This is a genomic window from Streptomyces sp. NPDC032091, from assembly GCF_055580265.1.
Genome location: NZ_JBVILR010000002.1, coordinates 322,460 through 377,087, shown reverse-complemented (window position 1 = coordinate 377,087; position 54,628 = coordinate 322,460). Strand labels below are relative to the sequence as shown.

56 protein-coding genes and 1 pseudogene (2 of these 57 cut by a window edge) are annotated in these 54,628 nt (G+C 74.0%); 28 read left to right on the top strand and 29 right to left on the bottom strand.

Going from position 1 to position 54,628, the window contains the following annotated elements; genetic code table 11:
* On the bottom strand, nt 1-2,040 hold the 5' portion of the coding sequence (locus ACZ5NJ_RS04715) for a HAMP domain-containing protein (protein WP_468762736.1). Its footprint begins 2,541 nt before the window's first position; only the first 2,040 of its 4,581 coding nucleotides appear in the window; the start codon lies at nt 2,038-2,040; its stop codon lies off the left edge, out of view.
* A gap of 356 nt (nt 2,041-2,396) precedes the next feature.
* Here ACZ5NJ_RS04715 and ACZ5NJ_RS04710 point away from each other — a divergent pair, with 356 nt between their 5' ends.
* The 7 genes from ACZ5NJ_RS04710 to ACZ5NJ_RS04680 all read left to right on the top strand — a co-directional run bounded on the left by ACZ5NJ_RS04710 (nt 2,397) and on the right by ACZ5NJ_RS04680 (nt 11,450).
* Entirely contained in the window at nt 2,397-3,929 is a 1,533-nt protein-coding gene (locus ACZ5NJ_RS04710) for an aldehyde dehydrogenase family protein (protein ID WP_468762734.1), read from the top strand.
* Nucleotides 3,926-5,509: a GMC family oxidoreductase gene (locus ACZ5NJ_RS04705; RefSeq protein ID WP_468762732.1), complete on the top strand. Its 1,584-nt coding sequence runs from the start codon at nt 3,926-3,928 to the stop codon at nt 5,507-5,509. Before ACZ5NJ_RS04710 ends, ACZ5NJ_RS04705 begins: the two co-directional genes overlap by 4 nt.
* Nucleotides 5,506-6,609 (top strand): quaternary amine ABC transporter ATP-binding protein, encoded by a 1,104-nt coding sequence (locus ACZ5NJ_RS04700; protein WP_468762730.1) that lies wholly within the window; start codon nt 5,506-5,508, stop codon nt 6,607-6,609. The genes ACZ5NJ_RS04705 and ACZ5NJ_RS04700 overlap by 4 nt, the downstream gene beginning before the upstream one ends.
* Before the next feature lie 70 nt (nt 6,610-6,679).
* Nucleotides 6,680-8,731 (top strand): ABC transporter permease subunit, encoded by a 2,052-nt coding sequence (locus ACZ5NJ_RS04695; RefSeq protein WP_468762728.1) that lies wholly within the window; start codon nt 6,680-6,682, stop codon nt 8,729-8,731.
* 1 nt (nt 8,732) lies between these two features.
* On the top strand, nt 8,733-9,701 hold the full coding sequence (locus ACZ5NJ_RS04690) for an ABC transporter substrate-binding protein (RefSeq protein ID WP_468762726.1): 969 nt from the start codon (nt 8,733-8,735) through the stop codon (nt 9,699-9,701).
* A gap of 169 nt (nt 9,702-9,870) precedes the next feature.
* Nucleotides 9,871-10,083 carry a hypothetical protein gene (locus ACZ5NJ_RS04685; RefSeq protein ID WP_468762724.1) on the top strand — a complete coding sequence of 71 codons (213 nt, stop codon included), beginning with the start codon at nt 9,871-9,873 and terminating at the stop codon, nt 10,081-10,083.
* Nucleotides 10,084-10,085: 2 nt separating this feature from the next.
* Nucleotides 10,086-11,450 (top strand): cytochrome P450, encoded by a 1,365-nt coding sequence (locus ACZ5NJ_RS04680; protein ID WP_468762722.1) that lies wholly within the window; start codon nt 10,086-10,088, stop codon nt 11,448-11,450.
* On the opposite strand, the gene ACZ5NJ_RS04675 is transcribed toward ACZ5NJ_RS04680, so the two are convergent.
* From ACZ5NJ_RS04675 to ACZ5NJ_RS04620, 12 genes are all read right to left on the bottom strand, one after another.
* Complete coding sequence (locus ACZ5NJ_RS04675) at nt 11,434-12,222, bottom strand: PLL family lectin (protein ID WP_468762720.1); 789 nt, start codon at nt 12,220-12,222, stop codon at nt 11,434-11,436. The genes ACZ5NJ_RS04680 and ACZ5NJ_RS04675 overlap by 17 nt on opposite strands.
* Before the next feature lie 153 nt (nt 12,223-12,375).
* The gene (locus ACZ5NJ_RS04670; protein ID WP_468762718.1) at nt 12,376-12,996 is read right to left on the bottom strand and encodes a nucleoside/nucleotide kinase family protein; all 621 of its coding nucleotides are present in this window, start codon (nt 12,994-12,996) and stop codon (nt 12,376-12,378) included.
* A 22-nt stretch (nt 12,997-13,018) separates the two neighbouring features.
* Nucleotides 13,019-13,918, bottom strand: a complete 900-nt coding sequence (locus tag ACZ5NJ_RS04665; RefSeq protein ID WP_468762716.1) for an aminoglycoside phosphotransferase family protein — start codon at nt 13,916-13,918, stop codon at nt 13,019-13,021.
* A 135-nt stretch (nt 13,919-14,053) separates the two neighbouring features.
* Nucleotides 14,054-14,962 carry a class A beta-lactamase gene (gene bla, locus ACZ5NJ_RS04660; protein WP_468763149.1) on the bottom strand — a complete coding sequence of 303 codons (909 nt, stop codon included), beginning with the start codon at nt 14,960-14,962 and terminating at the stop codon, nt 14,054-14,056.
* Nucleotides 14,963-15,045: 83 nt separating this feature from the next.
* Nucleotides 15,046-15,783 (bottom strand): hypothetical protein, encoded by a 738-nt coding sequence (locus ACZ5NJ_RS04655; RefSeq protein WP_468762714.1) that lies wholly within the window; start codon nt 15,781-15,783, stop codon nt 15,046-15,048.
* A 117-nt stretch (nt 15,784-15,900) separates the two neighbouring features.
* Complete coding sequence (locus ACZ5NJ_RS04650) at nt 15,901-16,587, bottom strand: HAD family hydrolase (protein ID WP_468762712.1); 687 nt, start codon at nt 16,585-16,587, stop codon at nt 15,901-15,903.
* A 51-nt stretch (nt 16,588-16,638) separates the two neighbouring features.
* The gene (locus ACZ5NJ_RS04645; protein ID WP_468762710.1) at nt 16,639-17,580 is read right to left on the bottom strand and encodes an AfsA-related hotdog domain-containing protein; all 942 of its coding nucleotides are present in this window, start codon (nt 17,578-17,580) and stop codon (nt 16,639-16,641) included.
* A gap of 17 nt (nt 17,581-17,597) precedes the next feature.
* Complete coding sequence (locus tag ACZ5NJ_RS04640; protein ID WP_468762708.1) at nt 17,598-18,806, bottom strand: MFS transporter; 1,209 nt, start codon at nt 18,804-18,806, stop codon at nt 17,598-17,600.
* Nucleotides 18,807-18,919: 113 nt separating this feature from the next.
* The gene (locus ACZ5NJ_RS04635; protein WP_468762705.1) at nt 18,920-19,981 is read right to left on the bottom strand and encodes an aldo/keto reductase; all 1,062 of its coding nucleotides are present in this window, start codon (nt 19,979-19,981) and stop codon (nt 18,920-18,922) included.
* A gap of 70 nt (nt 19,982-20,051) precedes the next feature.
* The gene (locus ACZ5NJ_RS04630; protein WP_468762703.1) at nt 20,052-21,230 is read right to left on the bottom strand and encodes a beta-ketoacyl synthase N-terminal-like domain-containing protein; all 1,179 of its coding nucleotides are present in this window, start codon (nt 21,228-21,230) and stop codon (nt 20,052-20,054) included.
* Nucleotides 21,227-22,462, bottom strand: a complete 1,236-nt coding sequence (locus ACZ5NJ_RS04625) for a beta-ketoacyl-[acyl-carrier-protein] synthase family protein (protein ID WP_468762701.1) — start codon at nt 22,460-22,462, stop codon at nt 21,227-21,229. Before ACZ5NJ_RS04625 ends, ACZ5NJ_RS04630 begins: the two co-directional genes overlap by 4 nt.
* The gene (locus ACZ5NJ_RS04620) at nt 22,455-22,727 is read right to left on the bottom strand and encodes an acyl carrier protein (protein WP_468762699.1); all 273 of its coding nucleotides are present in this window, start codon (nt 22,725-22,727) and stop codon (nt 22,455-22,457) included. Before ACZ5NJ_RS04620 ends, ACZ5NJ_RS04625 begins: the two co-directional genes overlap by 8 nt.
* Nucleotides 22,728-23,001: 274 nt before the next feature.
* Here ACZ5NJ_RS04620 and ACZ5NJ_RS04615 point away from each other — a divergent pair, with 274 nt between their 5' ends.
* Nucleotides 23,002-24,057 (top strand): beta-ketoacyl-[acyl-carrier-protein] synthase family protein, encoded by a 1,056-nt coding sequence (locus ACZ5NJ_RS04615; RefSeq protein ID WP_468762697.1) that lies wholly within the window; start codon nt 23,002-23,004, stop codon nt 24,055-24,057.
* Nucleotides 24,058-24,116: 59 nt separating this feature from the next.
* On the top strand, nt 24,117-24,821 hold the full coding sequence (fabG, locus tag ACZ5NJ_RS04610; RefSeq protein ID WP_468762695.1) for a 3-oxoacyl-ACP reductase FabG: 705 nt from the start codon (nt 24,117-24,119) through the stop codon (nt 24,819-24,821).
* 94 nt (nt 24,822-24,915) lie between these two features.
* On the opposite strand, the gene ACZ5NJ_RS04605 is transcribed toward fabG, so the two are convergent.
* Together ACZ5NJ_RS04605 and ACZ5NJ_RS04600 are read right to left on the bottom strand one after the other, a co-directional pair.
* Nucleotides 24,916-25,641 (bottom strand): response regulator, encoded by a 726-nt coding sequence (locus ACZ5NJ_RS04605; RefSeq protein WP_468762693.1) that lies wholly within the window; start codon nt 25,639-25,641, stop codon nt 24,916-24,918.
* Nucleotides 25,620-26,384, bottom strand: coding sequence for a sensor histidine kinase (locus ACZ5NJ_RS04600; RefSeq protein WP_468762691.1), 765 nt, complete (start codon nt 26,382-26,384; stop codon nt 25,620-25,622). Before ACZ5NJ_RS04600 ends, ACZ5NJ_RS04605 begins: the two co-directional genes overlap by 22 nt.
* A gap of 191 nt (nt 26,385-26,575) precedes the next feature.
* Here ACZ5NJ_RS04600 and ACZ5NJ_RS04595 point away from each other — a divergent pair, with 191 nt between their 5' ends.
* From ACZ5NJ_RS04595 to ACZ5NJ_RS04585, 3 genes are read left to right on the top strand one after another with little or no spacing between them, the layout of a single operon-like run.
* Complete coding sequence (locus ACZ5NJ_RS04595; protein ID WP_468762689.1) at nt 26,576-27,055, top strand: XRE family transcriptional regulator; 480 nt, start codon at nt 26,576-26,578, stop codon at nt 27,053-27,055.
* A gap of 7 nt (nt 27,056-27,062) precedes the next feature.
* Nucleotides 27,063-27,608, top strand: coding sequence for a toxin (locus ACZ5NJ_RS04590; RefSeq protein ID WP_468762687.1), 546 nt, complete (start codon nt 27,063-27,065; stop codon nt 27,606-27,608).
* The gene (locus ACZ5NJ_RS04585) at nt 27,605-28,837 is read left to right on the top strand and encodes an MAB_1171c family putative transporter (RefSeq protein WP_468762685.1); all 1,233 of its coding nucleotides are present in this window, start codon (nt 27,605-27,607) and stop codon (nt 28,835-28,837) included. Before ACZ5NJ_RS04590 ends, ACZ5NJ_RS04585 begins: the two co-directional genes overlap by 4 nt.
* Nucleotides 28,838-28,843: 6 nt before the next feature.
* Here the strand turns inward: ACZ5NJ_RS04585 and ACZ5NJ_RS04580 are convergent, their stop codons facing one another.
* From ACZ5NJ_RS04580 to ACZ5NJ_RS04570, 3 genes are read right to left on the bottom strand one after another with little or no spacing between them, the layout of a single operon-like run.
* Complete coding sequence (locus ACZ5NJ_RS04580) at nt 28,844-29,698, bottom strand: SMP-30/gluconolactonase/LRE family protein (protein WP_468762684.1); 855 nt, start codon at nt 29,696-29,698, stop codon at nt 28,844-28,846.
* Nucleotides 29,699-29,703: 5 nt separating this feature from the next.
* Nucleotides 29,704-30,810: a DUF1611 domain-containing protein gene (locus ACZ5NJ_RS04575; RefSeq protein WP_468762682.1), complete on the bottom strand. Its 1,107-nt coding sequence runs from the start codon at nt 30,808-30,810 to the stop codon at nt 29,704-29,706.
* A 12-nt stretch (nt 30,811-30,822) separates the two neighbouring features.
* Complete coding sequence (locus ACZ5NJ_RS04570; RefSeq protein ID WP_468762680.1) at nt 30,823-32,355, bottom strand: FAD-dependent monooxygenase; 1,533 nt, start codon at nt 32,353-32,355, stop codon at nt 30,823-30,825.
* A 92-nt stretch (nt 32,356-32,447) separates the two neighbouring features.
* On the opposite strand from ACZ5NJ_RS04570, the gene ACZ5NJ_RS04565 reads away from it, so the two are divergent.
* The gene (locus ACZ5NJ_RS04565; RefSeq protein WP_468762678.1) at nt 32,448-33,266 is read left to right on the top strand and encodes an AfsR/SARP family transcriptional regulator; all 819 of its coding nucleotides are present in this window, start codon (nt 32,448-32,450) and stop codon (nt 33,264-33,266) included.
* 95 nt (nt 33,267-33,361) lie between these two features.
* Nucleotides 33,362-34,048, top strand: a complete 687-nt coding sequence (locus ACZ5NJ_RS04560) for a 4'-phosphopantetheinyl transferase superfamily protein (RefSeq protein WP_468762676.1) — start codon at nt 33,362-33,364, stop codon at nt 34,046-34,048.
* A gap of 4 nt (nt 34,049-34,052) precedes the next feature.
* On the opposite strand, the gene ACZ5NJ_RS04555 is transcribed toward ACZ5NJ_RS04560, so the two are convergent.
* The 4 genes and pseudogenes from ACZ5NJ_RS04555 to rph form a co-directional block, all read right to left on the bottom strand.
* A complete protein-coding gene (locus tag ACZ5NJ_RS04555; RefSeq protein WP_468762674.1) occupies nt 34,053-34,802 on the bottom strand; it encodes a restriction endonuclease in 750 nt (249 codons plus the stop codon).
* A gap of 125 nt (nt 34,803-34,927) precedes the next feature.
* Nucleotides 34,928-35,488, bottom strand: a complete 561-nt coding sequence (locus ACZ5NJ_RS04550; protein ID WP_468762672.1) for a hypothetical protein — start codon at nt 35,486-35,488, stop codon at nt 34,928-34,930.
* Nucleotides 35,489-35,727: 239 nt separating this feature from the next.
* Nucleotides 35,728-36,129, bottom strand: a pseudogene (locus tag ACZ5NJ_RS04545) (DUF6000 family protein); the annotation flags it as partial.
* Nucleotides 36,130-36,157: 28 nt separating this feature from the next.
* Nucleotides 36,158-38,779: a rifamycin-inactivating phosphotransferase gene (gene rph / locus ACZ5NJ_RS04540; protein WP_468762670.1), complete on the bottom strand. Its 2,622-nt coding sequence runs from the start codon at nt 38,777-38,779 to the stop codon at nt 36,158-36,160.
* A gap of 497 nt (nt 38,780-39,276) precedes the next feature.
* Here rph and ACZ5NJ_RS04535 point away from each other — a divergent pair, with 497 nt between their 5' ends.
* Together ACZ5NJ_RS04535 and ACZ5NJ_RS04530 are read left to right on the top strand one after the other, a co-directional pair.
* Nucleotides 39,277-40,059 (top strand): DNA glycosylase AlkZ-like family protein, encoded by a 783-nt coding sequence (locus ACZ5NJ_RS04535; protein WP_468763147.1) that lies wholly within the window; start codon nt 39,277-39,279, stop codon nt 40,057-40,059.
* A 25-nt stretch (nt 40,060-40,084) separates the two neighbouring features.
* Complete coding sequence (locus tag ACZ5NJ_RS04530; protein WP_468762668.1) at nt 40,085-40,687, top strand: HD domain-containing protein; 603 nt, start codon at nt 40,085-40,087, stop codon at nt 40,685-40,687.
* 77 nt (nt 40,688-40,764) lie between these two features.
* Here the strand turns inward: ACZ5NJ_RS04530 and ACZ5NJ_RS04525 are convergent, their stop codons facing one another.
* Nucleotides 40,765-41,286, bottom strand: coding sequence for a hypothetical protein (locus tag ACZ5NJ_RS04525; RefSeq protein WP_468762666.1), 522 nt, complete (start codon nt 41,284-41,286; stop codon nt 40,765-40,767).
* A gap of 270 nt (nt 41,287-41,556) precedes the next feature.
* Here ACZ5NJ_RS04525 and ACZ5NJ_RS04520 point away from each other — a divergent pair, with 270 nt between their 5' ends.
* The gene (locus tag ACZ5NJ_RS04520; RefSeq protein WP_468762664.1) at nt 41,557-42,318 is read left to right on the top strand and encodes a 2OG-Fe dioxygenase family protein; all 762 of its coding nucleotides are present in this window, start codon (nt 41,557-41,559) and stop codon (nt 42,316-42,318) included.
* On the opposite strand, the gene ACZ5NJ_RS04515 is transcribed toward ACZ5NJ_RS04520, so the two are convergent.
* The 3 genes from ACZ5NJ_RS04515 to ACZ5NJ_RS04505 form a co-directional block, all read right to left on the bottom strand.
* Entirely contained in the window at nt 42,296-43,489 is a 1,194-nt protein-coding gene (locus ACZ5NJ_RS04515; protein WP_468762663.1) for a carboxylate-amine ligase, read from the bottom strand. The genes ACZ5NJ_RS04520 and ACZ5NJ_RS04515 overlap by 23 nt on opposite strands.
* A gap of 77 nt (nt 43,490-43,566) precedes the next feature.
* Entirely contained in the window at nt 43,567-44,448 is an 882-nt protein-coding gene (locus ACZ5NJ_RS04510) for an NAD(P)H-binding protein (RefSeq protein WP_468762661.1), read from the bottom strand.
* Entirely contained in the window at nt 44,445-44,909 is a 465-nt protein-coding gene (locus ACZ5NJ_RS04505; RefSeq protein ID WP_468762659.1) for a nuclear transport factor 2 family protein, read from the bottom strand. The genes ACZ5NJ_RS04510 and ACZ5NJ_RS04505 overlap by 4 nt, the downstream gene beginning before the upstream one ends.
* Before the next feature lie 103 nt (nt 44,910-45,012).
* Here ACZ5NJ_RS04505 and ACZ5NJ_RS04500 point away from each other — a divergent pair, with 103 nt between their 5' ends.
* Together ACZ5NJ_RS04500 and ACZ5NJ_RS04495 are read left to right on the top strand one after the other, a co-directional pair.
* On the top strand, nt 45,013-45,594 hold the full coding sequence (locus ACZ5NJ_RS04500) for a TetR/AcrR family transcriptional regulator (protein WP_468762657.1): 582 nt from the start codon (nt 45,013-45,015) through the stop codon (nt 45,592-45,594).
* A 104-nt stretch (nt 45,595-45,698) separates the two neighbouring features.
* Nucleotides 45,699-46,352, top strand: coding sequence for a DUF7691 family protein (locus ACZ5NJ_RS04495; protein ID WP_468762655.1), 654 nt, complete (start codon nt 45,699-45,701; stop codon nt 46,350-46,352).
* Between the two features lie 37 nt (nt 46,353-46,389).
* On the opposite strand, the gene ACZ5NJ_RS04490 is transcribed toward ACZ5NJ_RS04495, so the two are convergent.
* Together ACZ5NJ_RS04490 and ACZ5NJ_RS04485 are read right to left on the bottom strand one after the other, a co-directional pair.
* Entirely contained in the window at nt 46,390-47,055 is a 666-nt protein-coding gene (locus tag ACZ5NJ_RS04490; protein WP_468762653.1) for a hypothetical protein, read from the bottom strand.
* Nucleotides 47,056-47,366: 311 nt separating this feature from the next.
* A complete protein-coding gene (locus ACZ5NJ_RS04485) occupies nt 47,367-47,765 on the bottom strand; it encodes a hypothetical protein (protein WP_468762650.1) in 399 nt (132 codons plus the stop codon).
* A 219-nt stretch (nt 47,766-47,984) separates the two neighbouring features.
* Here ACZ5NJ_RS04485 and ACZ5NJ_RS04480 point away from each other — a divergent pair, with 219 nt between their 5' ends.
* From ACZ5NJ_RS04480 to ACZ5NJ_RS04450, 7 genes are all read left to right on the top strand, one after another.
* A complete protein-coding gene (locus tag ACZ5NJ_RS04480; protein WP_468762648.1) occupies nt 47,985-48,524 on the top strand; it encodes an NUDIX domain-containing protein in 540 nt (179 codons plus the stop codon).
* A gap of 299 nt (nt 48,525-48,823) precedes the next feature.
* A complete protein-coding gene (locus ACZ5NJ_RS04475) occupies nt 48,824-50,320 on the top strand; it encodes an NUDIX domain-containing protein (protein WP_468763145.1) in 1,497 nt (498 codons plus the stop codon).
* An 81-nt stretch (nt 50,321-50,401) separates the two neighbouring features.
* Nucleotides 50,402-50,731, top strand: a complete 330-nt coding sequence (locus ACZ5NJ_RS04470; RefSeq protein WP_468762646.1) for a GFA family protein — start codon at nt 50,402-50,404, stop codon at nt 50,729-50,731.
* Between the two features lie 30 nt (nt 50,732-50,761).
* A complete protein-coding gene (locus tag ACZ5NJ_RS04465) occupies nt 50,762-51,031 on the top strand; it encodes a hypothetical protein (RefSeq protein ID WP_468762644.1) in 270 nt (89 codons plus the stop codon).
* A 32-nt stretch (nt 51,032-51,063) separates the two neighbouring features.
* Nucleotides 51,064-52,416 (top strand): phosphotransferase, encoded by a 1,353-nt coding sequence (locus ACZ5NJ_RS04460; protein ID WP_468762643.1) that lies wholly within the window; start codon nt 51,064-51,066, stop codon nt 52,414-52,416.
* A 17-nt stretch (nt 52,417-52,433) separates the two neighbouring features.
* A complete protein-coding gene (locus tag ACZ5NJ_RS04455) occupies nt 52,434-52,790 on the top strand; it encodes a hypothetical protein (protein WP_468762642.1) in 357 nt (118 codons plus the stop codon).
* Between the two features lie 9 nt (nt 52,791-52,799).
* Complete coding sequence (locus tag ACZ5NJ_RS04450; protein WP_468762640.1) at nt 52,800-53,480, top strand: hypothetical protein; 681 nt, start codon at nt 52,800-52,802, stop codon at nt 53,478-53,480.
* Between the two features lie 72 nt (nt 53,481-53,552).
* On the opposite strand, the gene ACZ5NJ_RS04445 is transcribed toward ACZ5NJ_RS04450, so the two are convergent.
* A complete protein-coding gene (locus tag ACZ5NJ_RS04445; RefSeq protein ID WP_468762638.1) occupies nt 53,553-53,804 on the bottom strand; it encodes a hypothetical protein in 252 nt (83 codons plus the stop codon).
* Nucleotides 53,805-53,940: 136 nt separating this feature from the next.
* Between ACZ5NJ_RS04445 and ACZ5NJ_RS04440 the strand changes: the two genes are divergently transcribed.
* Together ACZ5NJ_RS04440 and ACZ5NJ_RS04435 are read left to right on the top strand one after the other, a co-directional pair.
* Entirely contained in the window at nt 53,941-54,144 is a 204-nt protein-coding gene (locus tag ACZ5NJ_RS04440) for a hypothetical protein (RefSeq protein WP_468762636.1), read from the top strand.
* Nucleotides 54,145-54,470: 326 nt separating this feature from the next.
* Nucleotides 54,471-54,628: the beginning of an SCO4651 family lipoprotein gene (locus ACZ5NJ_RS04435; RefSeq protein WP_468762634.1), read on the top strand. 682 nt of this gene lie beyond the right edge of the window; only the first 158 of its 840 coding nucleotides appear in the window; the start codon lies at nt 54,471-54,473; its stop codon lies beyond the right edge, outside the window.

Genomic DNA, 54,628 nt, shown 5'->3' with positions numbered 1-54,628 from the left:
GCCCTCGGCGACGGCACTGGCGACCTCGGCGATCGCCCGGACCTGCCGGGTCAGGTTGCCGGCGAGCTCGTTCACGTTCTCGGTCAGACGCTTCCAGGTACCGGAGACGCCTTCGACCTCCGCCTGGCCGCCGAGCCGGCCTTCGCTGCCGACCTCGCGGGCGACGCGGGTGACCTCGGCGGCGAAGGCGGACAGCTGGTCGACCATCGTGTTGATGGTGGTCTTCAGCTCCAGGATCTCGCCGCGGGCGTCGACGTCGATCTTCTTGGACAGGTCGCCGTTGGCGACCGCCGTGGTGACGAGGGCGATGTTGCGGACCTGGCCGGTGAGGTTGTTGGCCATGGAGTTGACGTTGTCGGTCAGGTCCTTCCAGGTCCCGGCGACGTTGGGGACCCGTGCCTGGCCGCCGAGACGGCCTTCGGTGCCGACTTCGCGCGCGACACGGGTGACCTCGTCGGCGAAGGCCGAGAGGGTGTCGACCATGGTGTTGATCACCCCGGCGAGGGCGGCGACTTCGCCCTTCGCCTCGACGACGATCTTCTGCGAGAGGTCGCCACGGGCCACGGCGGTGGCCACCTGGGCGATGGAGCGCACCTGGCCCGTCAGGTTCGACGCCATCACGTTGACGTTGTCCGTGAGGTCCTTCCAGGTGCCGGACACACCCCGGACGGTGGCCTGACCGCCGAGGTTGCCCTCGGTGCCCACCTCGCGGGCGACGCGCGTCACCTCGTCCGCGAAGGCGGACAGCTGGTCGACCATCGTGTTGATGGTCTCCTTCAGCTCCAGGATCTCGCCGCGGGCGTCCACCCGGATCTTCTGCGAGAGGTCGCCCTGGGCGACCGCGGTGGTGACCTCGGCGATGGAGCGGACCTGAGCGGTGAGGTTGTCGGCCATGAAGTTCACCGAGTCGGTCAGGTCGCGCCAGGTGCCCGAGACGCCCTTCACGTCCGCCTGGCCGCCGAGCCGTCCGTCCGTGCCCACCTCGCGGGCCACGCGCGTCACCTCGTCCGCGAACGCGGACAGCTGGTCGACCATCGTGTTGATCGTGGTCTTGAGCTCCAGGATCTCGCCGCGCGCGTCCACCCGGACCTTCTGCGAGAGGTCACCCCGGGCGACCGCGGTGGCCACCTGCGCGATGGAACGCACCTGGGAGGTCAGGTTGCCGGCCATGAAGTTGACCGAGTCGGTCAGGTCGCGCCAGGTGCCCGAGACGCCCTTCACGTCCGCCTGGCCGCCGAGGATGCCCTCCGTGCCGACCTCGCGGGCCACGCGGGTGACTTCCCCGGCGAACGCGGAGAGCTGGTCGACCATGGTGTTGATGGTGTTCTTCAGCTCCAGGATCTCGCCCCGGGCGTCCACGGCGATCTTCTGCGAGAGGTCGCCCTTCGCGACCGCGGTGGTCACCTGGGCGATGTTGCGGACCTGGTCGGTGAGGTTCCCGGCCATGAAGTTCACGGAATCGGTGAGGTCCCGCCACACGCCGGCGACGCCGGGCACCTCCGCCTGGCCGCCCAGGCGGCCCTCGCTGCCCACTTCGCGCGCCACGCGGGTGACCTCGGCGGCGAACGAGGAGAGCTGGTCGACCATCGTGTTGACGGTGTCCTTGAGCTCCAGGATCTCGCCCCGGGCCGCCACGTCGATCTTCTGCGACAGGTCGCCGCGCGCCACGGCGGTCGCCACCTGGGCGATGTCCCTCACCTGGGTGGTCAGGTTGCCGGCCATCGCGTTCACCGAGTCGGTCAGATCCGCCCAGGTGCCGGACACCCCCGGTACCTCGGCCTGACCGCCCAGCGTGCCCTCGGTCCCCACCTCGCGGGCCACGCGGGTCACTTCGGACGTGAAGAGGGAGAGCTGGTCCACCATGCCGTTGAAGACGGTGGCGATCTCCCCCAGCAGACCGTCGGCCTCATCGGGCAGCCGGGTACCGAAGTCGCCGTCGCGCACCGCCGTCAGCCCGGCCAGGAGCTGCCTCAGTTCGGGCTCTCCGACGGCGCCCGCCGCCGTTGCCGCCGTGCGTGACGAACCAGCCCTGTCGACCATCGCCGTCCCATCTCTCGTGCCTGCCGCTCGAAGGACGCCCACGACTCTCAGGCGTCCCGGGGCCAAGTGCACCACACCCGCCTCCCCTCACGAAGCGAAGGGCGAACTTACGTTCGCCCGTCGTGGCCGTGTGCCGCCGCGCGCGTACTCGGTCGCCGGACCGCGACCGCCGGGATGCAGGAGGTCTTGAATGTTCGGTTATCGCCCTATATTGCGCGTGAAGAGGATCACTCTGTGCAGTGCTTTCCACATGCATCCCCGAGACGTGGGCACCCGGGCCTCCGGGCGGCCGGCAGGCCGCCCTGGTTCTCCGTGTGACCGGCGGGGGCCTGTAGGAACGAAAGGCAATACCCGACGTGACCGCAGCACAACAGACCATCCACGTGGGCGGCGAGTGGCGAACAGCACTCTCCGGCGACACCCGCCAGATCATCGACCCCGTCGACGCCACCCCATTCGCCGTCGTCGCGGAGGGCGGGGTCCGGGACACCGACGAGGCCGTGGCCGCCGCCCGCGCCGCCTTCGACGCGGGCGCCTGGCCCCGTACGCCGGTCGCCGAGCGCGCCACCGTGCTGCGCCGGGTCGCCGACCTGCTCGAACGCGACCGCGAGCGGCTCGGCGCCCTGGAGAGCCGGGACGCGGGCAAGACGCTGGAGGAGGGGCGCACCGACGTCGACTGCGTACGCGACGTCTTCCGCTACTTCGCCGACCTCGTGGAGAAGGAGAGCGCGGAGCGCGTCGTCGACGCCGGTTCGCCGGACGTGCGCAGCGTGGTCGTCCACGAGCCGGTGGGCGTCTGCGCGCTGATCACCCCGTGGAACTACCCGCTCCTCCAGGCCGCCTGGAAGATCGCGCCGGCCCTCGCGGCCGGCAACACCTTCGTCGTCAAGCCCAGCGAGATCACCCCGCTGAGCACGGTCGCCCTGGTGGAGTCGCTGCTGGAGGCCGGGCTGCCGCTCGGCGCCGCCAACATCGTCACCGGCCCCGGGCCGACCGTGGGCGCGCGGCTGGCCGAGCACCCCGACGTGGACCTGGTCTCCTTCACCGGCGGGCTCGTCAGCGGCACCAAGGTCGCCCGGGCGGCGGCCGACACCGTCAAGAAGGTCGCGCTCGAACTGGGCGGCAAGAACCCGAACATCGTCTTCGCGGACGCCTGCGCCACCCCCGAGGGCTTCGACACCGCCGTGGACCAGGCGTTGAACGCCGCGTTCATCCACAGCGGCCAGGTCTGCTCGGCCGGCTCCCGCCTCATCGTCGAGGAGCCGCTGCGGGAGCGGTTCGTCGCCGAACTGGCCCGGCGGGCCGAGCTGATCCGGCTGGGCCGCGGCACCGACCCCGGTGTGGAGTGCGGGCCGCTGGTCTCCGCCGCGCAGCGGGAGCGGACCGAGGAGTACGTGGCCTCCGCGCTCGCCGAGGGCGCGGTGCTCCGCGCCGGCGGCATCCGGCCCCCGGGCCCGGGCTTCTTCTACCGGCCCACCGTCCTCGACCGGTGCCACCGCGGCATGCGCGTGGTGCGCGAGGAGGTCTTCGGCCCGGTGCTCACCGTGGAAACCTTCCGCACCGAGGAGGAGGCCGTCGCCCTCGGCAACGACACCGAGTACGGCCTGGCCGGCGCGGTGTGGACGGCCGACGGCGCGCGGGCCGACCGGGTGGCCGCCCTGCTGCGCCACGGCACCGTGTGGATCAACGACTTCCACCCGTACCTGCCGCAAGCCGAGTGGGGCGGCTTCGGCAAGTCCGGGATCGGCCGCGAGCTGGGTCCGACCGGCCTGGCCGAGTACCGCGAGGCCAAGCACGTCTACCGCAACCTCTCTCCCCGCCCCGTCCGCTGGTTCTCCGGCGGTCAGGACGACGGCGCGGGGAACGAGCAGCAGAAGGACCAGGCATGAACCACCCGCACGACCAGCACGACCGGCCTTCCCTCGACGACCGGCCCTCCCGGGACGACGGGCAGCGGGTGTACGACTACGTCGTCGTCGGCGGCGGGACCGCCGGCTGCGTGATCGCCTCCCGGCTGACCGAGGACCCCTCGGTCAGCGTGGCCGTCATCGAGGGCGGACCCAGCGACGTCGGCCGCGAGGACGTCCTCACCCTGCGCCGGTGGATGGGGCTGCTCGGCGGTGAGCTGGACTACGACTACCCGACCACCGAGCAGCCGCGCGGCAACTCCCACATCCGGCACAGCCGGGCGCGGGTCCTGGGCGGCTGTTCCTCGCACAACACGCTGATCTCGTTCAAGCCGCTGCCCTCCGACTGGGACGAGTGGGCCGAGGCCGGGGCCGAGGGCTGGGACGCGGCCTCCATGGACCCGTACTTCGACCGGCTGCGCAACAACATCGTCCCGGTCCACGAGGACGACCGGAACGCCATCGCCCGGGACTTCGTGGAGGCGGCTCAGGAGGCGCTCGGCGTCCCCCGGATCGAGGGGTTCAACAAGGCCGCCTTCCACGAGGGGGTCGGCTTCTTCGACCTCGCGTACCACCCGGAGGACAACAAGCGGTCCTCGGCGTCGGTCGCCTATCTGCACCCCTTCCTGGACCGGCCGAACCTGCACATCGCGCTGGAGACCTGGGCGTTCCGGCTGGAGCTGGAGGGGACGCGGGCCACCGGCGTGCACGTGCGCACCGCCGACGGCGTCGAGCACGTGGTGCGGGCGCGGCGCGAGGTGCTGGTGTGCGCGGGCGCCGTGGACTCGCCGCGGCTGCTGCTGCATTCGGGCATAGGGCCGCGGGCGGACCTGGAGAAGCTCGGCATCCCGGTCGTGCACGACCTGCCGGGGGTCGGCGAGAACCTCCTGGACCACCCGGAGTCGGTCATCGTGTGGGAGACCAACGGTCCGATACCGGAGAACTCGGCGATGGACTCGGACGCGGGGCTGTTCGTCCGCCGGGATCCGGCGGCCCCGGGGCCGGACCTGATGTTCCACTTCTACCAGGTGCCGTTCACCGACAACCCGGAACGGCTGGGCTACGAACGGCCGGCGCACGGTGTGTCGATGACCCCGAACATCCCCAAGCCGCGCAGCCGCGGCCGGCTCTACCTGACGAGCGCCGACCCCGAGGTCAAGCCGGCGCTGGACTTCCGGTACTTCACCGACGAGGACGACTATGACGGCCGGACCCTGGTCGACGGCATCAAGATCGCCCGGCGGATCGCGGCGACCGAGCCGCTGGCCGGCTGGCTGGGGCGCGAGGTCTGCCCGGGCGCGGAGGTCACCTCCGACGAGGAGCTCAGCGCGTACGCACGGCACGTCGCGCACACCGTGTACCACCCGGCCGGGACCTGCCGGATGGGGTCCGAGGACGACGAACTCGCCGTGGTGACGCCTGATCTGAGGGTCCGGGGGCTGTCCGGCATCCGGATCGCCGACGCGTCCGTCTTCCCGACGATGCCCGCCGTGAACCCGATGATCGGGGTGCTGATGGTCGGGGAGAAATGCGCCGAACTGCTGGGAGGTACCAGCCGATGAGTCAGCCGAACACACAGACGACGGTACGGTCCGGGGGCGGCCCCGAGGCCGGCGACGGGGCCGTCTTCGCCGTGCGGAACCTGTGGAAGGTCTTCGGGCCGCAGGCCGGACGCGTCCCCGCCGACCCGGAACTCGCCTCGCTGGACGCCGCCGCCCTGCGCGAGCGGACCGGCTGCACGGCCGCCGTCCGCGACGTCTCCTTCGACGTCCGCAAGGGCGAGGTGTTCGTGGTGATGGGTCTGTCCGGCTCCGGCAAGTCGACCCTGGTCCGCTGCCTGACCCGGCTCATCGAGCCGACCTCGGGCACCCTCGCCATCGACGGCGAGGACGTCCTGGCCATGGACCCGGCCCGGCTGCGCGAACTGCGCCGGCACCGTGCCGCGATGGTCTTCCAGCACTTCGGGCTGCTGCCCCACCGCACCGTCCTCGACAACGTCGCCTACGGCCTGGAGATCCAGGGCGTGGGCCGCAGGGAACGGCGCGAGCGCGCCGCCGCGTTCGTGGCGAAGGTCGGTCTGGACGGCATGGAGCGGCGCCGGCCCGGCCAGCTGTCCGGCGGCCAGCAGCAGCGCGTGGGACTGGCGCGGGCGCTCGCGGTGGACCCCGAGGTACTGCTGTTCGACGAGCCGTTCAGCGCGCTCGACCCGCTGATCCGGCGGGACATGCAGGAGGAGGTCGTCCGGCTGCACCGCGAGGAGGGCCGCACCATGGTGTTCATCACCCACGACCTCGGTGAGGCGCTGCGGCTCGGCGACCGGATCGCGCTCATGCGGGACGGCCGGATCGTCCAGCTGGGGACGCCGGAGGAGATCGTCGGCTCCCCCGCCGACGACTACGTCCGCGACTTCGTCCGGGACGTACCGCGCGAGCAGGTGGTGACCGTCCGCTCGGCGATGCGCCCGGCGCGGGGCGAGGAGTCCGGGGCCGGACCGGCGCTGGCGCCGACCGCGACCGTCCACGAGGCCATCGAGGCGGTGGCCCGGTCCGGAGAGAACGCGCGGGTCGTCGAGAACGGGCGGTGCCTGGGGGTGGTCGACCAGTCGGTGCTGCTGGGCGTGGTCGCCGGGGTACCCGCCGCGGCCGGGAAGGCGGTGGCCTGATGTACCCCCATACGACCTGGCCGCCGCCCTGCGGCGGCCCGCGGGTCACCGGCCCGGGGCGGTGCGGCCGATGAGCGCCACGACCACTCCCGCCCCCGCCGGCCCCGAGGCCACGGAGAAGACGGCCGGTGCCGCCGCGCCGCGCGCCGCATCCGGCGCCGCCCCGGCGACGGGTTCCGGCCCGGACACGGGCTCCGCCGGACTGCGGCCCTGGCTGCGGCCCCGGCGCGGCCGGCTGATCGGTGCGGGCACAGCCCTGCTGCTCGTCCTCGGCGCCGTCCTGCTCGGCGGTGGCGGCTGGCCGGCCGGCCTCGCCGTGGACGTGTCGGGGCCGCTGAAGCGCGCCGGCGACTGGATCATCGACAACCGCGACGGCCACCCGCTCTTCCTCTACTTCCTCGGGCACGTCAGCAACGCCGTGATCGTCTCGGTGCGCGCGGTGTACCTGCTGCTGCTCTCCCTCGGCTGGGCCGGGGTGACCGCCGCCGCCGGAGTGGTGGCCTGGCGGCTCGCGGGGGTGCGCCTCGCACTGGGCTCCGTCGCCGCGTTCGCCGTGTGCGGGCTGCTCGGCATGTGGGTGCCCACCCTGCAGACCCTCGCCCTGATGGTGGTGGCGGTCCTGGCGTCCGTCCTGCTCGGCGCGCTCCTCGGGCTGGCCGCCGGCCTGTCCGGGCGGATGGACCGCGTACTGCGCCCGGTGCTCGACACGATGCAGGTGCTGCCCGCCTTCGCCTATCTGCTGCCGGTGGTGCTGGTCTTCGGTATCGGCGTGCCCGCCGCGGTCCTGGCGACCGTGGTCTACGCGGCCCCGCCGATGGCGCGCCTGACCGCGCTCGGGCTGCGCGGCGCGGACGCCGGCGTCATGGAGGCCGCCGCCTCGCTCGGCGCGACCGGCCGGCAGCGGCTGCTGACGGCCCGGCTGCCGCTGGCCCGCAAGGAGCTGCTGCTCGGCGTCAACCAGTCGATCATGATGGCGCTCGGCATGGCCGTGATCGCCTCCGTGATCGGCGCGGGCGGGCTCGGCGACCGTGTCTACCAGGCGCTGGCCTCGGTCGACATCGGCGCGGCGCTCGCCGCGGGCGTGCCGATCGTGCTGCTCGCCGTGGTCCTGGACCGGGTCACCGCCGCCGCGGGCGCCCGGCTCGGCTCGGCTCCGGCCCGCCCGGCCGGACGCGCCCGCGCCATCGCCCTGGCGTCGGCCGCCGCGGTCGCCGCGGTGGCCGTGGCCGGTCACCTCTCCGGGCGGCTCGGCTGGCCGCGGGCGTGGACCGTGGACACCGCCGGGCCCGTCAACGGGGCCGTGGACTGGACGACCGCGCACCTGTACTCCGGGGTTCCCGTCGTCGGCGGCACCGCCGACTGGGCCGCGCACTTCACCACCGGGGTCCTCAACCCGCTGCGCTCCGGGCTCCAGTGGCTGCCCTGGTGGTCGGTCCTGCTGGTGGTCGGCGCGCTCGCGCTGCTCATCGGCACCTGGCGGACCGCCGCCACCGCGGTCCTGGCGATGGCCGCGATCGGCGTCCTCGGCGTGTGGGGGCCCGCCCTCGACACCCTCTCGCAGGTGCTGGCCGCGGTGGCGGTGACCCTGCTGCTCGGCTTCGCCCTCGGCGCGACCGCCGCGCGCAGCGCCCGCCTGGAGCGCGTGCTGCGGCCCGTCCTCGACGTGTTCCAGACGATGCCGCAGTTCGTCTACCTGATCCCGGTCGTCGCGCTGTTCGGCGTGGGCCGGGCCCCGGCCGTCGCCGCGGCCGTGGTGTACGCGCTGCCCGCGGTGGTACGGATCACCGCGCAGGGGCTGCGGGCGGTCGATCCGGGCGCGGTGGAGTCCGCGCGGTCCCTCGGCGCGACCGGACGCCAGCAACTGCTCCAGGTCCAGCTGCCGCTGGCCCGGCCGGCGCTTCTGCTGGCCGTCAACCAGGGCGTGGTCCTGGTCCTGGCCGTGGTCGTGATCGGCGGCCTGGTGGGCGGCGGGGCGCTCGGCTACGACGCCGTGTTCGGGCTCGCGCAGGGCGACCTGGCGACCGGTCTCGTCGCCGGTGCCGCGATCGTCTGCCTGGGCCTGGTGCTCGACCGGGTCACCCAGCCCACGCAACGCCGCACCCGCACCGGAAAGGGGGCCTGAGATGACCCGCACCCGTATCGCCGCGCTGGCCGCGGCCGCGGCCCTGACCGCCGGGGCCGGGCTCACCGGCTGCGGCGCCGCCGACATGACCCGCCAGTCCTCTCCGTACGCGCACGCGGCGGGATCGCGGACGGTGACGCTGTCCGTGCAGTCCTGGGTGGGCGCGACGGCCGACGTCGCCGTCGCCCAGTACCTGCTGGAACACGAGCTCGGCTACCGCGTGGACACCGTGCAGATCGACGAGGTGCCCGCCTGGGACGCGCTCAGCCAGGGGCGGGTGGACGCCATCCTGGAGGACTGGGGGCACCCGGAGCAGGAGGCGCGCTACATCGACGGCAAGGGCACCATCGCCCGGGGCGGCGACCTGGGGGTCACCGGGCACATCGGCTGGTTCGTGCCGACGTACTTCGCGCAGGCGCACCCGGACGTCACCGACTGGAGGAACCTGGACAAGTACGCCGCCGAACTCCGCACCCCGGAGAGCGGCGGCAAGGGACAGCTGCTGGACGGCTCCCCGTCGTACGTCACGAACGACAAGGCGCTGGTGAAGAACCTGGGCCTGGACCTCCAGGTGGTCTTCGCGGGCTCCGAGGCGGCCCAGATCACGCAGATCAAGCAGTTCGCCAAGGAGAAGAAGCCCTTCCTGACCTACTGGTACGAACCGCAGTGGCTGTTCGAGAAGGTACCGATGACGGAGGTGAAGCTGCCCGACTACGAGAAGGGCTGTGAGGCCGATCCGGAGAAGGTGGCCTGCGCGTACCCGCACACACCGCTGCAGAAGTTCTTCAACGCCCGCTTCGCGAAGGACGGTGGCGACGCGGCCGCCTTCCTGAAGAAGTTCCACTGGACGAAGGACATGCAGAACGACGTCGCACTCATGATCGCGGAGGAGAAGCTGCCCCCGCAGGAGGCGGCGGCCCGCTGGGTGAAGGAGAACCGCGCCACGTGGCAGGCCTGGCTTCCGTCCTGACGCGGGTGCGGGTGTCGGTGGCGTACGAGGGGCGCGGCATTGTGCCAGACGCGGCGGCCGGGGGCATGTCCCCTTTCCTCGTGACGTGCCCGCGGCGCCTCCCCAGGGCGGAATAGAGGGCAACAGACCAGGCGGAAACACCGCCCGGCACCCTTGAAAGGAACCAGCCATGGCTGCCCTGATCCCCCTGCGCAAGTCGCTCCTCGTCGCGATCTCCGCCGTCGCCGCGCTCGTCGGCGGAGGCTCGGCCTTCGCCGCCTCGAACGCGGCGCCCCTGGCCAATGACCCGTCCGGAGCGAGAGTCCAGCGCACGAGCCCGCTCAGCACGCTCGGCACTGATCGTGGCAGTGCGTATTACTACTACTACGTACAGGGTCAGTGACCGTGGCGGTGCTCCGCGTGCCGCCCGGCCCCACCGGGGCCGGGCGGCACGGCAACCGACGCGCCTTCGAACGCGACCAGCTCGGCTTCCTGCTCCACCAGCAGCAGTACGGCGACCTCGTCCGCGTCGACGACGGCCTGTACCTCGCGAACTCGCCGGCCCTCGCCGAGGAGGTCTTCAAGCACACCAACACCACGTACGCCATCAGCCGCGACCTGCTGGGCGAGGAGACCGACGGGGGCCGGGCCTCCGAGGACCTGGCCCGGTGGATGCGGGCCCGCAGCCTGGCCGGACGTGGCCTGAACCGCACCAGCATGCGCGCCGCCGAGGACCGCCTCGCGGCCACGGCCGCCCGGCACGCACAGGCCTGGCGGGCACGCGGCACGGTCGAAGCGATCCCGGCGCTGGAGGACCTCAGCGCCCACCTCATCGCCGAGTTCTGCCTGGGGCCGGAGACGGGCCGGGTCCCCGCCCTGCTGGCCCGGCTGCAGGACGCGCTCCTGCCCCCCGTCCTGCCGCTGCCCGCCCGCTGGCGCGTCCTGCGCGGGCGGCGCCTGCACCGCGTCAACCGCGAGCTGGCGGCCGAGGTGTCCCGGCTGATCGGCCACCGGCGCGCGACGCACCGCGACGGCTCCCCGCACGTGGTCGCGGACCTGCTCAACACCGCCCGCGACGAGGGCGCCATCACCCGTCAAGGAGCCACCAGCATCATCGTCGCCAACCTGTTCGCCGCCCACGAGACGACCGCCGCGGCACTCGCCTGGCTGTTCCTCCTCCTCGACCAGCACCCCCGCATCCGCCGGCAGGTACGGGACGAGGCCGGACGCGAACTCGCGGGCCGCCTGCCGACCGCCACGGACGTCCCGCGGCTGGCCGTCACGCAATCCGTCGTGAAGGAGACGCTCCGGCTGTACCCGCCCCTGTGGCTGATCGAAAGGACCGTCGAGGAACCCACGGAGCTCGCCGGCTACCCCCTGCGCCCCGGGCAGCGCGTCGCCGTCAGCCCCTTCGTCCTCCAGCGCGACCCCCGCCACTACGACCGGCCGGCCGCGTTCCGCCCCGACCGCTGGACCGACCGCTCCCCCGCCGATGCGCTGCCCAAGTACGCGTTCATGCCCTTCGGCGGTGGGCCGCGCACCTGTCTGGGCACCCATTTCGCGACGGTCGCGATGACCCTCGCCACCGCCACCCTCACCAGCAGCTACCAGATCACCCGCACCCCGGGCACCACGCCCGTCTTCAGCACCCGCACCATCCTCCAGCCCCACAGGCTCTCCCTCGACATCACCGACCACCCACGCGGCCGCCGCCCCGATCCCACCGGGATACCAGCGGCCCCCGCGGACCGTCTTACGCCGGCGTCGTGAGAGGGGCGGGGGCGGCGGCCGGGGCCCTCAGCTGCCAGGGGCCCCAGTCGCCGCCCGGCGCGGATTGCCGGATCTCCCACGTGCGGTCCCTGTTCCACTCGCGCGCCGTCACGTACAGCCGGCCGTCCGGCAGTTGCTGCACGGTGCTCGGCTGGCTCAGGCCCACGCCGGCGTCCGGTACCTGGCCCATGGACCGGACCGGGCCCCAGCCGGCGCCCGCGTTCTGCTGGTGGCGCAGTTCCATCGAGCCGCCGCCGTACGCCCCGGAGGCGAAGGCGTCGATGCTGCCGTCCTGCTCCTTGAACAGCACGACTCCGCCGTGGTACGGCGTCGGCGCGAGGCCGAAGCCGTCCGGTGCGCTCCAGCCGCCCGCGGCGCCGCCGCCCTCGACCGTGTGGCAGAAGGAACCGTAGGTGGAGAACAGGACCTCGATCTTCCCCGCCGAGTTCTCGATCGCCGTCATGGCGTAGCTCTTCGGCCCCACGGTCGCCGCGCTCACCCGCTGCCACCCGCCGTACGCGCCGCCGGGTCCGTTCTGCTCGCGGTGCCAGACGAACGGCAGGCCCCCGGTCGCGGTGGCGTCGTAGAAGAGCTGGAGCTGCGCGATCCGGCCATCCGCACGCGGCACGGACACCAGGGTGCCCGCCACCGGCGAGCTCGCCAGGCCCGTGGCCCCGGTGTCCGTCGCGCAGGCGGCCGTGGTCCGCGCCGTCGCCGCGGGGGCCATCGCGACCCCGGTGCACGTCAGCGCCATCACGACGGCGCCGCGCACGCATGCCCCGACCCACCTGTCCCGTAGACCTCGCCGGAGTGTTCTCATCGTTCCCCCGTTCTCCAGAGCGGCCCGTGCGGCCGCAGAGAATCCTCCTGAGGCATCGCGGTTCGCGCCAGGCCGTGAATTCGGCCATTCCCGGGGCCGGTTCGTTCAGCCGGTGTCGATGACGAGGTCGGCGCGGTGGCGGCCCAGGGCGACGAGGCGGGCGTTGGCCTCGTCCGACCGGTCCACCCAGGCACGGGCGGACACGGGATCCCTGCCGTGCGCGACGTGACGGTCGATCAGCCGGCGCAGGCGCAGGGCGTCGTCCGGGGCGAGGTACCAGGCCTCGTCCAGCAGGGGCCGTACCGAGGCCCACTCCCCGGCGTCGTGGAGGAGGTAGTTCCCCTCGGTGATCACCAGCGGTACGTCCGGTGCGACGGGGATGCTGCCCGCGATCGGTTCCTCCAGGGAACGGTCGAAGGCGGGCGCGTACACCGTGGACCCGTGCCGCGGGGCGCGCAGCCGCCGCAGCAGGGCCACGTAGCCGGCGGCGTCGAAGGTGTCCGGGGCGCCCTTGCGGTCGGCGCTGCCCTCGCGCTCCAGCACGGCCTGCGCGAGGTGGAAGCCGTCCATCGGGACCACCACGGCCCGCTCCGGCCCGAGCGCTTCCGCGATCCGGGCGGCCAGCGTCGACTTTCCGGCCCCGGGGGCCCCGGCGATGCCCAGGATGCGCCGCTCGCCCGTGGCGGCCAGCGCCGCCGCCCTCGCCACCGGTTCCGTCGTACGCATCCGTCCATCCTGCCCGATGTGGTCAGCCGATCAGTGCCTCGGTGATCTGGCGGGTGGTCTGCGCGGCGACCCGAGGATCGACGGCGGCGTAGGTCGTGTAGGCGTTCAGGCCCGTGGCGAGGGCCCAGCCGCGGCCCCGGGCCCAGGTGGCGTCGTCGACGCCGAGCGTGGCGCGGAAGGCGGCGCGGCTGCCGGCCGACATCAGGGTGAAGGCGATGGTCAGGTCGCAGGCCGGGTCGCCGATGCCGAGCCCGCCGAAGTCGAGCACCGCGCTGAGGCGGCCGTCGAGGGTCAGCAGGTTGCCGGTGTGGAAGTCGCCGTGGAACCAGACCGGAGGGCGGTCCCACGCGGGGGCGGCCAGCGCCGTGTCCCACACCTCGGTCATGGCCGAGGGGTCGAACACACCGGCGACCGCCGCGATGGCGGCCCGCGTCGCGCGGTCCCGGTCGGCCAGCGGCCGTCCGGTGAGGTCCTCGTGCGCGTCCCCGGCCGGGAGGTCCTCGGGCACGAACGCCTGGAGGGCGGTGAGGAACTCCGCCAGCCGGACGGCGGCCCGGGACGAGTCGGCCAGGGACTCGGAGGTCGCCACCTCGCCGTCCAGCCAGCGGGACACCGCCCACGGCCAGGGATAGCCGAAGCCGGGCTCACCCACCGCCACCGGTACGGGGATGGCCAGGGGCAGGTGCGGGGCGAGCCTGGGAAGCCACGCGGACTCCTTCACGGCCTGCCCGAGGGCTCCCGCGTGGCGGGGCAGCCGGACGGACAGGTGCTCGCCCAGCCGGTGGATCACATGGTCCGAACCGGCCGGGTCGAGCAGCGTGAGGGGCAGCTCGGCCCACTGGGGGAACTGCGCATCGACCAGACGTCGGACCAGCGCGGTGTCGATCGCGGAGCGGGAATCCGCGCTTCTCCTGGGCGCCACGTGCAGCTCCTGCGGTGGGCCCGCTCCACGCGGCGGGCGGTCGGAGCCATCACAGTGCCTCGGGGACACGTCTGTCGACCGGTTTTCCCGCCCGGGCCCGCCTCCGCGGCCGGAGCGGGTCGGCGGGTCGGCGGGTCAGCTCAGGACGGCTTCGCCCAGCAGGCGCGCCGTGTCCGCGACGAGCTTGCTGTCGTTCGGGCCCTGCGGTGCCTCCGGCCTGGTCGTCAGGACCGCCATCACCACCGGCACGCCGGCCGGGCTCCAGACCACGCCCACGTCGTTGGCGACGCCGTAGGCGTTGCCGCCGCCGGTCTTGTCGGCCAGGGTCCAGCCGGGCAGGCCCTCCTTGAACCGCTGGGTGTTGGTGGTGTTGGCGAGCAGCCAGCCGGTGAGCCGGTCCCGGTCCGGGCGGGGCAGTGCGTCGCCGAGCAGCAGCCGGGCGTAGGTCTCGCCTATGGCGCGCGGGCTGGTGGTGTCCTCGGTGCGCCAGGGTTCGGCGGAGTTCAGGGCCGTTTCCCAGCGGTCGAGCCGGGTGACGCGGTCGCCGAGGGAGCGGGCGAAGCGGGTGATCGCGGTCGGGCCGCCCAGCTCGCGCAGGAGGAGGTTGCCGGCGAGGTTGTCGCTCTGGCCCACCGCGGCCGCGCACAGGGCCTCGACCGTCATCCCGTCGGCCACGTGGTCCTGGGTGACCGGGGCCCACTCGGCCGCCTCGACCTCGGCCGCGGTGTAGTGGATCCGCCGGGCCAGGAACTCCCCGTCGCGGTCGAGGTCCCGCAGGACGGCCGCCGCGGCCAGCGGCTTGAACACCGAGCAGACCGGGAAGAGCTCCTCCGCCCGGTGGGCCACCGTGCGGCCGGTGGCCAGGTTGCGGGCGTAGACGCCGAGGCGGGCTCCGTGCTCCCGTTCCATGTCCCGCAGCCGACGCGCCGTGCCCGGGCCCGGTCGGGTGTCCGCGGACGCCCGGCCCGCGGCGCCGAGAGTGAGCGCGGCCAGGCCTCCGCTGCCGAGGGCCAGGACCGTACGCCGGGACGGACGGCTTGCCACGGACTTCACATCGTCTCCTCACCGTTGATCATCTCTACGGGAGGAAACACGCGAACCGCCCCAGGACGGTTGCACGCACGGGGCTACTGGGGGCCGGTGTCGGCCCGGGCCGCGCGGGTGGCCGCGCGCAGCCGGCGGTGTCCCTCCTCGCCACGTGACCAGAGGAACGCCCTGCACGCGCGGGGGACTTGGTTGCTCCATTCGCGGAACTCCATGACCGCGACCGTGTCGGACGTCCACCAGCGCAGCATCGGCCCCGACGCTTCGGCGACCTCGGTGAGGCCGTCCAGGCGGCGGACCACGTCGTGGCCGTCGGGTTCGATCGGCCAGGGGTCCCATCCCGCGACCGAGTCCATGACGGCGTGGGACTCGATCAGGTGCGTGGCCGAGGAGGCGATCTCCCGGAACACCCCGTCGCCGACCTCGACCCCCACGCGTCCGTCGGTGTGGGCGAGGTAGCGGACCGGGCTGGACACGAGCTCTCCGGTCCACTCGAAGTACCAGCCCCCCGCCGGATCCCGCCACACGCCCGTGTCCAGGTCCCAGCTCCACTCCGAGGCGCTCTCCCGCTGCTCCGGGGGCCCTCCCGGGGTGCTGCGCCGCACCGTGTGGCGCAGCCCGCCGTACTTCTGGGCGAAGCCCTCGCGTGCGATCACGAGCTCCAGCGGGGCCGGGACCTGCCGGCCGGTGCGGTCGGGTACGCGCAGCAGCTCCGTCGGAGTCCGGGTGCCTGCGGGCTCCTTGCGGCGCCCGGTGCGCTCAAGCAGTTCGCGGGCGAGGACCGAGAGACCGGAGTGGTGGGGGTCCGCGAGGATGTGCATGTCTTCTTCTTCGAACGTGGGGCGAGTCCGCCGCACCCCACGTTAGCCAACGCGTTCCTTCAGGCCTTGTGGGGGTCTGCTTGACGCGCTCGACACCCTCGTCGCCGCCTGCGGCCGTCAGGCCGCGGTGCCCGGCAGGTGGTGCCAGCCGTGCAGGCCGGCTTCCGCGAGGAGTTCCGGGTGGTCGCCGACGACGACCGGGTGGCCGACGAGGCGGAGCATCCCCAGGTCCGAGACGTGGTCGCCGTAGGCGTGGCACCGCTCGGGGCCGATGCCGTGCTCGGCCAGGAGCTCGCGGGCGGCGCGGGTCTTGGCGTCGCCGATCATCGTGGACAGCACCTCCCCGGTGTACACGCCGTCCACGATCTCCGGGCGCGTGCACAGCACGGCGTCGGCGCCGACGTGGGCGGCGACGGGGTCGAGGGCGGCGGGGAAGGAGCCGGAGACGAGCACGGTGGCCAGGCCGCGTTCCTGATGGGCCGCGAGCGCCGCGAGGACGTCCTGGTGGAACAGGCCGCCCTGCCGCTGGTGACGGGCGAACCAGGCCCGGCCGGCGGCCGCCGCCCGGTCGGCGGCGTAGCCGGCGAAGCGGCGGTAGAAGAGCCGGTTGCCCTGTTCGCGGGGCATGCCGGGGTTCAGCAGGTCGCGGGCCTGCTGCCGGAGCCTGCGCTGTTCCTGCGGGGTGTGTCCGACGGCTTCGAGGAAGAAGTCGTAGAAGTCGAACATGGTCTTGACGGTGGTGAGCGTCTCGTCGACGTCGAAGAAGGCGACGGCGCGCGTGGACGTCGGCAGTGCCGTGGTCATGGAGCACTCCGGGAGGGAGGAGGGAGGAAGGGAGGGGGAAGGGGGCGGGGGTCAGCCCAGGGTCACGTGCAGCTCCGCCACGGTTTCGTCCCGCTGGACGGCGTCCATGCGGAACGCCCCCGGGCCGGCGCCCTCCTCGCATACGGCGGTCAGGCGCACTTCCTCGTCCAGTTCCGCGAACTTCAGGAAGCGCCCGTGCAGCCGGAGCACCCGTGCGGTGCCGCGTTCCGGGTCGAGCAGCAGGGCGCACTGGCGTGCCGCCTCGCTGAAGACCATGGCCGGGACGTGGTCGTACGGGTGGTCGTACATGCTGCGGTTGCCGAACGTACGGGGGCTGAGCAGCGCGGTCAGGGAGGCCGGGGCCAGGCGGGCGGCGTCGAGGACGGCGTTGGCCGGGTCGAGCCGGCGGACCCGGGCCGGGTCGACCGGTGCTCCGTGGGGCAGGGCGGGCAGGGTGAACGCGGTGGGGACGGTGGTGCCCCGCTGCATGTGGCGCAGGGCGTGGTACTGGTCCGTGGGGGTGCAGTTGACGTCCATGGTGAGCCGGCCCAGGGCGCGGCCGTCGAGTACGAGGTCCATGGCGAAGGCCAGCCGGCGCAGCCGTCCGCCGCGCCGGGCGCGGACGGTGACCTCCGCGTCCATGCGCAGTTCCCCGGGCCGGTCGCCGCACCGGAGCGCTTCCGGATCGGTGATGTCGAGCGTCCAGGACGTGACCATGAACGTGGTGTCGCGCGGCACCCCCTCGTGGAGGTGCGAGGCGTAGGTGACGGCCTGGCGGCAGCTCTCCAGGACGAGGAGCGCGTCGTGGAGACCGCGTCCCGGTGCATGGTCCCGGTAGTGGGCGTGGGAGAGCGGCAGTTGCGCCGCGGCGGTGAAGGCGCCCTCGCCGGTGGCGACGGAGTCGGTGAGGAACACCTCGGACAGGGCCCAGCGGTGGACGAGCGAGCGCGACACGGTCCGGTCGTAGGTGAGGGTGGCGGTGGGCGTTCCCACGGGGGCTTCCTTCCGGTTCAGGGGCGTCGGGACGAGGGCAGCGGCGCCGCCGTCGGGTGGTGCGGGGCCGGGGTGGCGGCGCGCTCCTTGCGCTCCGCCGCCACGCCCAGGCCGGCGAGGAGGAGTCCGGCGAGGGTGACGAGGGCCCCGGCCCAGTTGAGGGCGGGGTAGCCGAGGCCGGCGGCGATGATCCTGCCGCCGAGCAGGGGGCCGGCGGCGTTGGCGAGGTTGAAGGCCGCGATGTTGGAGGCCGAGGCGAGGGTGGGGGCGCCGTCGGCCTTGGCCATGATGCGCATCTGGAGCGGGGCGATGGTGGCGAAGGTGGCCGCGCCGAAGAGGAAGACGGTCACGCAGGTGGCGGCCTTGTCGTGCACCGTGAAGGTGAACGCGCCGAGCACGAGGGTCAGCAGGGCCAGCGCACCGCACAGGGCGGCCCTGGGGGCGCGGTCCGCGATCCGGCCGCCGGCCAGGTTGCCGGCGAACATGCCGACGCCGAAGAGCACCATGATCAGGGTGACGGCGTCGTCGGTGAAGCCGGTGACCCGGGTGACCATCTCGGCGATATAGGTGTAGGAGGTCATGACGCCGCCGAAGCCGAGCACGGTGGTGAGCAGGACCAGCAGGACCTCCGGGCGGCGCAGCACCGCCAGTTCGGAGCGCAGCCCCGTGCTCGCGGGCGCCGGGGTGCGGGGGACGAGCGAGGCGATGCCCGCCAGGCCCGCGGCGGCGAAGAGCGCGACCATCCAGAACGCCCAGCGCCAGCCGAAGTGCTGGCCGATGAAGGTGCCGGCCGGGACGCCGAGGATCGTGGAGAGGGTGAGGCCGGCGGCGACCATCGACACGGCGCGGCCCTTGCGGTCCGCGGGAACGAGGTCGGCGGCGACGACCATCGCGACGCCGAAGAACGCGCCGTGGGCGAGGGCGGACAGCACCCGGCCCGTTATCAGCAGCCCGTAGTCGGGGGCGAGGGCGGAAAGGACCGTGCCGGCGAGGAAGAGCAGCATGAGCCGGATCAGCAGGCTCCGGCGTTCGGTGCGGGCGCACAGCACGGTGAGGCCGGGGGCGCCGACGACCACACCGAGGGCGTACCCGGACACCAGGAGTCCCGCGGTGGGGACGGAGACGGAGAGGTCGGCTCCGATGTCGGGGAGGATGCCGGCGATGACGAACTCGGCGACGCCGATGGCGAAGCCGCTGAGGGACAGGGCGATGACGGCTATGGGCACGGGTGTGCTCCTGGGTCGGACTCGGGGCGGAACGGTGGGGTGGGCGGGCCGCGGTCGGGGCCGGACTGGTCCGGAGGGGGCGGACAGGTCCGGAGGGGGCGGCGGCCCGGGTCCTAGAGGTCTCCGGGGAGGTTGCGGTCGCCGGCGATCGCCCGCATGTGCCAGTACGGGTAGGGCGCGGGGCGGTCGCTCGCCGCGTCGAGCCGCTGCCGCTCCTCGGTGGTGAGCTCCCACTCGACGGTGCCGAGGTTGTCCCGGAGCTGGTCGGGGCGGCTGGCGCCGAAGACCACCGACGTCACGGCGGGCTTGCTCAGCACCCAGTTGAGGGCGACCTGGGCGATCGAGACGCCGCGGTCGCGGGCGATGCCGTCGAGCACCTCCACCACGTCGTAGGCCTGCTCGCGGTCGGTGAGCGGCGCGATGGAGGCGGGGCCCTCGTGCGCCAGCCGGAATTCCGGCGACACGTCCTGTCCGCGCCGGTACTTGCCGGTGAAGAAGCCGCCTGCCAGCGGGCTCCAGACGGTGACGCCCACGCCCTGGTCGGCGGCGGCGGGCACGATCTCGTGCTCCAGCTCGCGGGCCCCGAGGTTGTAGTAGCCCTGGTAGGCGGCGAAGCGGACGAGGTTGCGGCGGTCGGAGAGGTCGAGCGCCTTCATCAGCTGCCAGCCGGGGAAGTTCGAGCAGCCGGTGTAGCGCAGCTTTCCCGCGCGCACCAGGTCGTCGAGGGTCCCGAGGGTCTCCTCCAGGGAGGTGCGGGGGTCGGTGCCGTGGAGGTAGAGCACGTCGATGTAGTCGGTGCCGAGGCGGCGCAGGCTCGCTTCGACGGCGCGGACCAGGTGGTGGCGGGAGGAGCCGGCCGCGTTGATGTCGTCGGGGTCGGTGCGGAAGCGGACCTTGGTGGCGATGACGGCCTTGTCCCGGCGGTCCTTCAGTGCCAGGCCGAGCAGTTCCTCGCACTCGCCGTCCCGGTAGACGTCGGCGGTGTCGAAGAAGTTGACGCCCGCGTCGTGGCAGGCGTGGACGAGGCGTACGGCGTCGTCGCCCGCGTTGACGCCGAACTGGGACCAGTTCGCGCCGGGCAGCGCGCCGAACGCGCCGGGGGTGCCGAGGGTGGCGGCGCCGAAGGACAGCTCGGAGACCTGGAGGCCGGTGCGGCCGAGGTAGCGGTAGCGCATGGGGAGGGTACGTCCTCACGTGGTGGTGGCTCGGTGGATCGGGGAATCGAGAGGGGTTTGGCGGGGTGGCTCAGCCGCCGGCGTGCGGGTGCAGCAGGACGGCGCAGCCGACCGAGCCGTCCGGGCCGACCGAGGTGACGAGCGCGGCCCGTTCGCGGCGGGTGTCGAGGTGGGGGTCGTGCCAGCGGGCGAGGACGGCCGCCACCTGGAGGGCGGCGCTCGCGCCGTGGGTCTCGCCGAGCACCTCCCGTACGCACAGCAGGTACCGGCCCCCGGTGCCGACGGAGCCGTCGGAGCCGTCCGTTCCGTCGGGGCCGTCGAGCGCCGCGCGGAGGGCGCGCCGCTCCACGGCCGCCCAGCCCCGCCGGCCGGCCGCGCCGGGTGCGACGACGGCGACGTCGGCGGCCGCGACCCCGCTGCGGGCGAGCGCGTCCCGTACGCAGGCGGTGAGGCGGCGGGCGGCGGCGAGGGGGCCGCCCGCGGCGAAGCCGGTGGCGACGGCCATGAGGAGGGCGAGGGGGCGCTCGCCGGGGGTGTCCGCCGGGAGGGGGCGCAGGGCGAACACCGCCGCGCCTTCGCCGAGCGCGGTCCCCGGCGCGAGCGCTCCGCTGCGGTGCCACGCCCAGGCGCTGTGGGGTGACAGTTCCTCCACGCCTCCGCCCAGCATCCGGCGTGCGTGGCCGCCCGCCAGGGCGTTGCGGGCGAAGCGCAGCGCGTGCAGGGAGGCCAGGGGGCCGCCCGAGACGGTGGCGTTCGCGTCGGTGAGCCCGTGGCGGATGGCCGTGCGTCCCGCGACCGCGTTCATGAGGGTGCCCGGGAAGTCCGACGGGTTCACCATGTCGGGGCGCTCCCGGACGAAGGTGTCCCGGTTGAAGCGGGCGATGCCGCCGCTGCTGCCGAGTGCGCTGCCGAGGACCAGGCCGGTCCCGGAGCGGTCGGGGAGCGGTTCGAGCGCCAGGGTGGCGGCGGCCATGCCGAGGTGTTCGGCACGTGTGAGCCGGCTCAGCCCCTTGGTGCCGAGGAGGTCGGCGGGCTCGAAGTCGGCCGGTCGCAGGGTGAGCGGCGGGTAGTCCTCCGCGTCCCGGGCGGCGGGCGGCCGTCCGCCGGCCGCCGCCGCGCGCCGCAGGGCGTCGGCGAGGGGGCCCAGTCCGGGCCCGGCCGCGCTGATCACGCCGGCGCTGTCCAGGGCCAGGGGGACCACCGTCCGCGAGGTGGCGGCCGGACGCCGCTGGTCGTCCACGATGCTCATCCGGTGAACTCTCCGAAGATCGTCACGGCGTTGTTCCCGCCGAAGGCGAAGCCGTGGTTCTGTACGATGCGCGGCCGGGCGTCCCGGCCCCTTCCCGGGACGCAGTCGAGTCCCGGTCCCAGTGCCGGATCCAGCCGGCGCAGCGTGGCGGTCGGCGGGAGGAACCCTTCGGACAGGGCGGCGCAGCACACCAGGGCCCCGAAGCCGGCCGCCGCTCCCATGGTGTGTCCGAGCATGGACTTGACGGAGCTGATCGGTGGCGGGCCGTCGGTGAACACCTCGCGCACGGCGGCCGTCTCCGTGGAGTCGTTCGCCTTGGTGCCGGTGCCGTGTGCGCAGATGTAGTCGACGTCGCCGGGCTTGACGCCGGCGTTGTGGTGGGCGCGCCGGATGCACTCGGCGATCGACGCGGCGTCGGGGTTGGTCATGTGGGCGGCGTCGCAGGTCATGCCGTACCCGAGGACCTCGGCGTAGATCCGGGCCCCGCGCGCCAGGGCCGTTTCGAGGGGTTCCAGGAGCAGCGCCGCGCCGCCCTCCGCGGTGACGATGCCGTCGCGGTGCAGGTCGAAGGGCCGGGGGACGTCCTCGGCGAGGGCTCCGAGGCGGTGGAAGCCGGCGTGGGTGGCCCGGTTGGAGGCGTCGGCCCCGCCGCACAGCGCGGCGTCGGCCTCTCCGGTGCGGACCAGGTCGTAGCCGTAGCCGATGGCGTAGTTGCCCGCGGCGCAGGCGGTGCCGAGGGTGACGGACTCGCCGCTCAGGTCGAGTTCGGCGCTGACGGCGGCGGCGATCCGTCCGGCGTCGGCCCGGCCGGCGGGCAGCGGGTCGAGCGCGGCGAGGCCGTCGTCGACCCATTGCCGGGTCAGTCCTTCCAGTTCCAGGGACTCGCCGTTGGTCGTCCCGAAGCAGCTCGCCGTGTTTCCGGCCGCCAGGGCCGCCGGATCGGCCGCGGCGTCGGTGACCGCCATCCGCGCGGCCGCGGCGGCGAAGCGGCCGCTGCGGCCCCAGCGCGCGGGGTCGGTTCCCCGTAGGTGCATCTCCGGGTGGAAGCCGCGCACTTCACCGGCGAGGACCTGCTCGAAGCCGGTCCCGTCGAACTGTGCGATCGGGCCGATGCCGCTGCGTCCGGCCCGGACCGCCGCGGTGAGCGCGCGGGCGCCGAGCCCCAGGCTGCTCACCGCGCCGAGTCCGGTGACGACGACCCTGCGCCCGGTGGCGGAGGCCTCGTCAGACACCCAGCGCCTCCGGAGTGCTGTGCTTGGCGACGAGGCGGTAGGCGCTGGGGAGTTCGTCGAGCTCGACGAGGTCCTCCTTCGGGATCCGGATGCCGAGGTCGCGCTCGAACCGTGCGTAGATCTCGATGACCAGCAGCGAGTCCGCGTCGAAGTCGTCGGCGAAGCTGCTCTCGTCGGTCAGGGCGTCCGGGTCCGCTTCGAGCACGTCCGCCACGATGGCCCGGACCTGTGCGCGGCGGTCCTCGGACATCTCCGTGTCGTTCATCTGCCTGCCCTTCGGTTCGCTGGTGTGGGAGGTCGCAGCCGGAGTTCTGTGCGTCTCCGCTGCGGCCTCAACCAGCCAATCCCAGGCGTGGAGGCAGCGGCAAGCACTCCGAAAGTGACATAGGGGGGTGCCTCCGCGAGGGTGCGGGCCGTATGCCCATGGGGGTGTTCGGTCCGGCGGCGGGGGTTTCCGGCCGGTTTTTGCCCGCACTTTCATCGGGGGGCCCGAGCGTTCCGGACGTGAGGACGATCCGACGTACGGAGGGGGCGCGGGGATGAGACCGACCGAGCCGGTGGGCATCGTGACGGCCGGGTTGTGGCTGCCGGAGGGGCGCTCCCGCGCCTCGGACGCGGTCGCCGCGGGGCGGTTGCGCAGCCGGGACGCGGTGGCCCTGGGGCATGAGAGCGTGCCGGACGCGGGGGACGTCGCCCCGCCCGACGCCGCGGTCCTCGCGGCCCGCCGGGTGCTGGCGGCGGCGGGTCCGGACGCGGGTGAGCTGGACGTGCTGGCGCACGCGTGGATGTACTACCAGGGGCACGACCTGTGGTCGCCGGCCCATTACGTCGCCCGCCGGCTCGGCGCCCTGCGGGCGCTGCCGGTGGGCATCCAGCAGGTGTGCAACGGCGGCGCCGCCGCCATCGGGCTGGTCATGGCGTGGCTGGCCTCGCCCGAGTCCTCTCCCCCGTCCCGGCCGCGACTGGGCCTGGTGACGACGGGGGACCGCTTCGCCGGGCCCGGCTTCGACCGCTGGGCGGGCGACTTCGGGGTGGCGTACGGCGACGCGGGTACGGCCGTGCTGCTGCGCCGGCCCGCCGCGGACGGTGACGTGCTGCTGCTGCGGTCGGTCGCGACGGTCGCGGACCCCCTGCTGGAGGAGATGCACCGCGGCGCGGACCCCTTCTCGCCGGTCGCCCGCGGGTACCGCGACCGGGTCGACATGCGCGCCACCAAGCGGGCCTACCTGAGCGCCCACGGGATGCTGCCGTTCACCACGTCCAACCGGCGGGCCGTCCGCGCGGTCGTCGCGCAGGCGCTGGCCGACGGCGGCATGGACGGACGGGACCCGCGGCTGACCCATGTGGTGCTGCCCCGCTTCGGCGCGAAGACGCTGGCCGAGTCGTGGCTGCCGGTCCTCGCGGAGCTGGTGGGCGGGGCGCGGCTGCTCGACCCCGGCCGGGAGACCGGGCACCTGGGCGCCGGTGACGCGGTCGCCGGGATCGCCGAACTGACGGCCCGGGGGCTGCCCGCGCCCGGGTCCGCCGCCCTCGTCTTCAGCGCGGGGGCCGGCTTCACCTGGTCGTGCCTGCTGGTGGAGTCCCCGGCGCGATGACCTTCGCGCCGTTCACGAGGCCGGGCGGGGCGCCCGGTCTTCCGGAAGGAGAACAACACATGTCACGTTCCGTCTTCGTCACCGGGGGCAACAGGGGGATCGGTCTGGCCGTGGCGCGAGCCCTGGCCGCCGACGGGGACCGGGTGGCGGTCGGCCACCGGACCGGGACGCCGCCGGAGGGGCTCCTCGGGGTGCGCTGCGACGTGACCGACGACGCCTCGGTACGGGCCGCGTTCGCCGCCGTCGCGGAGCGGCAGGGCCCGGTGGAGGTGCTGGTGGCCAACGCGGGGATCACCCGGGACACGCTGCTGCTCCGCATGGACGACGCCGCGTTCGACGAGGTGGTGGCGACGAACCTGAAGGGCGTGTTCCGTACGGTGCGGGCCGCGGCGGGCGACATGCTCGCCGCGCGCCGGGGCCGGATCGTCCTGGTGTCGTCGGCGCTGGGGTTCCTGGGCTCCCCCGGGCAGACCAACTACGCCGCGACGAAGACCGCTCTGCTGGGGTTCGCCCGCTCGCTCGCCTGGGAGCTGGGTCCGCGCGGCATCACGGTGAACCTGGTGGCGCCGGGGATCATCGACACGGACATGACGAGCGGGTTGACGGAGCGGCGGATGAAGGAGTGCATGGCGATGACACCGCTGCGCCGGCCGGGTACGCCCGAGGAGGTCGCCGCGGCGGTCCGGTTCCTCGCCTCGGAGGGGGCCGGGTACATCACCGGGGCGGTGCTGCCGGTGGGCGGCGGCATCGGCATGGGCGTGTGAGCAGCCGCCCCGGCCGCGTCCCGGCCTCCGGAGCGCGGCCGGGTGGCGGGGTGGCCGGTGGCCGGGTGGCCGGGTGGCGGGTGGCCGGCCGGCGCTAGCGCAGGGCGGCCTCCGGCAGGGCGCGCGGGGTACCGAGTGTGGCGTCGCGCAGGTGCCGGGTGGTCCGCAGTCCGCCGGGGGCGGTCACCGGAGGGGCGATCAGGCCGCGCTCCACCGCCTTGTTGGCCGCCTCCACCCGGGACCCGGCGTCCAGCTTGTCGAAGATGTTGCGCATGTGGCGTTTGACGGTCCCCTCGGCGATGTCGAGCCGGCGGGCGATGCGGTAGTTGCTCAGTCCGCCGGCGGCGAGCTCCATGACCTGCGTCTCGCGGACCGAGAGCGGCGCGATCTCCGCGGGGGCGGGGGCGGCCAGGCTCCGGGCGGAGAGCGAGATGGTGACCCGGCCGCCGCCGGCGCAGACGTCGCGCACGGTGCCGGCCAGCGACTGGTGGCTCACGGTCTTGTGCAGGAACCCCCGGATGCCCAGCGGCAGCAACGCCTGGACCAGTCCGGGGTCGTCGTGCATGGTCAGGACCAGGACCTGGGTCTGCGGCGCGGCCCGGCGCAGCTGCCGGACGGTGGCGGCCGGGTCGTGGTTGCCGGGCATCTCGATGTCCAGGAGGAGGACGCGGGGCTGGAGTTCGGCGGCCAGGCGCAGGGTCTCGGCCACGTCCCCGGCCTGCCCGACCACCTCGAAGTCGTCCTCGGTGCCGAGGAGTTCGGCCAGGGCGTCGCGCAGCAGGGTGTGGTCGTCCGCCATCAGGATGCGAATGGTTTCCATGCCTCCCCCTCACCCGGGTGCGGTCCGTGGCCGCAGGTCAGCGGCACCCACAGCAGCAGCCGGGTGCCCTTGCGCGGAGCGCTGAGGAGCAGGCAGCGCCCGCCCAGTCGGGCCACCCGTTCGCGCATGGCGGTGAGTCCGCCCCGGTGGCCGCCGGGGCCGCCGGGGGCCCCCGGGGCGCCGGGGCGGAAGCCGCGGCCGTCGTCGGCGGCCCGGAGCGACAGGCGGCGGCCAGAGATCCGTACGGCGATCGTGACGGTCCGCGGATCGGCGTGGCCGAAGGAGTTGCGCAGGAACTCCCCGACGACGAGGGCGATCTCGCGGCGGTGGGCGGCCGGCACCCGCGCCTCGTCGCCCTCCACCGTCAGCCGGACGGGGATCGCGGCCAGGTTGAGCCGGTCCACCTGGCGGCGCAGCGCTTCCCCCAGGCCGTCGTCCGCGGTGGCGCCGGCGCCGCGCAGCCCGGCCACCAGGCCTCGGGTCAGTGCGGTGGCCTCCCGCAGGGCGTCGTGGACCGCCGTGAGGTGCCGTTCGGCACCCGGATCCGCTTCCGCGCCACGGGTCTTGACCCGGTACAGCTCCAGGTGGCGGAGGGCCAGGGCGAGGCTGCCCCCGAGGTGGTCGTGGACGTCGCGGGCCAGCCGGCCGCAGCAGTCGTCGCCGGGGGCCCGCCCGTGCGTCCCCGGCTCCGCGGACCGTAAGCGGTCCGGCGGCGCACGGTGTGCGCCGCGTTGGTCGGACACAGAGACGTTTCCCACGCGAATTCCCCCAGCCGGACCCCGTACCGACCGGCCGACTGTCGACGGCTGCCGGTATCCACCCGTGCGTTCATTTCAGCTGACGATCCGACCGTAGGTGCGACCTGGGGGGCTGTCAACTACGATAGGACGCCGTCACCTTGACGGTTCACGCTGGCGGACGAGAAGGAACGTTGATGCCCTCTTTGGCAGACAAGGTCGACACACTCTTCAGGACCATCCGCACCAACGGCCGGGAGTACACCTACGACGAAGTCGCCCGTGGGTGCAGCGGGCTGAGCGGCGGCACGTTCTCCAAGACGTACGTCTGGCAGCTGCGCACCGGGCTGCGCGACAACCCCACCAAGCGGCACCTGGAGGCGCTGGCGGCGTTCTTCCGCGTGCCCGCCGCGTACTTCTTCGACGACGACACCACCGAGCGGGTCGACGCGCAGCTCGCCCTCGCCTCGGCCATGGGCAACGCCGACGTCCGTGACATCGCGCTGCGGGCGATGAGCATGGACGACTCCGGCCGCAAGCACCTGGCGCGCATCATCCGCGAGGTCAGCCTGCTGCACTCGGCGGCCTCGCGCGGGCAGTCGGGCCGGGCGGCCGGCGGGACGGCCGAAGGCCCGGAGGACAGAGACGCCGGCGCCCCGGCGGGTGCCGGGGAGTAGACCAGCCGTGCGATTCCCCCAGCGGATCCGGCGCCGCGGCGGCTTACGGGCGCTGCGCCGCGAGAGCCGGCAGCGGCTGGCGTCCTTCGGGCTGCCCCGCTCCTACGACCTCATGGCCCTGTGCGACCACCTCAGCGGTTCCCGGGGCCGGCCCATCCACCTGCTGCCCATGCCCCTGGGCGCGTCCGGCCCCTGCGGGCTGTGGCTGGCCTTCTCGGACGCCGACTACGTCGTCTACGAGCAGCACACCAGCCGCCACCACCAGGAGCACATCATCGCCCACGAGCTCGCGCACATGGTGTGCGGCCACCGCAGCGGTACCGCCGACGCGTCCGCCGTCGCCACGCTCTTCCCGGACCTCGATCCCTCGCTCGTACAGGACCTGCTGTGCCGGGACACCTACACCGACAGCCAGGAGCGGGAGGCCGAGGTGATGGCGTTCCTCCTCGGCGAGGGACTGCGCTCGCAGCCCGGCACGGCCGCCGCCGAGGCGGACGGGGTGCTCGGCCGGATCCAGGGTTCCCTCGACTGGCGCCGCCGGGGCCGGACATGAACAGTGTCCGCTACCCGCTGGGCGCCCTGGTCTGCTGGTTCGCCTTCGTCCGTACCCTCCCGCCGGTGCTCCGGCGCGGCCGGGAGCCGGCGCTGGTCGCGCTGTGCGCGTCCTTCGGCTGCCAGGGGATGTACCTGGCCATGTCCACGCCCGCCCACCTGACGGGGAAGCTCTTCGGCACGGTCACCTGGTACAACGTGTCCGTCCAGATGTGGATCATCGCGGCGATCGCCTGCCAGCAGGTGCTGCTCATCCACTGGCTGCACCCGAGGGCGGAAGCCCGCGCCCGCGCGCGCCGCCGGCTCGCCCTGCTGGCCTGCGTGCCGGCCGCCATGGCCGTCCTCTTCGGGCTCGCCCTGCTGCACGGCCACCCGCGGAACACGTTCGCGCACCCCCGGGAGCAGCCGTACTTCGTGGCCTACCAGGTCGTCTACCTCACGGCCTTCACCCTCGGGAAGGCCGTCGTGGCGAGGGCCTGCCGGTTCTACGCCCGGCTGACCGAGGACGTCTGGCTCCGCCGCGGGCTGCGGACCGCGGCGGTCGGCGCCTGCCTCGACCTCGTCTACTCCCTGGGCCGGTTCGCGGACATCTTCCTCGTGCACCACGGCTGGGACCCGGCCGCCTCCGCGGACGTCATCCGCACCTGTCTGACCGTCGGGCTGACCCTGAACACCGTCGGGTGGACGGCGCCGTTGTGGGGCCCGCGCGTGGAGGCGGTACGGGCCTGGTGGGCCGACTACCGGCGGTTCCGCCGGCTGCGCCCGCTCTGGTACGCCCTCTACCGCGCCCACCCCGAGACCTCCCTGCAGCCCGCTCCCCGCAGCGACCTGTTCGCCCTGTGGGACCTGCGGTTCCGCCTGCACCGGCGGGTGATCGAGATCCGGGACGGCTGCCTGGCCCTGGGCGGATGGGTCTCCCCGGGCCTGGGACCCGCCCCGGGACCCGACGGGAACGTCGGGGAGCGGGCCCGGTGGGAGGCCGCGCGCATCGCCGCCGCCCTCGCGGCGCGGGCCGGGGAGGGCCGGGCGGACGGGGAGGGTTGGGCAGACGGGGAGGGTTGGGCGGACGGGCGGGGCCGGGCGGACGGCTCCGCGCCCGGGCCGGCGATGGGCCCGGACGACCTGGACTTCTCCGCCGACGTGCGGTGGCTCGTCGAGGTCTCCCGGGCCTTCGCCCGCGCCCCCCGAGCCGCCCGGCCGGAGCCCGACGCCGCGGCGGCCGCCCCGTGACCGTCCTCAGCCGGCGAACGCCGTGGGGGCCGGGCCCTGGCCGGCGCCGGGCACGACGAACACGCTGCCCGCGAGCGGTTCGTCGTACTCGGGCGCGCGCCGGGCCGTGGTGACGTAGAGGTCGGTCAGGTCCGCCCCGCCGAAGCCGCACGCCGTGGTCAGCGCGGCGGGGAAGCGGATCTCCCGGTCGAGCGTGCCCCCGGGCGTGTAGCGGCGGACCGCGCCGCCGCGGAAGAGGGCCACCCACACCCCGCCGTCGCTGTCGACGCACAGGCCGTCGGGCACGCCGGCCGTGCCGGTCAGCTCGACGAACGGACGCGGGCCGCGGGCCTCCCCCGTGGCGGGGTCGTAGTCGAGCACGTCGATGCGGCACGTGGGGGTGTCGACGAAGTACAGCCGCCCTCCGTCGGGGCTCCAGGCGATGCCGTTGCTCAGGCGGGTGCCGGACAGCGCGCGGTGGGTGGCGCCCCCGGGGGAGACGCGGCCCAGCCAGCCGGGGGCGGACGGGCCGGCGATGGTCCCGACCCAGAGGCGGCCCCGCGCGTCGACGCCCGCGTCGTTGCCCCGTACCCCCTCGGCCGACCAGTCGGTGAGCGGACGCAGCGTCCCGTCGGGGTCGCGGACCGCCACCCCGTCGCGCATGCTGAGCACCAGGCCGCCGCCGGCCCGGGGCTTGGCCGCGGCGACGGGCTGGTCGAACCGCAGGACCGTCCCGGCTCCGCCCGAGGGGCACAGCCGGTGCACCTCGCAGCGGTTCATGTCGACCCACAGCAGGGTTCCGTCGGCGGGGTCCCAGGTCGGGCATTCGGCGAAGGACGCCACCGCGCGCAGCGCCACCTCCACCTGCTTCGCTCCCCTCACTCCCTTCACACGCCCCCCGCCCGGACCGCCCCGCGCGGTGCGGACCACGCCGCCTCGGCGGCGTCCAGCAGGACCGCCGCCCCGTCGCCGTCGAGGACGTCGGCGACGGGCAGTCCCAGAGGGCGGAGCCGGCGTACGTTGTCGCGGCCGCGGGTGGCGATGCCCGCGACGGGGGCGCCGCCGAGGGCCTCGACCGTGCGGATCTCCGTCTCCAGGTCGGCGAGCGGCAGGTGGTCCCAGTGGTAGCGCGAGGCGCGCTGCGGGTCGTGCGCGAAGACGACCGCGTCGGGCCGCGAGCCCTGGAGGATCGCGGTCGCCAGGCCGCCGAACGCCGGGTGCATCACGGACGCCTGGCCCTTGATGATCAGCAGGTCGTGGCGGGCGTCGGCCTGCTGGACCAGGTGCTCGACGAGGCCCGCCGCCTGGAACACCGGTGTCCGGTCGACGATCGCGCCTTCGGTGCATCCGGCGAGCAGACACGTCTGCCCGGTTCCCACGTAGCCGGAGTCGATCTCGCGGGAGAGGGCTTCCCGGTGCATCTGGAGGGCGGTGGTGCGCTTTCCGACGACGCAGTCGCTGCCGGCGACGTGAATCAGTCGGGCGCGCCGTCGGGGGACCCGTCCGGAGAATTTGGGCAGTACGTCGTACGGCCGCCTCACGTCGACGATGCGCTGGCCCTCCGCGAGCATGTGCGCGAGTTCCGTTTCGCGCAGCTGCACGTGGAGACAGGAAATGACGTGCAGGCCGGCGCGGACGGCGGTGCGTATCTCATCCCACCACAGGTCCGGCAGGTCGCCCGGCTCCCTCGGCGTGTGCAGCAGTTTCCCGTCGACCGACTCGCAGACATCGGATTCGGTCAGCGCCACCACCAGGGCCCGGGGACCGTACTTCATGGCCGCGGCGACGGATCCGACGACCGGGACGCCGGTCCCCGGCAGCACGGACGCCGAGGTCGCGTGGGGGTGGGAGCGGTCGACGACCGCGACGGGGCGGAGCACCGTACTGTGCCGGATCACCCCCTGGACGGTCTTCCCCTCGGGGTGGGCGAAGACTCCGTCGGCGAACAGGACGGCGGGTAAGGGAAGTCGTGTGAATTCCGAATGAAGAACCATGTCATCCCCCAACTACCGTGCCCCAGCGGCCATTCCGGTCAAATGCCGTACTTCTGAGTGGAGTACGTCACGGAACGGGTCGCCCAGCGAGGCGACCGTCCCGTCCGGCCGCACGAGAACGGCACACGGGCGGACCAGCCTCAGCAGGGAGTGACCGATGTCGTCCGCGTCGGCGACCACCGTGACCCGGAGGGTCGCGTGGGCCTTGCGGAAGATGTCGGCCACTCCCCCGACGTCCCTGCGGTGCCTGCCCGTTCCGGGGAAGAGCAGCAGCAGCGGCGCCGGGTCGCCCAGCTCGTCGCGCAGCCAGCGCCCGCTCCCGGCGTCGAGCGGTACGTCCGGCAGCCGCATCCCGGTCCGCAGGTGGCCGGCCCGCCGGCGCGGGCCGGGATGGGCGAACGACAGCTGGGCCTGGCGCGGTACGACGACGCGGTCCAGGAGGCCGCCGCGCCCCGCGGCGCCCAGCGCCGCGTCCCGGGCCCGGGCGCGCCAGCCGCTCATCGTCCACATCCGGGTCTGGAGGTCGGTGTCGCCGACGACGGCCCGTGCGACCGTGAGCCGCTCCTCCTCCCAGCGCGCCAGCGCCTCCTCGCCCCACCGGCCCTCACGCACCCCCGCCAGCCGCCAGGCCAGCGAAGCCGCGTCCTCGATGCCGGTGTTCAGCCCCTGGCCGCCCGCCGGGCTGTGGATGTGTGCGGCGTCGCCCGCCAGCAGCACCCGGCCGGAACGCAGCCGGTCGGCGACCTTGCGGTGCACCCGGAACACACCGGTGCGCTGCTCGCCGAGCAGCTCGATCGGCACGGGGCACCGCTCGGAGGCCGCGCGCTGCACGGCGTCCCGGGGGTCGTCCACCGCCAGGTCGGGCGCGGCGCTGACGAACGTCCGGTACATGCCGCCCGGCAGCCCGACCACCACCAGCACGCCGGCGGCCGACATGAAGTAGTGGACCTCGTCCTGGGCCAGCGGGGTACGGGCCGGACCGTCGGCGAGGAGGAACTGCTGGGGGTACGAACCGCCCCGGAAGGGCACCCCCAGGACCTCGCGGACCCTGCTGTGCGCGCCGTCGCAGCCCACGAGCCAGCCGAAGCGTTCCGTCACCCGGCCCCGCGCCGTCTCCAGCTCGGCGCTCACCCCGGCGGCGTCCTGGGTGAAGGAGGTCAGGGAGGTCCCGAACTCGATCGTCCCGCCCAGCGCCCGGAAGGTGTCCCGCAGGACCGCCTCCGTCTCCTGCTGCGGGATCGACAGGGCGTACGGGTAGCGCGTGCGGCGCATCCCGCCGAACGCCAGCCGGGCCACCCGCTCGCCCCGCGCGTGGTAGTTCTGGGCCCGCAGCACCAGGCCGCGCCGGTGCAGTTCGTCCGCGGCGCCGAACCGGGCCAGGGCCTCGATGCCCCGTGGCCACAGGGCGATCGCCTTGGAATGGGGGTTGGGGCGCTCGGAGCGGTCGACGACGCGCACCGGCACGCCGCGCCGGAGCAGTTCGATCCCCGTCACCAGCCCCACCGGCCCGGCTCCGACGACGAGCACCTGCGGTGATTCGTTCATGGTCCCGCCTTTCTGTCCTTCTGCACGGATGTCTCTTTAGGCGCAGCGGTGCGCTTCTTGCGGGGCAGAGCCGCCGGCCGCGGCCCGCGCGCGTGCTTGTATTCCAGCCCTCGGACGGCGATGCGCTCGGTGTCGCCGGCGGACTGACGGAGGTGCTGGCAGCCGTGGCCGGCCAGATCTGCTTCTCGGTGCTCGGGGCTCTCGGAGTCTCCGCGGGCACCACCCCCCACAGCCTGCGCGGGCCGATGGTGAACAAGGTGATGGCCCTGCTCCTGCTCCGGGCGGGCCGGGTGGTGGAGGTCGACACCTTCGTCGACGAGCTGTGGGAGGAGCGGCCGCCGCGCTGGGCGCTCAGCACCCTGCGCACGCACGTCTACCACCTGCGCCGCCAGCTCGACGAGGTCCTCGGGTCGCCCTCGCAGCGGCTGGTGCGTACCGGCCGGTCCGGCTACCTCCTGGACATCGATCCCGAGCAGCTGGACGCGACCCGGTTCACGCGGCTGTTCCGGGAGGGCGAGCGGCTGCTCGCCGCGGACCGGGTGGACGAGGCCGTGGCCGCCTGCGGTGCGGGGCTGGCGCTGTGGCGGGGCCGCGCCCTGGCCACGGTCCGCCCGGGGCGGGTGCTGGCCGGCCACGTCCAGTACCTGGAGGAGCTGCGCGTTCGGGCCCACCAGGTGCGCGTCGAGGCGGAGATGCGCCGCGGCCGTCACACCCACGTCGTACCCGAACTGCGCGACCTGGTCGCCGCGCACCCCTTCAACGAGTGGTTCCACCACTCGCTGATCGAGTCGCTGCGGGAGTCGGGCCGGCGCGGTGAGGCGCTCAGCGCCTTCCAGGAGCTCCGGACCATGCTCCGGGACGAGCTGGGGCTCGAACCCGCCGACGGCCCGGCGTGGAGCATGCTCGCGTGACATGGCCTCTCCCTCCGTTCCGCGTCCGTTCCGCCCGCGTTCCGCCTGTCCGGATTCCTGATGATGGGGTGCCGCCATGAAAGCCGGATAAAAGCGTGAGGGGTACGGGAACGCAGGTCCTCGCGGTGCGTCCCGCGCGGGGCGTGATCGCCGTCCTGCGGCTGCCGGGCGTACGGGGGGACGCGGACGGGGAGGGCCTGCACCCCGAGGAGCGGGCGCTGATGCGGGGGGTCCCGCCGGCCCGCCGGCGGGACTTCGCGGCGGGGCGCGCCGCGGCCGCCGACGCCCTGCGGCTGCTGGGCCGGACGGGGCCCGTGCTGCGCGAGGGCCGGCGCCCCCGGTTCCCGGCGGGGGTACGGGGATCCGTCAGCCACTGCCGGGGCGCGGCCGCCTCGTGCCTGGCGACCGCCCGGCCGGACGTCTCCGCCGTGGGGGTGGACGTCGAACGCGTCGGCCGCCTCTCGCCGGAGGCGGCCGGGCTCGTCTGCACACCGCCGGAGCTGGCCCGGTTGACGGGCGGCGCGGTGGGCGCTCGGCTCCTCACGGTGGTGTTCTCGGCGAAGGAGGCCTTCTACAAGGCGGCCACCGCCCTGGACCTCCCGCGCGAGCCGGTCTTCCCGGACCTGGAGGTCTCAGCGGTTCCCGGACGGGGTGACGAGCTGTGCCTGACCCCCGCCCCCGGGCTGCTCCCCGCCGGCTACACCGTCCGGGGCCAGGTCCGGTACGTGGGCCCGTACGTCTGGACGACCGTACTGCTCCACGCCCGCGCCGCCCCCCGCTGACCCGTCACGCCGCGCCTCCCGGGGGAACGGCGGCGGGGGCGGGGGCGTTCGCGCCCGACTCCCAGGGCGCAGGGGTTTCCTGTTCGGTCCAGGCGGCGAGCGCCTCGCCGTCGATGCGGACGATGCCGCACGTGTCGGCGTATTCGGCGGCGGGCGCGGTGAAGGAGCTGGTCGTCACGATGACGGCGACATCGGCCTCGTGGACCGCGAAGCAGGTACCGCCGAAGCGCTGGAGGTCCTGCGAGCCGACCCGGTGGTCCTCCGCGTAGTGCTTGCACTGGATCACCACGCGCCGGCCGTCCGCCGCCGTCGCGACGACGTCGGCGCCCAGGTCGCCCGCGCCGCCGACCACCTCCACCGAGGTGCAGCCGTCGCGGGCGCACAGGGCCGCCACCGTGTGCTCGAAGCCGTCGGCGTCGGCCCCGGCGTGGTCGAGGGCCTCACCGCCTATGTCGGGAAGGTCCGCCGGTACCTGCGCGGTCCCGCCGGCCCGCGGAATGCGGGGCCGGCGCCGGGCGGGGGCGAGGCTCCACTTCGCCAGGAGCACGCCGAGCAGCAGGACGGCCAGGGCGGCGATCGGGGCCAGTGGAAGCCGGATGCCCTCCGCGGACACCGCCTTCAGGAAGGCGGCGGCACCCGCGACGCCGGTGCCGAGCAGCCCGAGCGCGAGCACCGCGTCACGTCCCGGACCGGTCCGCCGCGCGGGCCCGGCGCCGCGTACGGACACGGGCCCGTCTTCCTCGGGCGTGGCCATGGCGGTCCCCCCTCTCCCCCGGCAACGACGTTGTCGCTGAACCCTGTTGACGACTCGTATGGCCGCAAGGACGGGTTCCAAACGGGGGGTGACCGATCCGGGTTCCTTCCCTGGCCGGCCTTTCCTCAGTACCGCCGACCCTGTTCACGCAGCCGGCGATTGCGCGCCGCTCGCCGTCGAGCTGCCTCTTTGCGCACCCGCTCGGCTTCCTTCCGCACCCGCTCGGCTTCCTTCTGCTTCCGCTCGGCGTCCGCGCGGGCTCGCTCGGCTGCCGCCTGCTGCCGCTCGGCTTCCGCGCGGGCTCGCCGGGCCTCGGCGTCCGGGTCCTCCGCGGCAGGCGGGGCCTGCGGTTCCCCCTGCTCCTCGGGCCGCGGGGGTGGTGACGCGTCCGTCCACCACCCCGTATCACCGCCGGATCGGGGAGTGTCCTGCCGGGCTCGCGCGTACGGCCCAGGGGGGAGTGGTTCCTCCGGGGCCCCGGCCCGGCTCCCGGCGATCCAGCGGCGCAACGCGAGGCAGGCGATCAGCGGCCCGAGGAGCAGCGTGAGCAGCCACAGGGTGAGGACCGTGGACCAGACGGGGCCGTGGGGCCGGGGGCCTGGCAGGAGCGAAGCCAGCAGCGGCAGCAGCAGGAACAGCACCAGCCAGGTGGCGATGACCACAGCCGCCGCCCGAACGGCAGCCACCACACACCCCATGGCCTCCCCCTCGCGAGCAGCAGCGGCACCGCCGCCCGGGCACTCACAACCGACCGCCGGCCGTGGGCCCTTACCCCCGACACAGCAGCACGCAAACCCACCGCTCAGGAGGCACCCTCGACGAAGATGCCTCCCGGCAGGTCAACGGCAGAGCCCCTGACGGCATTCGTCGACGAAGGCGCAGAGTTGGCGGAACAGGTTCAGGTGGGTGGTGGGTTCCACCGTGTGAGGTCGGGGCGACGGAGGTAGCGGTCGAGGTAGGCGGCCAGCAGATCGGCGTCGCGCGGTGTGCCGAAGCCGGCGAGGGCCACGCAGTACGCCGACCCCGCGCAACACACCTCGCCGGCCAGCAGGAGCTCCCCGAGTCGCTCACGGAACTCGGTCCGCCGCCCGACAGCGATGAGCCAGGCGGCGGTCCTCCGCTCACGCCACCCGCCCTCGAGAAGGGTGGCGATCTCGTCGGGGGTGATGCGTCGTGCGTCCTCACCAAGAGCTCGCACGAATCGGTCGTAGTCATGCCCACGCATGCGCAGCACACCGCCGCCGAGCTTGAGATAGCGGCGCTCGGGCGTGACATAGCGGCGGACCAGCGCCAGCAGATCGGCTTCCTCGTGGGCGTGGCGTGTCACAGGGCGATTCTGGTGTGCCGATGGCCGGTCAGTCCAGGAGTTCGATGTGGCCGTCGGTTCCGTGTACGCGGATGCGTTGGCCGTCGCGGATCAGGCGGGTGGCCCGGGCGACGCCCACGACGGCCGGGAGGCCGTACTCCCGGGCGATCACCGCGCCGTGCGTCATGAGGCCGCCCACCTCCGTCACCAGGCCCGTGATTCCGACGAACAGCGGCGACCAGCTGGGGTCCGTGAAGACCGTGACCAGGATGTCGCCGGGTTCGAGGTCGGCGTCGGCCATGTCGAGGATGACGCGGGCCCGTCCCTCGACGGTCCCGGCGGACACGGGCAGGCCGACGAGGGCGCCGGCCGGTGCGTCGTCGCGCCGGTACGACCCGTTGAGGGCCTCGCCGTCCGACGTGAGGACACGCGGCGGGGTGAGCGCCTGGTACGACCGGAACGCTTCCTTGCGCTGCCGGACGAGCCGGTCGTCCACCCGGCGGGAGCGTACGGCCTCGTGCAGCTCCGGGAACGTCAGGTAGAAGGCGTCCTCCTTCGCGGCGAGCACCCCGGCCCGCACGAGCCGCTCGGCCTCCTCCACCAGGACCTGCTTGTAGACGAAGAAGCGGCTGACCATGGCGTACTTCGGGTACTCCCGGTACCCGATGAACGTCCTGACCCGGTCGATCATCCGTTTGGTCTCCGCGGCCTTGCGCTGCCCGTCCGGCAGCGCCCGCACCCGCGACAGCACTTCCCGTTCCTTCTCCCGCGCCGCCCGCAGCCCCTGCGCGAAGCGCCGTTCGGCGGCGCCCGGCCCGGAGTTGCGGACGTGGTCGAGGATCACGGGCACGAGCGTGGCGGGGCGCTCGCGCCAGCGCGGTCGCGTGATGTCGATCTCGCCGACGCAGCGCATGCCGTACCGGCCGAGGTAGGCCTCGATGGCGTCGCGCGCCTGGGGTCCGCCGGCAAGCTTCGCCAGCTCGTCCAGGAAGCCGTCGTCCTCGACGCCCCGCAGGAACGCCACCACCTCCGGCCACGGGCGGATCACGTCCGCGACGTCGAGCAGCGCCAGTCCCATCTCCGACGTGACGTTGCCGGGGGCGGACAGCGTCAGCGTGTCGGCCGCGTTCTTCTCGCCCAGCCACGCCCGCAGGTTGTCGTTGAGCCACCAGGTGGCCTCCATCCCCGCCATGATGACCTGAAGGCTCTGCGGGTCACGGAGCAGCCGCTTGTGCTCCTCGAAGGCGTCCAGCAGACAGTCGAACAGTTCCGGTCCGGTCTTCGTCCGGATGTCCCGCTCCAGGGCGGCGAGGGACCGCCGGCTGCGCTCGATCAGCTCGGTGACGACGGCCGGATCGGTCTCGATCGGGGCGGGCGCACGGTCCGCCGGCGGCCTGCCGGGAGCCGCCTCGGGGGACTCGGGCAGCGACGGGAGGAAGCCGTCGCGGGCGAGGACGGTCTCCAGGGCATCCCTGACCAGCGGGTCGCCGCGCCCGACGACGTCCAGGAGGGCCGCGCGGCTCGCGGGCGAGGCCAGGCGCCGGGTGACGTCGACGAACAGCCGGCCGCCGGCCTCCGGCATCGGCGCCATGGCGGTCAGCTGCCACACGGAGAGCCCCAGGGGCCTCATGGGGTCGGTCATCATCTGCTGGTGGCCGACGGAGAGGTAGACGCGGTTGTCGTCGTGCCCGCCGCTCTCGGGCCCGGGGACGGGGACCGGGAAGAGCGTGGTGATCGGCCGGCTCTGGACGATGTGGAAGTCGCCGTCGGCCAGGCACCATTCGATGTCCTGCGGGCGCCCGAAGTGCGCTTCGATCCGCCGCCCGAGCCGGACGAGCCGCACGGCCTGCGCGTCCGTCAGCGTCGGCCGCTGCTGCTGCCGCGCGTCGACCGCCACCTCCCGCGTACCGCCGGCGGCGAGGGCGCGGACGGCACGCTCCTTGGCGGCGATCGCCCGGGCGACGACTTCGCCGCGGCGCACCGTGAAGACGTCCGGGTTCACCAGCCCCGACACCAGGGCCTCGCCGAGGCCGAAGCCCGCCTCCACGGTGGCGGCCGTCCGATCACCCGTGACGGGGTCGGCGGTGAACAGGACCCCGGCCGCCTGCGGGAAGACCATCCGCTGCACGACGACGGCCATGTGGACCGTACGGTGGTCGATGCCGTGGCTCTGGCGGTACGCCACGGCCCGCTCGGTGAACAGCGAGGCCCAGCAGCGGCTGATGTGCCGGATGACGGCCGTCGGCCCGACGACGTTCAGGTACGTGTCCTGCTGGCCGGCGAAGGAAGCGGACGGCATGTCCTCCGCCGTCGCGCTGGAGCGGACGGCGTAGGCGGCCCCCTCACCGAACCGGGCGAGCGCGTCGGTGATCGGCGCCGCGAGGGCGTCCGGGACGGGGACCTCCTCGATGGCCTGGCGGACCTGCCCACTGAGCGTGCGGAGGGCCTCGCGATCGCGCGGGTCCGCGCACGCCAGCCGGTCGATGGCCTCCTCGATGGCCGGAGCTTCCCGCAGGATCCGCCGGAAGGCGTCCGTCGTCACGCAGAAACCCTCCGGGACGCGGACCCCGTCGATCCGCGACAGCACGCCCAGGTGGGCGGCCTTGCCGCCGACGGCGTCGACCTGCGCCGCGTCGGCCTCCCGGAGGTCCAGTACGTAGCGGTCGCTCATCGCGCTCCCTCCGTCGTGGCCGGCCCGACGGCTCCGCTCGCCCCGTACGTCGACGACGACAGCACTCGCACTCCTGGTCCCCATTTCCTCCGCGATCGGTCCGCGATCCGTGATGCGCGGCTGCGGCCGACGATTCTGCGCCGGGACAGGGGTCTTGCGGCAAGCCCCCCTGTGGGCTATAGCTTGGAAGTGGCAGGGAGAGCACTCTTCCTGCCTTTTGCATGCGCCGGCCGTTTCGCCTGATCAAGGACGGAAGCTGTCCGCAAGAGGGTGCACGCTGGGGTGGTCGTTCCGCAGTCCTCCCACCCGCCCGGCCGAAAGGACCCGCCCACGGCGGCAGTTCGCCGCCCGGCCCCCTGCCATGAGCCCGACCCGACCGCACCTCAGCGACGAGCACCGGCGCCGGCTGCTCACCAGCCGGCACCTGCTCGCCCCCGCCCTGCGCGCGGCCACGCCCGAGCAGGTCGCAGACCGGCTGGTGGCCCTGCACGGTGCGGATGCTGTGCGTGCGGCGCACCATGTTCGTCGTCCCCCGCACCCTCGCCGGCGTGGTCGACGCCTCCACCGCACGCGCCGTGGCGGCCCGCGAGCGTCGCGGCCTGCTGAAGGTGCCGGCCGAACAGCTCGGCCGGGACGCCGACTGGCTCGCGGCCGGCGAGGGCCGTATCCGGCGCGGCCGGCCCCTGGGCAGCTGGGCCTCCTCACAGTTCCGGTGGACCCTCGCCGAACCCCACGCCGAGCTCCCCGCCGAACGGGCCCGGGCCGAGCTCGCCACCGCCTACCTCACCGCGTTCGGGCCCGCCACGACCGAGGACGTCCGCTGGTGGACCGGCTGGACCCTCACCGACACCCGCCGGGCCCTCGCCGGCACCCCCGCCCTCGACGTCGACCTGTCCGGCGGGCCCGGACACGCCCTGCCCGAACACCTCGACGCCCCGCCCGCGCCGGAGCCGGCCATCGCCCTGCTGCCCGGCCTCGACCCCACCCCCATGGGCTGGCGCCACCGCGACTGGTACCTCGAACCCGGCCATATTCCCGACCTGTTCGACGCGAACGGCAACATCGGCCCCACCCTCTGGTGGAACGGCCACGTCATCGGCGGCTGGGCCCAACGACCCGACGGCCGCATCACCACCCGCCTCCTGCCCGGCACCCACCCCACCCCCGAACTCCGGCGGTCCCTCACCGCCGAAACCGCCCGGCTGACCGCGTTCCTCGGCGACATGCGCTTTCGGCCCAGCCTGCGCACACCCCTCGAACGAGCTCTCACCACCGGCTGACCCCGGCACCGGTACGGTCACCAGGATGACTTCGACGCCGTACGACTCCCTGTCCCGTGCCCTCGACGCCCCGGCGGAGCCGCCCCTGAGGCCGCTGCCGCCCGTCGTGGCGGAACTCCTGCGCTGCCTCCAGGCGCCGCCCCGTCTGGCGGCGCACCTGCGCGCGGTCCACGACGTCGCGGTCGAACTGGCCGACTGGGTGGGGGACCGGTATCCGGACCTGGCGGTGGACCGCGACGCCGTCCTCATCGGTGCGGCGACCCACGACGTGGGCAAGACCCTGCACCCCGAGGAGCTCTCCGGGCCCGGATCGGCCCACGAGGCGGCCGGCCGGGACCTCCTCCTGCGGCACGGCTTCGCGCCCGGCCTCGCCAGGTTCGCCGCCACCCATGCGAGCTGGGACGGCCCCGACGTGACGATCGAGGACCTCCTGGTCAGCACCGCCGACAAGATCTGGAAGGACAAGCGCGTCCCCGACCTGGAGGACAGGCTCGTGCGGGAGCTGGCCGCGGCGACGGGCAGCGAGCCGTGGGAGGAGTACCTCGCGCTGGACGACCTCCTCGCCCGCCTCGGCGCGGAGGCCGGCCGTCGGCTGGCCTTTCAGGCGGCCTTCCCCGTCGACCGGTGACCTGCGGCTGACCTGCCGACCTGCCGGCTGTAGGGGCCAGTGGGGTCGGTGGAGGCCGGGAAGGCGGCCCGGGCCGGCTACAGCCCCAGGGCGGCGTTCTCGGTGCCCAGGAGGTCCAGGAGGTCCAGCAGGGGCGCCCGGTGGAGGGAGGCGACCGGTTCGAGCAGGTCGGGGTGGCGCAGCAGGGGTGCGGCGGCGTGTTCGTGCGCGCCGGGGCGGGTGAGCCGGGTGAGCTCCCCGGCCTCGCCCCGATCGGCACGGTGGTGGGCGTCGGCGGCGAGGGCGGGGGCCGCGAGGAGGCAGGCGGCCCAGCTGACGACGGTCTCGTCCACCCAGGACCGCCAGCCGGCCCCGTCGTCGGGGTCGTCCCGGTGATCGGCGCCCGTCAGCCAGTCGAGCCGCGCGCTGCCGCCCGGACCGAGGAGGTGCAGGAGTTCCACGTCGAGCGGCGTCGGGTAGCGCAGGGTCGCGGCGAGGGTGACGGCCTGCCGGGCCTGGGCCTCGGCCAAGGCCTGGTTGAACGCGCCCGCGGGGGGCGGGAAGGCGGTCAGCAGCCAGTGCGTGCCGGCGGCTATGACGGGTGCGAGATCGGCGGACACGGCGGCTTCCTCGGGGGCGTGCTCGCCCTGGCCCGTGCCGGGTCCGCGAGCTGCGGCGCGAAGCTGCGCTGCTCCGCTCGTGGACGGCCAGCGTAGCCGGAAGCGGCTGACGTCCGGCATGACGCGCGTCACCGTCCGTCGGGGGGCGGGCCGGGACGGCCGTCCGCGCCGACCCCGGCGGGGCGCGGCCGCTCCGGGCTTCTCACCCGCTCGGAGGCGTCGTGGACGCTGCGGGCTGCCGGGGCGGCGGGCAGGCGCGAGCATGGGGACATGGCGGACAGGACGGACAGGGCGGACACGCGGGACACGGAGGACGAGGCGGGGCGCGCGGTCGCGGAAGCGCGCCGGATGGTCGCCTCCCGTGGCTGGTACCTGATGCCCCCGGCCGTGCTCTCCCGCTGCCTGGGCGTGGCCCCCACGGAGTGGGCGCGGCTCGACGGGCACTGGGAGGACCTCGCCGCCGACCCCTACGCGGCCGAGAAGGGGACGAGCCGGCTGCGCCGGTACGGACAGTTCCTGCTGCCCCGGAACGGCGGCGGCCTCACACCCCTCCCCCACGAGGTCTTCGTACAGCCCGACGACAGCAACCCGCTCTACGTGGACGTCGAGCGCCGCTTCGAACCGCTCACCGACGCGTTCCGGGCCGAGCCGGTGCTCGACGCCCTGATCCGGCTGCTCGGCGACGTCGCCGCGGGGCTGGACGACGCCGACGAGTGGGTCGTACGGGTGCACCCGTTCCGCGTCGTCGCCCGGTCCGGCAGCCTGGGGCAGCCCACGCCCGAAGGGCGCCACAAGGACGGCGTCACGCTGGTGTCCTCGCTCCTGGCCGGCCGCCGGAACGTCACCGGGGGCCGCAGCACCGTCTACGACGCCGAGGGCACGGAGATCGCGGCCGCCACCCTCAGCGAGCCGGGCACGCTCCTGCTCAGTGACGACCGCGCGACCTGGCACGCCGTCTCACCCGTCCAGCCGGAGGACGCCGGCAGGCCCGGCCACCGCGACGTCCTGGTCACCACGCTGGCCGCCCGCTGACCCCACCCCCACCGCCACCCTGACCGCCACCGCTGGTGCCGCGTGCCGTGGCGGGCACGAGCCGGTCCACCACCGCCGCGGGCCCGGCCCCTGCGGCCGCCCAGGCCCGCTGCCGGGCCGCGCCGTCACCGCGCTCGGCCAGCCGGTCGAACAGGCCGGTGACCTCGTCCAGGTCCCCGGCCTCCTCCAGCGCGGGGCGTACGAGGGCCATCAGTTCGCCGGCGAGCTCCGCGACCGGGCACGAGCGGCCCGTCACCGGATGGAAGGCCTCGCCGCTCCATCCGTCCCGGGCGGCCCGCCAGCAGGCGGCCCGCAGCACCTCCGCCTCCCAGCGCGGCCCGGGGTCCCCGCCGCGCGCCCGGGCGGCGGCGGTGCCCACGAGGGCGCGCAGGAGGACGGCGAAGGCGACCGTGTCGTCGAGGTCCTGCAGGACGTCCATGGCCCGCACCTCCAGGGTGGGCAGCCGGGGATTGGGGCGCAGGTCCCAGAACGGCGTCTGCGCGTCCAGCATCGCCTCGGTGCCGGCGATCGTGACGGCCAGGCGTTCGTGCTCCTCCCACGAGGCGGCGTAGGGCGGGGGGCCCAGGCAGGGGAAGCGGTGGCGGATGGCCGTGCGCCAGCTGGCGTAGCCGGTGTCGAGGCCGCGGTGGTAGGGCGAGTTGGCGCTCGCCGCGATCAGCAGGGGCAGCCAGGGGCGCAGGTGGTTGGCCGTGCGTACGGCGAGCTCCCGGTCGGGCAGGTGGACGTGGACGTGGAGGGCGCTGACGGCGAAGTCGTCCATCATGCTGCGGTACTGCAGGCGCCCCGCCCGGTAGCGGGGATGGCCGGCGACCTCCACCGGCCCAGGCTCCTGGAGCACCGCGGTGCCCGACGCGCACAGGCGGACGCCCTCGGCGCGGGCCGCCGCGACGAGTGCCCCGCGCACCTGCTCCAGCTCCAGGCGCAGCTCGCCGGCGGACCGGCAGGGTCGGGTACGCCCCTCGACCTGGCAGAGGGCGAACTCCTCCGTCACCCGGTCCCCCGCGTCGGCCGCGGCACGGGCTGCCACGGCGGGCCCGGCCGGCACGACCAGACGGGTGTGCGGGTCGACGAGGAAGAACTCCTCCTCGACCCCGATCGTCGCGACCGTTCCGTCGGGGCCGGGCGCGGGCTCGGGCTCGGGGTCTCTCATCCCTCCAGCATCCCCACTACCGGCCGGTACCGTGGTGCGGCTGCGCGTGCACCGGGAACGGGTGGCACAGGAAGACGTCACCCGCCGACCCGCCGGCTCCCGTGGCCCGTCTCCCGCTCCAGGACGGAACGGAAGTCGCGCGCGGGGCGCCCGGTGACCGACCGGACGGTGTCGGTGACCCGGTCCTCGGCCCCCTGGGCGATGGCCTCGTCCATGTCGGCGAGGAGCGTGGCGAATTGCTCGGGCATCAGCGCGGCCAGGCGGACGCGCAGCTCTTCGCGGGGCAGCGAGCGGTGGACCACGGGCCGTCCGGTGACCTCCGCGACGACGGTGGCGACGTCGTCGTAGCCGAGGGCCTCGGGTCCGGTCAGGACGAGATCGGCGTCGGGGGCGCGCAGGTCGGTCAGGGCGCGGACGGCCACGGCCGCGATGTCCTCGGCGTCGACGAAGCCGACCCGGCCGGTCCCGGTGGCGGTGCGGATGATCCCGTCGGTGCGGATGCCGTGCGCGTGGAGGTGATCTCCGGTGAAGTTCTGCATGAACCAGGACGGCCGGAGCACCGCCCACTCGTCGAAGATGCCCGGCAGCGCCGCGTGCACCCGGCCCACGGCCGGACCGCCCTCCTCGACGGACGAGGCGCTCAGCAGCACCGCGCGTCGCACGCCGGCGTCACGGGCGCGGCGCAGGAACGGCAGGACGACGGCCGCGGGGTCGGGGTCGCCCACGGGCGGAACCACGTACACGCGGTCCACGCCGTCGAGGGCGGCGTCGTGGGTGCCGGCGTCGTACCAGTCGAAGGCGACCGCTGCGGCGCCCGGGACCGGGGTGGCCCTGCGGCTGGCCGCCTTGGCCGCACGGCCGGCGGCAGCCAGCTGCGCGCAGGTGCGGCTGCCGGTGGTGCCGGTGGCACCGATGACGAGCGTGGTGCCGGGGGCGGGGGTGTGTCCGTTCGTCGTCATCGGCTGTCCCTGGCATGGGCATGGGCATGGGCATCGGTGTCGATGTCGGCACCGGTGTCGGGGGCGGCGAGCGGGTTCCAGTAGTCGCGGTAGGAGGTGAACCTGCCGTCCTCGACGGTGACCACGGCGATGTACGTCATGTCGAAGGGGCGTCCGGACGCCACCAGCCGGCCGACGCCGCGCATTTCGGCCACGATCGTCCGCGGATCGCCGGTCTCGTGGATCCGGAGGTCGGCCTCGGGAAAGTCGTGGAGGTCGATGTGCTCGGGGTACGGGCGCATGTAGGCGGCGACGGCCTCCCGTCCCTCCAGCCGCCGGGGCCATCCCGGGGGCGCGAACGGGAACTCCATCACCCCGTCCTCCGCCCACAGGCCCACCCAGCCGGAGATGTCCTGGTCGAGCAGGAGTTGGAGGCCGTGGCGGTAGAGATCCGCCGGGGAGGGCGACACGGGTACGGACATGGGTATCCTCTCCTCCATCATGGAAAACGGACCTTGAGTCCGCTTCGACGAACAATACGGACCCGGGGTCCGTTTTTCAATCCGCTCCACGGAAAGGAACGGCGTGACCGAGCGCAAACCCCGCAAGGACGCGGCCCGCAACCGACAGGCCGTCCTGGAGGCCGCCGACGCCCTCTTCGGCCGCTCCGAGAGCCCCGAGGACCTCACGATGGCCGACATCGCGGCGGCGGCGGGCGTCGGCAAGGGCACCCTCTTCCGCGCCTTCGGCGACCGGTCCGGCCTGCTCCGCGCGCTGTACGAGGCCCGGCTGGAACCCGTACGGGAGGCGGTGGAGACGGGGCCGCCGCCCCTCGGGCCCGCCACCCCGCCGCAGGAGCGGGTGCCCGCCCTCCTCGACGCCCTCCTGTGCTTCAAACTCGACAACCGCCGCCTCGCACTGGCCCTGGAGGAGGCCGGGAGCAGCAGCCCGTACCAGGCCGGCCACTACGACTGGTGGCACGGGGTGCTCCGGTCCGTGGTGGAGCAGGTCCCGGGCCTGACGGACGCCGGCTTCGCCGCGCACGCCCTCCTCGCCGCCACCCGGGCCGACCTCGTCGAGCGCCTGACCACAGGGGAGGGCGTACCGCGCGAGCGGCTGCGAGCCCAACTGGCGCACTACGCCGCCCGAGTGGCGACCGCGCGCTGAGGACTCGGGGCGGGGGCGGCGGCGCGACCGGCGGGGGCGGCGCCGCCCGGATGACGTGCGGCCCGGACACCGGCGTTGTCAGTGCCCTCGGGCAGGATGGACGCATGAGCAAGGTAGTGAACTACAGCATGGCGAACCGCGGTCAGGTCCTGCGGTTCGTGCCCGCGGCGGACCTGAGCGCCGACGAATCACGACGCCTGGAGAACATGCGGGCGACGGCGCGGGCGCGTCAGGACAGCCTCGACTACCAGGGCGTGGACTGGGGGTTGTCGGTTCCGGACGCCCTGGAGGAGCTGATATCCGGCCGGGCCGACTCCTCCGCCGCCCCCGCCGGGTGCGCCTACTACGCGGCCCTCCAGATCATCATCGACCACAACGCGAGCGACCCCGCCACCCTGGCGAGCTACCGCAGCCCCGTCACCTTCTTCTCGGCCCTGGACGAAGCGCTGAGCGCGGAGGGTGTCCCCGCGGAACTGCTGCCGTGGCAGTACGTCTTCAGCGGCCCGCCCTCGGAGATCGGGTTCCCCATCCCCCACCCCGTGGACGGTTCCCCGGAGATCGGCTGCTGGCCACTGGAGAAGGCCGTCCCCGCGGTGGAGGCGTACCGCGCGGTCCTGGACCGGATCGACCCGGACCTCCGGTACGACCTGGGGGAACTCGTCAAGGCCCTCGACGGCTGGGCCTCGGAGTGGAAGGAGGGCCAGGGGACCTGGTGGTGGGCGGAGGACGGCTCGATCTTCTTCTCGATCACCGGCTGACGGCGACCGCGCCGGCCGCCCCACGGGAGCGCCCCGGTCAGTGGCCGCTCAGGCCCCACGCGTCGAGACCGCCGTAGATGTGGGCCCTCAGGCGGCGAGGGGCGTCGAAGCCCGAGGCTTCGCCGCGGTAGATGGCGATGAGCGAGTCCTTGCCCCGCCACCAGGTGTCGGCGAGGCCCTGGACTTCGGGTACGGGCTCGAACCCGTCGAGGTCGAGTTCCTTGACGGCGGCGCCTTCGACCTTGGTGATGGTCTTGGCCCAGTGGCTCGCGTGGGCGGCCAGCGCGAGGGCTTCCACCCAGCCCTCCGTGCCGGCGTGCAGCGGTGTCCAGCGGTCGGCGTCGATGCCGAATTCGCCCCTCGGGCCGATCATGAACCCATAGGCCATGGAGACACGGCAATCGCCGGCCGGGAACCGCCATCCCTCCCCGGCCGAGACCTCGGGCACATCGGCTTCCAGAACGCGCGGGCCGCCCTCGTACGCGGGAGCCGGGGGGAGGGCGATTCCGCCCCACCGCTCCTGGAAGGCCACGGCACGGTCGATCTCCCCCGCGGGTACGCCGTGTTCGAGCCAGTCCTCGCGGCAGAGCCGGAGGTCGCGGCGGGGGACGAGGAGCCCGTGCGCCTGCACGAAGTACCGGGCGCGCCGGCTCAAGCCTCCCGGCGTCCGCGGGGTCAGAGGTACGCGGATGTCCGCCGTCACGGCTGCCGCCTGTCCGGAAAAGGGGATGGGAAGTTCGGCTCGACACCGTACCCCGCCGTCAGACCACCAAACGCCGGCGGAGCCCGCGCGCCCCTGGGGCAGCGACCACCCCACCGGACTCGAAACGGCCGCCCCAGGCGGGACAGGCCGTCCCCCGTGGTCGCGAAGGCCCCCAGTTCACCGCTGGAGGCCCGGTCCCAGGTGCGCAGCAGGTACATGGAGTGAGGCCCCCGTACGGCCGGGAGGCTCTCAGCTCACGACGGGGACGTCGCCGACGCGCACGGTTGCGGTCCGGCGCGGCTCCACGACCGTCAGCTCGGGGTGGTAGCCGCGTCGGTCACGCGCACGCCGGGCCGGAACAGCTCGGCGATCGACCCCAGCCCGCGCGGGGCGGGGCGGGGCGGACGCCAGCAGGTGGCCGGGGCCGGCCCCCCGCTGCGGTCGGCCGCCTCGACGGTCTCGAAGGACGGGGGTCCCGTGAGCCCGTGGACCCGTACCGAAGGCAGCGGCCACTCCCCGAAGGCGGGCCGCTCCGTCCAGCGCTCGCCGTCGGGGACGTGGGGCGCGGTGACGTACGCGCCGCCACCCTCGCCCCGGAGCTCCTCCGTCCGTCGGCCCCTCCCGTCCGGGAAGAGTTCCACGGTGAAGCGCGGACATGCCTCGTCGAGTTCCGCCGTCTCGAGGCCGGGGACCACCACCTCGTGGGTCACACCGCGCGCGAACCCCCGACGAGGGAATCGCAGCCGAGCCGCTCACCTTCCGATCCGACCGGCCCTAAGGTGGGCGAATAGGCTCTCAAGTACCCGCCAAGGGACGGGCATTGCACCGGGACCCCGGCACCTGGTCGGGACCTGGTGCCGTCAGGTCGCGCCACAAGCAGGCAGCCATGTGCCTCCCACCGACACAGCACGGTCACCACAGGAGTGAACATGATCGACGGCTGGAGCACGCTTTCCTCGACCGTCCAGTACACGGGAGTCCGGGTCGTGGTTCGCCGTGACTCGGTCCGGCGCACCGACGGGAGCATGGGGACCTACGAGTACGTCGAGTCCGTCGACGGCGTACGCGTTGTGGCCCTCGACGACCGGGGCCGGATCGCCCTGGTGGAGGAGAACGTCCATGTGTGCGGGCAGCGGCTGCTGATGTGCCCCGGTGGCGGATGCCATCCCGGCGAGGACCCGTTGACGGCCGCGCGCCGGGAACTGGCAGAGGAAACCGGCATCCACGCTGCCGAGGTCGAGCCGCTGACGACGATGTGGCGGATGCCCGCCGGCGCGCGTACCCGCGAGCACCTCTACCTGGCCCGGGAGCTGAACCTCGGCGAGCACCATCGGGACCCGAGCGAGGCCGACATGGAGTTGCGCTGGGTCGCCCTGGAGGAGGCGGTGGCGATGTGCCAGGACGGCCGGATCACCGAAGCCGGCACCCTCGCGGCAGTTCTGCTGACGTCGCTGCGCACTGCAGCGTAGCCACGCGCCGTGCACCCCGGGCGAGCAGGGCGACGCCCCGGCGACGGGCGCTCGCTGACAGCCGACCGCCGCAGCGCCCGACCGTCGGCGTTTCGGCCAATCGCCCCCGAGCCCGGTGCCCTTGCGCGGCAAGGGTCGGTGCACCGCACACCTTCGGAAAACCGCTGAATCACCGGGCGCACAACACGTCCGAAAGGAACAGGTGCTCGAAATCATGCGGCGTCGTTGAACACGGCGACGCCACCATCACGTCCACGAGGGGGAACACATTGACGTCAGTCGAACCAGACAGCGACGCGATCGCGGGCGGCCCGAAGACCGGAGCCACGGGCAGCGGCTCCACCGCGATCCGCAGGACCGTCGAGGCGTACCTCGGCCGGCACCCCGGCGAGCGTGACGCCCTGGCCGGACTCCTCGCCGCGCTGGACCGGCCCGTCGACGCGACCGCCCGGACGACGCTGCCCGGGCACATCACGTGCAGCGCTGTCATCATCGACCGGCAGGGCCGGGTCCTGCACCTCCGGCACCTGGCCACCGGCGGCCACCTGCTCACTCCCGGCGGCCACGTCGAGCCCGAGGACCGCACCCTGCTCGCCGCGGCGCTGCGCGAGGCGGCGGAGGAGGCCGGGATCGCGCCGGGCTCCCTGTGCCTGACCCGGCAGCTGCTCGGCTCTCCGATCGACATCGATGTCCACGACATCCACGCCCGCCCGTCCAGAGGGGAACCGGCCCACTTCCACTACGACTTCCGCTACGTCTTCTACCTCGTCGGCGAGGAGCCGCCGACGATCGTGCCGCAGGACGAGGAGGTCTCCGGCGCCCAGTGGCTCCCGCAGCCGGAGGTCACCTCGTCGACACTGCGCGCGAAACTGCTCGCGGCGGGCCTGGACGGCAGGCCGGAGCCGGTGAACGCTTCCGTGCTGATCCACGACGGGGCCGGCCGCTACCTGCTTCATCTGCGCGACCACAAGCCCGGCCTCATCCGGCAGTCGGGGGCGTTCGCCCTACTCGGCGGCGGCCGCACGCACGACGACCAGAGCCTTGAGGCCACCCTGCTGCGGGAGCTGTCCGAGGAGGTGCCCGACCTCCGCCTTGAGGACGTGAAGCCCTACGCCGTGGAGGCCGCCACCAGCATCGACGGCCTCAGCATCCCGGTCCGGGTCTTCGCCGGCCGCTGGCGCGGCGACTCCGACCGTCTGCGGCTGCACGAGGGTGTGCTGCTGCGCTGGTTCGCGCCCGACGAACTGGACCGGCTGCGCCTGAGCCCCGCCACCCGGGACCTGATCCGCCGGCACGCGGCCGAGAACCCCCCGGACAACGAGCCGGCCGCGGCTCCTCCCGTGTGGGACGGGGGCAGCCGGGTGGTGCTGAACGGCATCGGAGTCCACCTCCACGTCGAAGACGCCGAAGGCCGAGTACTGCTCGGCCTGCGTCACCCCGACTCGAAGTACGCGGGCGACACCTGGCACTACCTCGCCGGACGGTGCGAGCGGGAGTCCGCCCTCGCCTGCCTGGTCCGCGAGGCGCGGGAGGAAGCGGGGCTGGTCATCGACCCAGCGGACGTGGAGCTCGCGCACGTCGTCCACGTCGTCGACGCCCCGGGCAGCCTGCCCCTGATGCAGCTCGTCTTCCGGGCGCGCCGGTGGGAGGGCACCCCCGAGGTTCGCGAGCCCGACAAGTGTCTGACCTGGCAGTGGTGGCCGCGGCACGAACTCCCGGACCGGATCGTCTCCTACACCCGCACGGCCATCACCGCCATCTCCGAAGGCCGCCCCTATTCCCAACTGGGCTGGTGAACAGGACGAGCCCACCCGCCGGCCGAGGACCGCTACTCGCCCTGCACGCCGGCGCGCATCTGCTCCAGAGGAGTCCACCCCATGACCTCGCCCACCCCCACTTCCACCGCTGCCCGGTCCGGTGGCTGCCTGTGCGGGAAGGTGCGGTTCACGGTCACCGGGGAGCCCGACTATCCACACACCTACAGCTGTGGGCACGGCCAGGCCCTGTCCGGTGGCCCGCTGATGTCCTGGGTTTCCTTCCCCTTGGCCGGATTCTGTGCCCTCGACGACGAGTCCACCAGCATCGCCGTCACCCTCTCCGCTCTGGGCAACCCGCCCGACCTGGTTCCGGTCAACCAGAGCTACCGCGAGAACGCCGTGCCCTGGCTGACCCCGGTCCCCGACACCCGCGACCACCTCCACAGCTGAAGCCCACCCGTACCACGAGATCGGAGACCCGTGTCCCTGGACTACTCCTCCACCCGCCACCGCCCCAAACCGGACGGGGCGCAGGCACCCACGCTGCCGGACCTCGACGCCGGCACGGGACGGGTCGCTCTCGACCTCGCCGAATCCGCGTTCAGCGGCATCGCCGAGCACCGCATCCCCTTCCACCGCGCGTGGACCCTCCGCAGCGTCCTCCTGCTCCCGCAGGCGCAGGACAGGCTCCGGCACGAGGTGGGCGTGTTCACGGTGCTGCTCACCCCCCGCCCCGGGGCCGCGCGGTGAGCGGCGGGGCCCGGCATACGGTGCCGGTCGACGTGCACCTCATCCTGCGCCGCGACGGCGAGAGCCGGCCGGAGGTGCTGCTGTCCCGCCGGGCCGGACCGGTGTACGCGTCGGGCCTGTGGCATCTGCCTTCCGGGCACCTCGAACCCGACGAGGACATGCTTGAGGCCGTCATCCGGGAAGCCCTTGAAGAAACCGGCGTGCGCATCCAGTCGGAGGACGTGACCGCGGCGGTCACCGTCCACCACCGCCCACCGGTGGGATCCCGCTCCCGTCTCGGTGTCTTCTTCGAGGCCCGCCGCTGGTCGGGCCGGCCTCGGATCATGGAGCCGGACCGGTGCGACGGCATGGACTGGTACCCGCTGGACGCCCTGCCCGCGCCGATGGTGGCGTACTGCCGGGCCGGTCTGGACGCCTACGGCGCCGGTCTGCCCGCCGCCGTGCACTTCCAACGGCCGGGCGACGCGGTCGAGCATCGGCCGGACGGCCCCGACCGCACCAGCCTGCTGAGCGGACCGCCCGTCGGCGGGACGGAGGTGCCGTACGGGCTGCGGGTGTTCGCCGAGCAGGCCGTCGGCCGGATCGCGGAGGCGACGGAGGTGTCCTGGGTGCGCACCGGCAGCCGGGTATGGCATCTGGCCGGGCCCGGGGGCGGCGCCTGGTACCTCAAGAGGCACCGCGGGGGGCGGTTCCATGACCGGGAAGTCGCCGCGTACCGGTCATGGGTGCCGGCCCTCGGGGCGCGCGCTCCCCGTCTCGTCGCCGCCGACACCGCAGCGCAGGCCATCGTCGTCACCGCACTGCCCGGCCACCCGCTGCACGGCATGGCCCTCAGCGCCGCCGACGAGGCACGCGTCCAGCGGGCCCTGGGCCGTCTCGTGGGCACCCTCCACCGGAGCGCACCCGAGCAGCCCGCCACGGCCGCCACAACCGCAACCGCAACCGCCACGGCCAAACGGCATCTGGACGGAGCTCGCCCCTACCTGGCCGACGGGGACGAGGAGCTGGTCCTCGCCCTGGCCCGCGCATGTGCGGACCTCCCCGAGCCCCCGCTCGTGCCCACGCACGGGGACCTGCAGTACCGCAACGTCCTGCTGGACGACGACGGGGAACCGCTGCTGTTCGACTTCGAGCGCTCCGAGTACAACACCGCGACCCGGGACATGGTGCGGCTGAGCGACACCTGGACCGGCCGGCCGGACCTGCGCGCGGCGTTCCTCGACGGGTACGGCCGGGCACTCACCTCCGCCGAGGAGCTGCGCCTGGACTGCGAGGCCGCTTTCGACGCCGTCTCCGGCATCGCCTACGGCACCAGCCACGACGACCCCGAGGTGACCGAACGCGGCCACCGCACCCTGCGCCGCCTCCGCGCCCAACATCCCTAGTCCGAGGAAGGACCTCTGTGCCCGAACCGCGCCTCGCCACCCCTGCCGATGCCGCCGAGATCGCCCGCCTGCGGTCGGAGAACATCCTCAGCGAACCCCCCGACGACGCCTGGCTCGCCACGTGTGCCGACCAGCTCGCCCTACGCCTCCAGGACGGCGGTGACGCCCGCGCGTACGTCGTCGACTCCCCCACCGGCGGGCTCGCCACCTGCGCCCTCGGCCTGGTCCACCCCGTCCTACCCGCCCCCAAGTACCCCAGGGGCCTGGCCCGGTGGCCGGGCCTGCGAGCAGAGAGCCGGGCCGGCCCATGTGAGTACGCGTACTCACATGGGCCGGTCGTCGGGCTCATCCGCCGGGCGGCCGTGCCTGCCTAAGGTGCGCTCATGCCCGACGAGACCGCGCACGACCCTGCCGCCACCCCGGATGCGTCCGAGCCGAAGGGCTCCTCCCGCGCCCTCGGCGCTCTCGGATGCGGCGGGGCCGCCCTCGTCGGCGTGTTCCTTCTGGTCTGCGTGCTCGCATGGGGCGCATGGGCCTCGACGGACCTCCCCCGCGTCGCGCCCGAGGAGATGGCAGGCCGTGCCGTCCAGCGTTCCCAGGAGGCCTACACCGTCCTGGGCTTCACGCGCACCATCGCTCCTGGAGTCGAGAAGATCGGCGTCAGCACGGAGAACACGCTCGATCCCGGCTACTGCTACGACGGCGGCCTGCTGGGGCTGGACGACAAGGCCATCGACGGCGCCTACTCCATGGACCACACCTGGGCGCTCGACCACGTGCCGGCGAGCCAGGCGGTCCCGGGCCTGCGCCGACTGCGCCGGTTCCTCGTGGACAAGGGCTGGGAGGTCACGTCCCACAGCGAAGGCGAGCCGGGCGGGTCGTGGGAGCTGTTCGTCCAGCGGGACGACGGCAACGAGCGGATGTCCTTCACCTGGTACCCGGACCGCGAGTACTTCACCGGCAGTGCCTCCGTGCCCTGCGCGTACGACCCGAAATGGAAGCACGGCGACCCCGGTCCTGCCGGGACCCACCCCTGGCCACCCGCCTTCGGCCCCCTGCGGTAGCTCCCCCTCCGGCCCGCACGGAAGTGCATGAACACGCGCAGGCCGGCCCGTCTGCCCGCGCGGCCTGAGGGCTCAGCCCCGAGAGCGGTGCTGGCGGTGGGTGCGGCGCCGCCGCGGCTCGGGGTCGGGCGCGGCCTGGGGTGAGGAGAAACCGCCCGGTACCGCGCCGCGCTGCGCCGGCTGCTCCGCGGACGGGGCCGCGGGCGCGGCGACGGCGGACTTGGGCGTGGCCAGAATGGTGAGGTGCGGGATGTGCCGGGCGCAGGCCTGGCAGACCTCGGCCAGGTTCCAGAGCTGCCCCACGGCCGGGTTGTGCACGAGCACCAGCAAGCTGGTCCCGGCGCAGTGAACGCGGGTCTCGTGGAGGGCGCACCCTGCGCTGCCGCAGCTGCAGGCGGCGTTGGGCCGGGCACCGGCGATCCGACCGTGGGCTTTGGCGTGTTCCGCGGCAAAGCGGCGCATGCCCGCGGCGTCCTTCGAGCGGGGCGGCATCCGGCAGGCGGCGGTGCTGCACGTGACGGACACGGTGTGGTCGGGGTGGCCGGTGAGGCGGACCGTCCAGGTCCGTCCCGGCACACGTGCTGCGGGCATCGAGGTCAAGTGGGGTCCCGTCGTCGTGCTGGTACTGGCGGCGCTGCTGCCGGCTCCGAAGAAGCCGGAGTGACCGCGCCGTGTCGCGGAGGACGACGCCGAAGGCGCGAGGCGCTCCGAGTCGGAGCGCGCGCAGGGCGCGACCACCCTGCCGAGGATAGCCGCGTGGTCGGCGGGTCACGCGGAGGGGACGGCCCCCCGCACCGATCAGGTCCCGGGGCCGTGGAGTGAGGAGCGCTTCGTCACTCTCTCCGGGCGTCGGCCGACGGGAGCCGACGGGGGCGCAGGGTGTGATGTCCGAGGCGCGTGCGATGATCCATCGATTCTGGCCTGTCAGGGGGTCCGCGGGGTGGCGCGCTGCCGGCGGACAGGCTCCATGAGCGTGCAAAGGGTGGGGAAATGAAGACCAGGAAGACCAGGACTGCGACCGGTCTCGTCGCGGCTGTGGCCGTGGTGGCCGTGGTGGTGGGCACGGCGGGCTGTTCCGCCGTGGCCGTGACGCAGAAGGCCGCCGGTGAGTCGGCTGAGACGGTGGTCCAAGCGCTGTCCCATGTCTC

What these genes read in the sequence shown, in the direction of transcription:
- ACZ5NJ_RS04505 (WP_468762659.1), bottom strand. Translation starts at nt 44,909, where the DNA reads ATGTCCGTACCCGTGTCGCCCTCCCCGGCGGATCTCTACCGCCACGGC.
- ACZ5NJ_RS04635 (WP_468762705.1), bottom strand. Translation starts at nt 19,981, where the DNA reads ATGCGCTACCGCTACCTCGGCCGCACCGGCCTCCAGGTCTCCGAGCTG.
- ACZ5NJ_RS04520 (WP_468762664.1), top strand. Translation starts at nt 41,557, where the DNA reads ATGGCGGACAGGACGGACAGGGCGGACACGCGGGACACGGAGGACGAG.
- ACZ5NJ_RS04700 (WP_468762730.1), top strand. Translation starts at nt 5,506, where the DNA reads ATGAGTCAGCCGAACACACAGACGACGGTACGGTCCGGGGGCGGCCCC.
- ACZ5NJ_RS04515 (WP_468762663.1), bottom strand. Translation starts at nt 43,489, where the DNA reads ATGAGAGACCCCGAGCCCGAGCCCGCGCCCGGCCCCGACGGAACGGTC.
- ACZ5NJ_RS04530 (WP_468762668.1), top strand. Translation starts at nt 40,085, where the DNA reads ATGACTTCGACGCCGTACGACTCCCTGTCCCGTGCCCTCGACGCCCCG.
- ACZ5NJ_RS04510 (WP_468762661.1), bottom strand. Translation starts at nt 44,448, where the DNA reads ATGACGACGAACGGACACACCCCCGCCCCCGGCACCACGCTCGTCATC.
- ACZ5NJ_RS04620 (WP_468762699.1), bottom strand. Translation starts at nt 22,727, where the DNA reads ATGAACGACACGGAGATGTCCGAGGACCGCCGCGCACAGGTCCGGGCC.
- ACZ5NJ_RS04480 (WP_468762648.1), top strand. Translation starts at nt 47,985, where the DNA reads ATGATCGACGGCTGGAGCACGCTTTCCTCGACCGTCCAGTACACGGGA.
- ACZ5NJ_RS04670 (WP_468762718.1), bottom strand. Translation starts at nt 12,996, where the DNA reads ATGCGTACGACGGAACCGGTGGCGAGGGCGGCGGCGCTGGCCGCCACG.
- rph (WP_468762670.1), bottom strand. Translation starts at nt 38,779, where the DNA reads ATGAGCGACCGCTACGTACTGGACCTCCGGGAGGCCGACGCGGCGCAG.
- ACZ5NJ_RS04585 (WP_468762685.1), top strand. Translation starts at nt 27,605, where the DNA reads ATGAACAGTGTCCGCTACCCGCTGGGCGCCCTGGTCTGCTGGTTCGCC.
- ACZ5NJ_RS04615 (WP_468762697.1), top strand. Translation starts at nt 23,002, where the DNA reads ATGAGACCGACCGAGCCGGTGGGCATCGTGACGGCCGGGTTGTGGCTG.
- ACZ5NJ_RS04575 (WP_468762682.1), bottom strand. Translation starts at nt 30,810, where the DNA reads ATGGTTCTTCATTCGGAATTCACACGACTTCCCTTACCCGCCGTCCTG.
- ACZ5NJ_RS04690 (WP_468762726.1), top strand. Translation starts at nt 8,733, where the DNA reads ATGACCCGCACCCGTATCGCCGCGCTGGCCGCGGCCGCGGCCCTGACC.
- ACZ5NJ_RS04595 (WP_468762689.1), top strand. Translation starts at nt 26,576, where the DNA reads ATGCCCTCTTTGGCAGACAAGGTCGACACACTCTTCAGGACCATCCGC.
- ACZ5NJ_RS04440 (WP_468762636.1), top strand. Translation starts at nt 53,941, where the DNA reads ATGCCCGCGGCGTCCTTCGAGCGGGGCGGCATCCGGCAGGCGGCGGTG.
- ACZ5NJ_RS04535 (WP_468763147.1), top strand. Translation starts at nt 39,277, where the DNA reads ATGCTGTGCGTGCGGCGCACCATGTTCGTCGTCCCCCGCACCCTCGCC.
- ACZ5NJ_RS04605 (WP_468762693.1), bottom strand. Translation starts at nt 25,641, where the DNA reads ATGGAAACCATTCGCATCCTGATGGCGGACGACCACACCCTGCTGCGC.
- ACZ5NJ_RS04470 (WP_468762646.1), top strand. Translation starts at nt 50,402, where the DNA reads ATGACCTCGCCCACCCCCACTTCCACCGCTGCCCGGTCCGGTGGCTGC.
- ACZ5NJ_RS04685 (WP_468762724.1), top strand. Translation starts at nt 9,871, where the DNA reads ATGGCTGCCCTGATCCCCCTGCGCAAGTCGCTCCTCGTCGCGATCTCC.
- ACZ5NJ_RS04695 (WP_468762728.1), top strand. Translation starts at nt 6,680, where the DNA reads ATGAGCGCCACGACCACTCCCGCCCCCGCCGGCCCCGAGGCCACGGAG.
- ACZ5NJ_RS04450 (WP_468762640.1), top strand. Translation starts at nt 52,800, where the DNA reads ATGCCCGACGAGACCGCGCACGACCCTGCCGCCACCCCGGATGCGTCC.
- ACZ5NJ_RS04570 (WP_468762680.1), bottom strand. Translation starts at nt 32,355, where the DNA reads ATGAACGAATCACCGCAGGTGCTCGTCGTCGGAGCCGGGCCGGTGGGG.
- ACZ5NJ_RS04495 (WP_468762655.1), top strand. Translation starts at nt 45,699, where the DNA reads ATGAGCAAGGTAGTGAACTACAGCATGGCGAACCGCGGTCAGGTCCTG.
- ACZ5NJ_RS04555 (WP_468762674.1), bottom strand. Translation starts at nt 34,802, where the DNA reads ATGGCCACGCCCGAGGAAGACGGGCCCGTGTCCGTACGCGGCGCCGGG.
- ACZ5NJ_RS04650 (WP_468762712.1), bottom strand. Translation starts at nt 16,587, where the DNA reads ATGACCACGGCACTGCCGACGTCCACGCGCGCCGTCGCCTTCTTCGAC.
- ACZ5NJ_RS04630 (WP_468762703.1), bottom strand. Translation starts at nt 21,230, where the DNA reads ATGAGCATCGTGGACGACCAGCGGCGTCCGGCCGCCACCTCGCGGACG.
- ACZ5NJ_RS04655 (WP_468762714.1), bottom strand. Translation starts at nt 15,783, where the DNA reads ATGCACATCCTCGCGGACCCCCACCACTCCGGTCTCTCGGTCCTCGCC.
- ACZ5NJ_RS04705 (WP_468762732.1), top strand. Translation starts at nt 3,926, where the DNA reads ATGAACCACCCGCACGACCAGCACGACCGGCCTTCCCTCGACGACCGG.
- fabG (WP_468762695.1), top strand. Translation starts at nt 24,117, where the DNA reads ATGTCACGTTCCGTCTTCGTCACCGGGGGCAACAGGGGGATCGGTCTG.